At 69.0% G+C, this 55,838-nt stretch carries 64 protein-coding genes, 4 tRNA genes and 1 pseudogene (1 of these 69 cut by a window edge); 2 read left to right on the top strand and 67 right to left on the bottom strand.

The genetic code is table 11. The features are described from left to right. Positions 1-218: 218 nt before the first annotated feature. The 7 genes from O7610_RS18000 to O7610_RS18025 form a co-directional block, all read right to left on the bottom strand. Complete coding sequence (locus tag O7610_RS18000; protein WP_289211387.1) at positions 219-419, bottom strand: DUF397 domain-containing protein; 201 nt, start codon at positions 417-419, stop codon at positions 219-221. Positions 420-503: 84 nt separating this feature from the next. Further along, the gene (locus O7610_RS18005; RefSeq protein WP_281551876.1) at positions 504-704 is read right to left on the bottom strand and encodes a DUF397 domain-containing protein; all 201 of its coding nucleotides are present in this window, start codon (positions 702-704) and stop codon (positions 504-506) included. Continuing rightward, the gene (locus tag O7610_RS30705; protein WP_353850269.1) at positions 701-850 is read right to left on the bottom strand and encodes a hypothetical protein; all 150 of its coding nucleotides are present in this window, start codon (positions 848-850) and stop codon (positions 701-703) included. The genes O7610_RS18005 and O7610_RS30705 overlap by 4 nt, the downstream gene beginning before the upstream one ends. After that, a complete protein-coding gene (locus tag O7610_RS18010) occupies positions 838-1,581 on the bottom strand; it encodes a helix-turn-helix domain-containing protein (protein ID WP_289211388.1) in 744 nt (247 codons plus the stop codon). The genes O7610_RS30705 and O7610_RS18010 overlap by 13 nt, the downstream gene beginning before the upstream one ends. A gap of 311 nt (positions 1,582-1,892) precedes the next feature. Beyond that, complete coding sequence (locus O7610_RS18015) at positions 1,893-2,882, bottom strand: aldo/keto reductase (RefSeq protein ID WP_281551878.1); 990 nt, start codon at positions 2,880-2,882, stop codon at positions 1,893-1,895. A 5-nt stretch (positions 2,883-2,887) separates the two neighbouring features. Next, a complete protein-coding gene (locus O7610_RS18020; RefSeq protein WP_289211389.1) occupies positions 2,888-4,564 on the bottom strand; it encodes an ABC-F family ATP-binding cassette domain-containing protein in 1,677 nt (558 codons plus the stop codon). A 95-nt stretch (positions 4,565-4,659) separates the two neighbouring features. Beyond that, complete coding sequence (locus O7610_RS18025) at positions 4,660-5,274, bottom strand: class I SAM-dependent methyltransferase (protein WP_281551880.1); 615 nt, start codon at positions 5,272-5,274, stop codon at positions 4,660-4,662. Positions 5,275-6,156: 882 nt separating this feature from the next. Between O7610_RS18025 and O7610_RS18030 the strand changes: the two genes are divergently transcribed. Then, positions 6,157-6,870, top strand: a complete 714-nt coding sequence (locus O7610_RS18030; RefSeq protein WP_289211390.1) for a hypothetical protein — start codon at positions 6,157-6,159, stop codon at positions 6,868-6,870. Between the two features lie 7 nt (positions 6,871-6,877). On the opposite strand, the gene truA is transcribed toward O7610_RS18030, so the two are convergent. From truA to O7610_RS18310, 56 genes and pseudogenes are all read right to left on the bottom strand, one after another. Continuing rightward, positions 6,878-7,711 (bottom strand): tRNA pseudouridine(38-40) synthase TruA, encoded by an 834-nt coding sequence (gene truA, locus O7610_RS18035; protein WP_289211391.1) that lies wholly within the window; start codon positions 7,709-7,711, stop codon positions 6,878-6,880. Between the two features lie 114 nt (positions 7,712-7,825). Then, entirely contained in the window at positions 7,826-8,401 is a 576-nt protein-coding gene (gene rplQ / locus O7610_RS18040) for a 50S ribosomal protein L17 (protein ID WP_281551883.1), read from the bottom strand. A gap of 34 nt (positions 8,402-8,435) precedes the next feature. Then, positions 8,436-9,458, bottom strand: a complete 1,023-nt coding sequence (locus O7610_RS18045) for a DNA-directed RNA polymerase subunit alpha (protein ID WP_278173705.1) — start codon at positions 9,456-9,458, stop codon at positions 8,436-8,438. A gap of 127 nt (positions 9,459-9,585) precedes the next feature. Continuing rightward, complete coding sequence (rpsD, locus tag O7610_RS18050) at positions 9,586-10,212, bottom strand: 30S ribosomal protein S4 (RefSeq protein WP_123606126.1); 627 nt, start codon at positions 10,210-10,212, stop codon at positions 9,586-9,588. 14 nt (positions 10,213-10,226) lie between these two features. Continuing rightward, positions 10,227-10,634: a 30S ribosomal protein S11 gene (rpsK, locus tag O7610_RS18055; protein WP_007073011.1), complete on the bottom strand. Its 408-nt coding sequence runs from the start codon at positions 10,632-10,634 to the stop codon at positions 10,227-10,229. 61 nt (positions 10,635-10,695) lie between these two features. After that, positions 10,696-11,076 (bottom strand): 30S ribosomal protein S13, encoded by a 381-nt coding sequence (gene rpsM / locus O7610_RS18060; protein ID WP_123606127.1) that lies wholly within the window; start codon positions 11,074-11,076, stop codon positions 10,696-10,698. Between the two features lie 242 nt (positions 11,077-11,318). After that, on the bottom strand, positions 11,319-11,432 hold the full coding sequence (gene rpmJ, locus O7610_RS18065; protein WP_012184307.1) for a 50S ribosomal protein L36: 114 nt from the start codon (positions 11,430-11,432) through the stop codon (positions 11,319-11,321). A gap of 87 nt (positions 11,433-11,519) precedes the next feature. After that, on the bottom strand, positions 11,520-11,741 hold the full coding sequence (gene infA / locus O7610_RS18070) for a translation initiation factor IF-1 (protein WP_007073013.1): 222 nt from the start codon (positions 11,739-11,741) through the stop codon (positions 11,520-11,522). A 422-nt stretch (positions 11,742-12,163) separates the two neighbouring features. After that, a complete protein-coding gene (locus tag O7610_RS18075; RefSeq protein ID WP_289211392.1) occupies positions 12,164-12,742 on the bottom strand; it encodes a DUF1707 SHOCT-like domain-containing protein in 579 nt (192 codons plus the stop codon). An 83-nt stretch (positions 12,743-12,825) separates the two neighbouring features. Beyond that, positions 12,826-13,674 (bottom strand): type I methionyl aminopeptidase, encoded by an 849-nt coding sequence (map, locus tag O7610_RS18080; RefSeq protein WP_123606128.1) that lies wholly within the window; start codon positions 13,672-13,674, stop codon positions 12,826-12,828. Between the two features lie 6 nt (positions 13,675-13,680). Beyond that, the gene (locus tag O7610_RS18085) at positions 13,681-14,334 is read right to left on the bottom strand and encodes an adenylate kinase (RefSeq protein WP_281551886.1); all 654 of its coding nucleotides are present in this window, start codon (positions 14,332-14,334) and stop codon (positions 13,681-13,683) included. Then, positions 14,335-15,666 carry a preprotein translocase subunit SecY gene (secY, locus tag O7610_RS18090; protein WP_281551887.1) on the bottom strand — a complete coding sequence of 444 codons (1,332 nt, stop codon included), beginning with the start codon at positions 15,664-15,666 and terminating at the stop codon, positions 14,335-14,337. 230 nt (positions 15,667-15,896) lie between these two features. Further along, positions 15,897-16,340 carry a 50S ribosomal protein L15 gene (gene rplO, locus O7610_RS18095; protein ID WP_278173697.1) on the bottom strand — a complete coding sequence of 148 codons (444 nt, stop codon included), beginning with the start codon at positions 16,338-16,340 and terminating at the stop codon, positions 15,897-15,899. Continuing rightward, positions 16,340-16,522, bottom strand: a complete 183-nt coding sequence (gene rpmD, locus O7610_RS18100; RefSeq protein WP_199757998.1) for a 50S ribosomal protein L30 — start codon at positions 16,520-16,522, stop codon at positions 16,340-16,342. The genes rplO and rpmD overlap by 1 nt, the downstream gene beginning before the upstream one ends. A 28-nt stretch (positions 16,523-16,550) precedes the next feature. Continuing rightward, complete coding sequence (gene rpsE, locus O7610_RS18105; protein ID WP_123606133.1) at positions 16,551-17,165, bottom strand: 30S ribosomal protein S5; 615 nt, start codon at positions 17,163-17,165, stop codon at positions 16,551-16,553. 69 nt (positions 17,166-17,234) lie between these two features. After that, on the bottom strand, positions 17,235-17,630 hold the full coding sequence (rplR, locus tag O7610_RS18110) for a 50S ribosomal protein L18 (RefSeq protein ID WP_281551888.1): 396 nt from the start codon (positions 17,628-17,630) through the stop codon (positions 17,235-17,237). A gap of 52 nt (positions 17,631-17,682) precedes the next feature. Further along, entirely contained in the window at positions 17,683-18,225 is a 543-nt protein-coding gene (gene rplF / locus O7610_RS18115) for a 50S ribosomal protein L6 (protein WP_123606135.1), read from the bottom strand. A 17-nt stretch (positions 18,226-18,242) separates the two neighbouring features. Next, positions 18,243-18,650, bottom strand: a complete 408-nt coding sequence (rpsH, locus tag O7610_RS18120) for a 30S ribosomal protein S8 (RefSeq protein WP_123606136.1) — start codon at positions 18,648-18,650, stop codon at positions 18,243-18,245. 78 nt (positions 18,651-18,728) lie between these two features. After that, positions 18,729-18,914, bottom strand: a complete 186-nt coding sequence (locus O7610_RS18125; protein ID WP_007465272.1) for a type Z 30S ribosomal protein S14 — start codon at positions 18,912-18,914, stop codon at positions 18,729-18,731. Positions 18,915-18,917: 3 nt separating this feature from the next. Then, positions 18,918-19,487, bottom strand: a complete 570-nt coding sequence (gene rplE, locus O7610_RS18130) for a 50S ribosomal protein L5 (RefSeq protein ID WP_278173693.1) — start codon at positions 19,485-19,487, stop codon at positions 18,918-18,920. After that, positions 19,487-19,807, bottom strand: coding sequence for a 50S ribosomal protein L24 (gene rplX, locus O7610_RS18135; RefSeq protein ID WP_123606138.1), 321 nt, complete (start codon positions 19,805-19,807; stop codon positions 19,487-19,489). Before rplX ends, rplE begins: the two co-directional genes overlap by 1 nt. Continuing rightward, a complete protein-coding gene (gene rplN, locus O7610_RS18140) occupies positions 19,804-20,172 on the bottom strand; it encodes a 50S ribosomal protein L14 (protein WP_123606139.1) in 369 nt (122 codons plus the stop codon). The genes rplX and rplN overlap by 4 nt, the downstream gene beginning before the upstream one ends. A gap of 131 nt (positions 20,173-20,303) precedes the next feature. After that, complete coding sequence (gene rpsQ / locus O7610_RS18145; protein ID WP_123606140.1) at positions 20,304-20,594, bottom strand: 30S ribosomal protein S17; 291 nt, start codon at positions 20,592-20,594, stop codon at positions 20,304-20,306. Then, on the bottom strand, positions 20,591-20,827 hold the full coding sequence (rpmC, locus tag O7610_RS18150; protein WP_281551889.1) for a 50S ribosomal protein L29: 237 nt from the start codon (positions 20,825-20,827) through the stop codon (positions 20,591-20,593). The genes rpsQ and rpmC overlap by 4 nt, the downstream gene beginning before the upstream one ends. Continuing rightward, the gene (gene rplP, locus O7610_RS18155) at positions 20,827-21,252 is read right to left on the bottom strand and encodes a 50S ribosomal protein L16 (RefSeq protein WP_123606142.1); all 426 of its coding nucleotides are present in this window, start codon (positions 21,250-21,252) and stop codon (positions 20,827-20,829) included. Before rplP ends, rpmC begins: the two co-directional genes overlap by 1 nt. A gap of 3 nt (positions 21,253-21,255) precedes the next feature. Continuing rightward, a complete protein-coding gene (rpsC, locus tag O7610_RS18160) occupies positions 21,256-22,122 on the bottom strand; it encodes a 30S ribosomal protein S3 (protein WP_123606143.1) in 867 nt (288 codons plus the stop codon). A gap of 83 nt (positions 22,123-22,205) precedes the next feature. After that, a pseudogene (gene rplV / locus O7610_RS18165) lies at positions 22,206-22,676 on the bottom strand (50S ribosomal protein L22); the annotation flags it as partial. A 37-nt stretch (positions 22,677-22,713) separates the two neighbouring features. Further along, the gene (gene rpsS, locus O7610_RS18170; RefSeq protein WP_123606145.1) at positions 22,714-22,995 is read right to left on the bottom strand and encodes a 30S ribosomal protein S19; all 282 of its coding nucleotides are present in this window, start codon (positions 22,993-22,995) and stop codon (positions 22,714-22,716) included. Between the two features lie 17 nt (positions 22,996-23,012). Further along, positions 23,013-23,852, bottom strand: coding sequence for a 50S ribosomal protein L2 (gene rplB / locus O7610_RS18175; protein WP_281551891.1), 840 nt, complete (start codon positions 23,850-23,852; stop codon positions 23,013-23,015). Between the two features lie 12 nt (positions 23,853-23,864). Beyond that, complete coding sequence (rplW, locus tag O7610_RS18180; protein ID WP_278173680.1) at positions 23,865-24,167, bottom strand: 50S ribosomal protein L23; 303 nt, start codon at positions 24,165-24,167, stop codon at positions 23,865-23,867. After that, complete coding sequence (gene rplD, locus O7610_RS18185; RefSeq protein ID WP_281551892.1) at positions 24,164-24,823, bottom strand: 50S ribosomal protein L4; 660 nt, start codon at positions 24,821-24,823, stop codon at positions 24,164-24,166. The genes rplW and rplD overlap by 4 nt, the downstream gene beginning before the upstream one ends. Continuing rightward, positions 24,820-25,485 carry a 50S ribosomal protein L3 gene (rplC, locus tag O7610_RS18190; protein ID WP_281551893.1) on the bottom strand — a complete coding sequence of 222 codons (666 nt, stop codon included), beginning with the start codon at positions 25,483-25,485 and terminating at the stop codon, positions 24,820-24,822. Before rplC ends, rplD begins: the two co-directional genes overlap by 4 nt. A 10-nt stretch (positions 25,486-25,495) precedes the next feature. Next, on the bottom strand, positions 25,496-25,804 hold the full coding sequence (rpsJ, locus tag O7610_RS18195) for a 30S ribosomal protein S10 (protein WP_007073037.1): 309 nt from the start codon (positions 25,802-25,804) through the stop codon (positions 25,496-25,498). Between the two features lie 402 nt (positions 25,805-26,206). After that, positions 26,207-27,400: an elongation factor Tu gene (tuf, locus tag O7610_RS18200; RefSeq protein ID WP_281551894.1), complete on the bottom strand. Its 1,194-nt coding sequence runs from the start codon at positions 27,398-27,400 to the stop codon at positions 26,207-26,209. Between the two features lie 187 nt (positions 27,401-27,587). Next, positions 27,588-29,684, bottom strand: coding sequence for an elongation factor G (fusA, locus tag O7610_RS18205; RefSeq protein WP_281551895.1), 2,097 nt, complete (start codon positions 29,682-29,684; stop codon positions 27,588-27,590). A gap of 67 nt (positions 29,685-29,751) precedes the next feature. Beyond that, positions 29,752-30,222 carry a 30S ribosomal protein S7 gene (rpsG, locus tag O7610_RS18210; protein WP_278112081.1) on the bottom strand — a complete coding sequence of 157 codons (471 nt, stop codon included), beginning with the start codon at positions 30,220-30,222 and terminating at the stop codon, positions 29,752-29,754. 1 nt (position 30,223) lies between these two features. After that, the gene (gene rpsL / locus O7610_RS18215) at positions 30,224-30,598 is read right to left on the bottom strand and encodes a 30S ribosomal protein S12 (protein ID WP_123606153.1); all 375 of its coding nucleotides are present in this window, start codon (positions 30,596-30,598) and stop codon (positions 30,224-30,226) included. Positions 30,599-31,081: 483 nt separating this feature from the next. Next, positions 31,082-31,456: a hypothetical protein gene (locus O7610_RS18220; RefSeq protein ID WP_281555729.1), complete on the bottom strand. Its 375-nt coding sequence runs from the start codon at positions 31,454-31,456 to the stop codon at positions 31,082-31,084. Positions 31,457-31,669: 213 nt separating this feature from the next. Next, positions 31,670-32,035 (bottom strand): hypothetical protein, encoded by a 366-nt coding sequence (locus tag O7610_RS18225; protein ID WP_281551896.1) that lies wholly within the window; start codon positions 32,033-32,035, stop codon positions 31,670-31,672. 82 nt (positions 32,036-32,117) lie between these two features. Then, a complete protein-coding gene (locus tag O7610_RS18230) occupies positions 32,118-36,005 on the bottom strand; it encodes a DNA-directed RNA polymerase subunit beta' (RefSeq protein WP_281551897.1) in 3,888 nt (1,295 codons plus the stop codon). An 86-nt stretch (positions 36,006-36,091) separates the two neighbouring features. After that, complete coding sequence (rpoB, locus tag O7610_RS18235; RefSeq protein ID WP_278173667.1) at positions 36,092-39,523, bottom strand: DNA-directed RNA polymerase subunit beta; 3,432 nt, start codon at positions 39,521-39,523, stop codon at positions 36,092-36,094. 571 nt (positions 39,524-40,094) lie between these two features. Further along, positions 40,095-40,481, bottom strand: coding sequence for a 50S ribosomal protein L7/L12 (rplL, locus tag O7610_RS18240; protein WP_123606157.1), 387 nt, complete (start codon positions 40,479-40,481; stop codon positions 40,095-40,097). 46 nt (positions 40,482-40,527) lie between these two features. Next, positions 40,528-41,070 (bottom strand): 50S ribosomal protein L10, encoded by a 543-nt coding sequence (gene rplJ, locus O7610_RS18245; RefSeq protein WP_281551898.1) that lies wholly within the window; start codon positions 41,068-41,070, stop codon positions 40,528-40,530. A gap of 334 nt (positions 41,071-41,404) precedes the next feature. Then, positions 41,405-42,121 carry a 50S ribosomal protein L1 gene (gene rplA, locus O7610_RS18250; protein ID WP_281551899.1) on the bottom strand — a complete coding sequence of 239 codons (717 nt, stop codon included), beginning with the start codon at positions 42,119-42,121 and terminating at the stop codon, positions 41,405-41,407. A 92-nt stretch (positions 42,122-42,213) separates the two neighbouring features. Continuing rightward, the gene (rplK, locus tag O7610_RS18255) at positions 42,214-42,645 is read right to left on the bottom strand and encodes a 50S ribosomal protein L11 (protein WP_281551900.1); all 432 of its coding nucleotides are present in this window, start codon (positions 42,643-42,645) and stop codon (positions 42,214-42,216) included. A gap of 238 nt (positions 42,646-42,883) precedes the next feature. Then, positions 42,884-43,705: a transcription termination/antitermination protein NusG gene (gene nusG / locus O7610_RS18260; protein ID WP_281551901.1), complete on the bottom strand. Its 822-nt coding sequence runs from the start codon at positions 43,703-43,705 to the stop codon at positions 42,884-42,886. Between the two features lie 23 nt (positions 43,706-43,728). Further along, a complete protein-coding gene (gene secE, locus O7610_RS18265; RefSeq protein ID WP_289211393.1) occupies positions 43,729-44,118 on the bottom strand; it encodes a preprotein translocase subunit SecE in 390 nt (129 codons plus the stop codon). Between the two features lie 134 nt (positions 44,119-44,252). Further along, positions 44,253-44,325 (bottom strand) — tRNA-Trp (locus O7610_RS18270). Between the two features lie 156 nt (positions 44,326-44,481). Further along, positions 44,482-44,874 carry a MaoC/PaaZ C-terminal domain-containing protein gene (locus tag O7610_RS18275; RefSeq protein WP_281551903.1) on the bottom strand — a complete coding sequence of 131 codons (393 nt, stop codon included), beginning with the start codon at positions 44,872-44,874 and terminating at the stop codon, positions 44,482-44,484. Between the two features lies 1 nt (position 44,875). Then, positions 44,876-45,325 (bottom strand): MaoC family dehydratase N-terminal domain-containing protein, encoded by a 450-nt coding sequence (locus O7610_RS18280; protein WP_289211394.1) that lies wholly within the window; start codon positions 45,323-45,325, stop codon positions 44,876-44,878. Between the two features lie 63 nt (positions 45,326-45,388). Then, positions 45,389-45,556, bottom strand: a complete 168-nt coding sequence (gene rpmG / locus O7610_RS18285) for a 50S ribosomal protein L33 (protein WP_046567246.1) — start codon at positions 45,554-45,556, stop codon at positions 45,389-45,391. A gap of 134 nt (positions 45,557-45,690) precedes the next feature. Then, positions 45,691-45,763 (bottom strand) — tRNA-Met (locus tag O7610_RS18290). Between the two features lie 25 nt (positions 45,764-45,788). Continuing rightward, positions 45,789-45,861: transfer RNA gene (locus O7610_RS18295), tRNA-Thr, on the bottom strand. 117 nt (positions 45,862-45,978) lie between these two features. Beyond that, the gene (locus tag O7610_RS18300) at positions 45,979-48,504 is read right to left on the bottom strand and encodes a putative bifunctional diguanylate cyclase/phosphodiesterase (protein WP_281551905.1); all 2,526 of its coding nucleotides are present in this window, start codon (positions 48,502-48,504) and stop codon (positions 45,979-45,981) included. A 28-nt stretch (positions 48,505-48,532) separates the two neighbouring features. Next, entirely contained in the window at positions 48,533-48,748 is a 216-nt protein-coding gene (locus O7610_RS18305; protein WP_281551906.1) for a hypothetical protein, read from the bottom strand. Between the two features lie 917 nt (positions 48,749-49,665). Continuing rightward, a tRNA-Tyr gene (locus O7610_RS18310) sits at positions 49,666-49,749 on the bottom strand. Between the two features lie 165 nt (positions 49,750-49,914). Between O7610_RS18310 and O7610_RS18315 the strand changes: the two genes are divergently transcribed. Beyond that, positions 49,915-50,409 (top strand): YajQ family cyclic di-GMP-binding protein, encoded by a 495-nt coding sequence (locus O7610_RS18315; RefSeq protein ID WP_281551907.1) that lies wholly within the window; start codon positions 49,915-49,917, stop codon positions 50,407-50,409. 6 nt (positions 50,410-50,415) lie between these two features. On the opposite strand, the gene O7610_RS18320 is transcribed toward O7610_RS18315, so the two are convergent. The 4 genes from O7610_RS18320 to O7610_RS18335 all read right to left on the bottom strand — a co-directional run. Continuing rightward, the gene (locus O7610_RS18320; protein ID WP_281551908.1) at positions 50,416-51,690 is read right to left on the bottom strand and encodes an MFS transporter; all 1,275 of its coding nucleotides are present in this window, start codon (positions 51,688-51,690) and stop codon (positions 50,416-50,418) included. Between the two features lie 171 nt (positions 51,691-51,861). Then, positions 51,862-52,749, bottom strand: a complete 888-nt coding sequence (htpX, locus tag O7610_RS18325; protein ID WP_281555730.1) for a zinc metalloprotease HtpX — start codon at positions 52,747-52,749, stop codon at positions 51,862-51,864. 143 nt (positions 52,750-52,892) lie between these two features. Continuing rightward, a complete protein-coding gene (locus O7610_RS18330) occupies positions 52,893-54,503 on the bottom strand; it encodes an NADH-quinone oxidoreductase subunit N (RefSeq protein ID WP_281567244.1) in 1,611 nt (536 codons plus the stop codon). Then, positions 54,500-55,838, bottom strand: partial view of a complex I subunit 4 family protein gene (locus tag O7610_RS18335; protein WP_289213639.1) — the 3' portion only. 245 nt of this gene lie beyond the right edge of the window; 1,339 of the gene's 1,584 nt are visible here — the last part of the coding sequence; the start codon falls outside the window, past its right edge; its stop codon occupies positions 54,500-54,502. The genes O7610_RS18330 and O7610_RS18335 overlap by 4 nt, the downstream gene beginning before the upstream one ends.

A 55,838-nucleotide genomic window follows, 5' to 3' on the forward strand; every position in this document is an offset into this window, starting at 1 on the left:
GGGCCGATCCGAGGCAACCTTCGGTCGCTGCCCACCCCGCCGCTGTCGGCCGTGACCAGGCTCACCATCAGCTGGGCGAACAAAGATCACGCGCAGACCGGATGCGACATTGGCGCAGGTGACTGCCGGTAGTCATGCTGTCCGCGGTAGCGCAGGTGGCCCTTCGGGGTTCCCGCAGCCGCCCTACGCGACCCTCTGGTCGGCCGGACCCAGAAGCGTCAGCTGGTGAAGGTGCCAGCCCTCGCGGCGGCGACGAAACTCGACCAGCTCGCTGGGGCGACTACCAGCACCGGACCAGCCGGATCCTTCGAGTCCCGCACCCCGACAACGCCACCCGGCCCGTCCGCCATCTCGACACACTCGCCCTGGTTGTTCGACCGGCTGCTCTTCCGCCAGTTGGTGGAACCAAAGTCGATCATCGCCGTACTCCCTTACGGATCGGATCACGCCTCGGCGGTCGAAGTCACGAGGCGGCGTCGCGGCGGAACTCCACCGACCGCCAATCAACTCGTGAGGGTGCTGTTCTTCGTAGCGGCGACGAAGCGTGACCAGCTTGCCGGGGCGACCACCAGCACCGGACCAGCCGGATCCTTCGAGTCCCGCACCCCGACGACCCCACCCAGTCCGTCCGCCACCTCGACGCACTGACCCTGGTTGTTTGATCGGCTGCTCTTGCGCCAGCTAGCTCCGGAAAGATCGATCATGACTCGCACTCCTTCGCGGTCCGCCAGAAGAGGTCACGACTGGCCTGCTCGCTCAGCGCCCGGCCAGCGATGTCGGTGAAGGTCCAAGCGTACCGCTCAGCCTCATCCGGCCGATCGAGGAACAGAGCTCCTGTCAGCTCCTCCACGTAGAATAGACAGTCGTCGGCTCGTTCCCTTCTGGAAAATCAAGAAGAGTGAACGAACCGTGCGCCATCAGGCCGGCGTGCAGCCCGGCGCTGAAGGGCAGCACCCGGATCGAGACATTCGGCTGCTCCCCGGCCTGAGCCAGCCGACGCAACTGTCCGGCCATGGTCTGACCGCTGCCGATCGGTCGACGCAGGATCGCTTCGTCGAGCACGATGTCGAACCTGGGCAGGTAGGGCTCCATTCGGGTCAGCAACCGCGCGCGACGCATCCGCATCTCGACCCTGCGCTCGATCTCCTCCGCCGGCACTTCGTACTGGTTCACGCTGAACACGGCAGTTGCGTACGGGCGGGTCTGCAGCACGCCGGAGACGAGCTCCGTATGGAATTCGCGGAGGTGGGCGGCGGCCTCCTCCAGACCGATGAACAGCTCGAACCAGGACGGGATGCTGGCGTAGTCGTGCCACCAGCCCTTCTCCTTGGTCTTCGGAGCCAGCGCGGCCAGCGCCTCGATGGTCTTCAGGTCAGCGCCGTACAGCTCGCAGAGCAGCACCACGTCCTCGGTGCGGATCGGCACCTCACCCCGCTCCATCCGCAGCAGCTTGGTCGCCGGCCACTCCAACTCCCGGGCCGCCGTGGTCTGCGGCACCCCGGCCAACCGCTCACGCAGCCGACGCAGCTCCCGACCGAGCTGCCGCCGGGGCACCGACGAGTTCAACAATGCTGCGGGCACGTTGCCACCTCCAGATATGCCACTCAACGACGACATGAAGATCGACAGGCGACAGTCACTCGACAGTTGACATATCTCTACCACGAGACCACGACAGCGTTGTCGACCGCCAATTGATCATCGACTGACGGCTGGCCTGCGAATCGGCATGAAGCACCACGATCCGCAGCCGGTCTCCACTCCACGCAATGCAGTTACCTGATCATCGGCGGAAGTCCAGCCGAGTAGACAAGATCATGTGAGGCTCAGATACCTTACGGGCGCGACGTAGGGTATCTGAGCCTCACATGATCTTGTAAATGCAGTTCCGGTCAGCTCAGCGAGCCGCCGGGGCCGGCGGGCTCCGGCAGGATCGACCGCAGTTCGGCGAGGTCGGCGGCGTCCGGCTGCCACGACCCGGCGGCGGCGTTCGCCCGTACCTGCTCGGGGGTGGTCGCCCCGGCGATCACCGACGCCACGGCCGGCTGCGCGGCCAGGCCGCCGATCGCGACCGCGAGCAGCGGCAGGTCCCGCTTCGCGGCGTACGCGTCGAGGGCCTCGATGACGTCCCACGGCGCTCCGGCGAGCCGGGCGGCGTACCGGCTGCTCTCGCCGGCCAGCCGGCTACCCGGCGGCGGCGCCTCGCTCCGGCGGTACTTGCCGGTCAGCAGCCCGTCGGCGAGCGGGAAGTACGGCAGCAGCCCCAGGCCGAAGCGCTGGCAGGCCGGCACCACTTCCCGCTCCACCCGCCGGTCCAGCAGGTTGTACTCGTTCTGGGCGCTGACGAACGGCGACAACCCGGCGGTACGCGCGGTCCACGCGGCGTCCGCGATCTGCCAGCCGGCGAAGTTCGAGCAACCCACATAGCGGACCTTGCCGGCGCGTACCAGGTCGTCCAGGGCCCGCAGGGTCTCCTCAACCGGGGTGACCGGGTCCGGCTCGTGGAACTGATACAGGTCGATGTGATCGGTGCCGAGTCGGCGCAGCGACGCCTCGACGGCCCGCACGATGTACCGCCGGGAGCCGCGTACCCCGTGGTCGACGCCGTTCATGCCGGACATGTCCATGCCGAACTTGGTGGCCAGCACCACGTCGTCGCGGCGGCCGCGCAGCGCCGCCCCGAGCTGTTCCTCGGAACCACCCGAAGGCGTGCCGTAGATGTCGGCGGTGTCGAACAGGGTGATCCCGGCGTCGAGTGCGGCGTCGACCACCGCCCGGGTGCCGGCCGCGTCCAGCTTGCGGCCGAAGTTGTTGCAGCCGACCCCGACCGCCGACACCATCAACCCGGAGTTGCCCAACCGGCGGTAGATCATCTCAGCCATGTCGGTCAGCGTACGTCCCAGACCGGCTCGGGGACCTCGACCACCTCGCCGTCGCCCTGGAACAGCACGAACCGGTCGAATGACCGGCTGAACCAACGGTCGTGGGTGACCGCGATCACCGTACCCTCGAAGGCCTTCAGCCCTTCCTCCAGCGCCTCGGCCGAGGCCAGGTCCAGGTTGTCGGTCGGCTCGTCGAGCAGCAGCAGGGTGGCACCGGACAGCTCCAGCAGCAGCACCAGGAACCGGGCCTGCTGGCCGCCGGAGAGGGTGCCGAACCGCTGGTCGCCCTGGCCGGCCAGGTCGTAACGGGACAGTACGGCCATCGCCGCGTGCCGGTCCATCCCGTCACGGTGGTCGTCGCCGCGCCACAGCACGTCGGCGAGGGTCTGGTCGAGCAGCTCCGGCCGGTCGTGGGTCTGCGAGAAGTGGCCGGGACGCACCCGGGCACCGAGCCGGACCATCCCGTCGTGGGCCACCGGGGTGAGCGCCGCGCCGGCGACCGGGCCGGCCGCCGGGTCCGGGTCGGTTCCGCCCCGGGCCAGCAGCCGCAGGAAGTGCGACTTGCCGGTGCCGTTGGCCCCGAGCACCGCGACCCGGTCGCCGTACCAGATCTCCAGGTCGAACGGGTAGGTCAGCCCATCCAGCTCCAGTTGCTCACAGATCACCGCCCGCTTGCCGGTGCGGCCGCCGGACAGCCGCATCCGCAGCGACTGGTCCTTCGGTGGCAGCGGCGGCGGGCCGGCCTCCTCGAACTTGCGCAGCCGGGTCTGCGCGGCCTGGTACCGCGAGGCCAACCCGTCGTTGTACGCCGCCTTCTGCTTGTACATCAGCATCAGTTCGCGCAGTTTCTCGTGCTCCTCGTCCCAACGGCGGCGCTGCTCCTCCAGCCGGGCGTGCCGGGCGACCCGCGCGGAGTGCCAGCTGGCGAAGCCGCCCGGATGGGTCCAGGCGGAGCCGCCTTCGACGGCGACCACCCGGTCGGCGGTCTGGGCCAGCAACTCCCGGTCGTGCGAGACGTAGAGCACCGACTTGGTCGACTCGCGCAGCCGCTGCTCCAGCCACCGTTTCCCGGGTACGTCGAGGAAGTTGTCCGGCTCGTCGAGCAGCAGCACCTCGTCGGTGCCGCGCAGCAGCAGCTCCAACGCGAACCGTTTCTGTTGTCCACCCGAGAGGGTCCGGACCGGACGGTCCCGGACCCGGTCCCACGGCAGGTCCAGCACTGCGGTGGCCACCGTGTCGAAGACGACCTCGGCCTCGTAGCCGCCGGCTTCGCCCCAGGCGGCGAGGGCGTTGGCGTACCCGATCTGGGTTTTTTCGGCGGCGGCCGGGGTGGTGCCGGCGGCCTCAGCGGCGTGCACGGCCCGTTCGGCGGCGGCGAGCCGTTCTCCTGCGGCCCGCAGCGGCGGCGGGGCGAGCGACAGTGCCAGGTCGGCGAGTGTACGGTCGTCGCCGATCATGCCGATGAACTGCCGCATCACGCCGAGCCCGCCGGCGCGGGCGACTGCTCCGGTGGCCACCGGCAGGTCACCGGCGACCATCCGCAGCAGCGTCGTCTTGCCGGCGCCGTTCGGGCCGACCAGCGCCACTTTGGCGCCCTCGCCGACCCGGAACGACACGTCGGCAAAGAGCTCCCGACCATCCGGCAGGGTGTGCCCTACCGCGGCCACGTCCACGTATCCCACCCCGGCATGGTGCCTGATCACCCTGGCTGTCGGCAGCTGAGATTCGCGCCACCGGGTGAGCGACTGGCACTGGCACTGGCGAACCGGGGTGGCGGTCAGTCGGCGTGGTGAGTGACCCGCAGCACCCGGTAGCCCTTCTGGCTGGCGTGCCGGTCCACCTGCCAGCCCTGGTCGCGCAGCCACTGCTGCACCGAATCGCCGCCCAGGTAGCGGGCGATGACCAGCCAGCCGACGCCGCCCGGGGCGAGGCGGGGCAGCCAGCGGGTGAGCAGGGCGTGCAGTTCCGCCTTGCCGACCCGGATCGGCGGGTTGGACCACAGCTGGGTGAAGGTGAGCTCCGGCGGCACGCGGTCCGGATCGGCAACCCGGACCCGGTCGGCGACGCCGAGCCGGTCGGCGTTGAGCAGGGTGAGCTCGCGGGCGCGGGCGTTCACGTCCACCGCGTGGACCGTTGCGGCTGGCGCCTGGTCGGCCAGCACACAGGTGATCGGGCCGTACCCGCAGCCGAGGTCGAGGAAGGGGCCGGGGTCGGTCGGTGCGGGCAGGTCGGCCTTGCGCAGCAGTACGGCGGTGCCCGGGTCGAGCCGGCCGGCGGAGAACACTCCGGCGGCGACGGTCAGGGTGTAGTCGCGGCCGGCGACCGCGAAGTCGATCTCCGACCGTACGTCCGCGGTGCCGGGCTGCGGGCTGAAGTAGTGGTCGCCGGTCACCGGGGCATTGTCGCCCAACCCGGGGTACGGCGTTGACGGCGGTCACCACGATCGATAGGGCTTATGCCCGATCTTCAATTGATGCAAGTCTTGACCGGCAGCTCTCCCCCCAATCCGTCCGTTACTCTGTGCGATATGACGTACGGGTACGAATCCGGCGCGGACCGCCGGCAGATTCGACCCGATCAATCGGCTCGGCCTCCGAGGTCCGCCGGTGTACCGCCGACGCCACCGCGCCCCCGGCCCCAGCCGACACCCCGAGCACACCCGGGTGGACAGCCGTCACCGCGACCGCGTCTCGGGGCCCAGCCGCCGCCGGGAGCACATCCCCGCGCTCAGCCCCAACCGCGTCCCCGCGCTCAGCCCCAACCGCATCCTGGGTTGGCGAGTCGACCGCCGCCTGCCGCACCGCCGCTGAGCGCCGGGCCCGCGCACCACGCCATGCCGCCTGGCACCGGGCCGGCGCACTACGCCGTACCGCCGCCAGGCGTCGCGCCGCCGCAGCGTGGTGCCGGCCCGGCACACTACGCTGTGCCACCGCCGCAGGCGTTCCGGCCGCCGCCCCAGGCGTTCCGGCCGCCGGCCCAGGCATACCGGCCGCCGCCCCAGGCGTTCCGGCCGCCGGCCCAGGCATACCGGCCGCCGCCCCCACCGGGACCGGCGGGCGGCGCGCCGCCGGGCAGCGGACCTGCTGCGGTCGGATCGTCCCGGAGCCCCGGGGCACGTCGTCAGACCGGACGCCGGCGACCGGGCACCGCCCCGCCGCCGGGCAGGACCCCCCGACCGAGTCGACACCCGACCGACCGTCCCACTGACCCTCAGGGCCGGCGACCGGCCGGGCCGGCCACGGCAGTGTGGTCGTCGACGAAGCTGTGGCAGGTCGTGATCAGCGGTGTCGCCGTCCTGCTGATGCTCGGCGTCTGCGGGCTGAGCTCGTACTTCATCGTCGTCGACGAACGTAACGGACGTGCGGCGGCGGGTGCCCCGGTGGCGGCACCGACGGTGGTCCCCCGGGACGTCAGCTCCCGGGAGGCCGATCCGCAGCCGCTCACCGTCGAGGAGGTCTTCCCGACCGGTGACATCGTGATCGACCCGGCCGAGCCGCCCTACCGGCTGCTGAAAACCCAGATCGAGGAGCGCTGCCGGGCGGCGGTCGCCGGCGATATCGGCACCCTGCTCGACGAACTCGGCTGCAACCAGGTGGTCCGCGGCACGCTACGGTCACCGACCGGCGAGTACCTGATCACCACCGGGGTGTTCAACCTGGCCGACGCCTCCGCCGCGGAATGGGCACACACCCGGATCAAGCCGATGGTCGATGAGGAGAAGGGCCGCTTTCAGGGCATGATCGCCGACGAGGGGACCGAGGCGATCGCGCTCTCCTCCGCCCAGGTCGGCTGGCACTCGCTCGGCCACTTCCTGATGTACTGCGTGATCGCCCGCGCCGACAGCGAACCGGTGCCCGCCGACGACCCGTATGCCCGGCAGATCCTCTTCGACATGCTGCAACTACACCTGCAGGCGAACGTGCTGGAGAAGCGGGCAGTGCAACCGGCGTCGACCGAGGCGGCGCCGGCCGAGGCGGCTGCGCCGTGACCGACGGTCAGCCGACGACCGGTAGCCGCAGCCGGCGGGTGACGCTGGCGCGGGCCGCGTAACCTGCCGGGTCGGTGGGGTAGCCGACCTCGACCAGGGTAAGTCCGTGTGGCGGGGCGACGGTGACCTCACTGGACCGTTCCCGCCGGGTCAGCAGGCTGCCCGGCCAGTCGACCGGCCGGCGGCCGTCACCGACGAACAGCATCGCCCCGACCAGGCTACGCACCATCGCCTGGCAGAACGCGTCCGCCTGTACGGTGCCGATGAGTGTCCCGTCCGCGTCCCGGTGCCAGTCCAGCCGGGTGATCTGCCGGATCGTGGTGGCGTGCTCCTTGCGCCGGCAGTACGCGGCGAAGTCGTGCTCGCCGACCAGCTCGGCGGCGGCGGCGTTCAGCGCGGCCAGGTCGAGCGGACGCGGCCAGGCGAGCGTGTCGTGCCGGCGCAGCGGCTCCGCACCGTACGGGGCGTCGGTGACCCGGTACGCGTACCGCCGGTAGGTGGCCGCGAACCGGGCATCGAAGTCGACCGGCACCTCGGTGACCGCCCGCACCCGGACGTCGCGGGGCAGCGTACCGGCGAACCGGCGCAGTAGCGTCGCGGCCCGTTCGCTCCACACCTCGGCCGGCACGTCGAGGTGGCACACCTGGCCGGTGGCGTGCACCCCCGCGTCGGTACGCCCGGCCACGGTCAGCCCGAGCGCGACGCCCGGCCCGAACGCCCGGTCCAGGGCCTCGATCAGCACCCCGGCGACGGTCCGCCGCTGCGGTTGCACCGCCCAGCCGGAAAAGTCGGTGCCGTCGTACGCGACATCGAGCCGCAGCCGGACGTCCCCCTGCCGCACCTGATCCTCCTGCGTCGCGTGGTTGCCGGAAAGGTCGCGTGGTTGCCGGAAAGACGGTGGGACCCGGCGCTGCTGTCGCAGCGCCGGGTCCCACCGGTTGTGGTCGTCGCCGACTCAGGCCTTGTTCTCGCCGTCGCCGGCCGGGGCGGCCTGGGTGGCAGCGGTGTCGGTGTCACCGGAGGCCGACACCGGCGGCTCGGCGTCCTGGTCGGCCGCGGCGTCCGCGTCGGTACGCGCGGCCGGCGCCTCGTCGGCACCGGCGAGCGCCTCAACCTTGTCCTGCTGGGCGGCTGCCCGACGGTCGGCCTTGGCCGGCGCCGGGGTGGTCATCACCAGCTCCTCGACCAGTTCGATGATCGCCATGGGGGCGTTGTCCCCCTTGCGCGGGCCGGTCTTCACGATCCGGGTGTAGCCACCCGGACGGTTGGCGAACCGGGGCGCGATCTGGTCGAACAGCTCGAAGACCACGTCCTTGTCCCGCACGACGGTCAGCACCCGACGGCGCGAGTGCAGGTCGCCCCGCTTGGCCTTGGTGATCAGCTGCTCCGCGAGGGGACGCAGCCGCTTCGCCTTGGTCTCGGTGGTCTTGATCTTGCCGTACCGGAACAGCGAGGTGGCCAGGTTGGCCAGCATCATCCGCTCGTGCGCGGGGCTGCCGCCGAGGCGGGGGCCCTTGGTGGGCGTGGGCATGGTTGGTGCTCCTCAGTGGTGGCGGCAGCCGGCGTTACAGCTGCTCGGTCTCGCGGTAGTCGTCGGTGTCGTAGTCGGCTTCGCTGAAGGAGTCCACGACGTGTGCCGGGTCGAAGTTGGGCGCCGAATCCTTCAGGCCCAGCCCCATCCCGGCGAGCTTCATCTTGACCTCGTCGATCGACTTCTGACCGAAATTCCTTATATCGAGGAGGTCCGCCTCGGTCCGCCCGATCAGCTCGCCGACGCTGTTGATGCCCTCGCGCTTGAGGCAGTTGTACGACCGTACGGTCAGGTCCAGCTCCTCGATCGGCAGCGCCAGGTCGGCGGCCAGCTGGGCGTCCTGCGGCGACGGCCCGATGTCGATGCCCTCAGCGGTCTCGTCCAGCTCGCGGGCCAGGCCGAACAGCTCGACCAGGGTGGAGCCGGCCGAGGCCAGCGCGGTACGCGGCCCGATCGACGCCTTGGTCTCGACGTCGATGATCAGCCGGTCGAAGTCGGTCCGCTGCTCGACCCGGGTCGCCTCCACCCGGTAGGTGACCTTGAGCACCGGCGAGTAGATCGAGTCGACCGGGATCCGGCCGATCTCGGCGCCCGCCTGCTTGTTCTGCGCGGCGGTGACGTACCCGCGGCCCCGCTCGACGGTGAGCTCCATGTCGAGGCGGCCCTTGCCGTTGAGGGTGGCCAGTTTGAGGTCCGGGTTGTGTACCGAGACCCCGGCCGGCGGCTGGATGTCACCGGCGGTCACGTCACCGGGGCCCTGCTTGCGCAGGTACATGCTGACCGGCTCGTCGTGCTCGGAGCTGACGCACAGCTCCTTGACGTTCATGACCAGCTCGACCACGTCCTCTTTGACGCCGGGGATCGTGGTGAACTCGTGCAGCACGCCGTCGATCTTGATGCTGGTGACCGCCGCGCCCGGAATGGAGCTGAGCAGCGTACGCCGCAGCGAGTTGCCGAGCGTGTAGCCGAAACCCGGCTCCAACGGCTCGATGGTGAACAGGGACCTCGTGTCGCTGATCGACTCCTCGGACAGAGTCGGCCGCTGGCTGATGAGCACGTACTTCTCCTTGGGTCGGGGCGACCGCTATATGACGCCCGTCGGTCGTGCGCCCGTCGACGGGGGCCGGGCCGGTGCCGTACGTCGGTGACGCCGGTCGACCGCGACCCCCGTCGACGGGGGTGGCTCACTTCGAGTAGAGCTCGACGATCAGCTGCTCCTGAACCTGCGTGTCGATCGTCTGACGCGCCGGCATGGAGTGCACGAGGATCTTCATCTGGCTGGGGATCGCCTCCAGCCAGGCCGGGACGGTCTTGGAACCGGCCTCGCCCTGGGCGACCAGGAACGGGGTCAGCTCCTTCGACTTCGTCCGCACCTCGACGATGTCGTGCTCCTTGACGCGGAACGAGGGGATGTCGACCTTCTTGCCGTTGACCATGAAGTGCCCGTGCTTGACCAGCTGGCGCGCCATGTCCCGGGACTTGGCGTAGCCAGCCCGGTACACGACGTTGTCCAGCCGGGACTCCAGGATCTGCAGCAGCACCTCACCGGTCTTCGCCTGCTTGGCCACTGCTTCCTCGTAGTAGCCGCGGAACTGCTTCTCCAGCACGCCGTACACCCGGCGGGCCTTCTGCTTCTCCCGCAGCTGGAGGAGGTACTCGGTCTCCTTGGTCCGGCCGCGGCCGTGCTGGCCGGGTGGGAAGGGCCGGGATTCGAACGGGCACTTCGGCCCATCGCACTTGCTGCCCTTGAGGAACAGCTTCATCTTCTCCCGCCGGCAACGGCGGCAGTCAGCACCCGTGTAACGAGCCATCTCTTCCTAACCTCTCAGACCCGGCGACGCTTCGGCGGACGGCACCCGTTGTGCGGCTGCGGCGTGACATCGGAGATCTGCCCGACCTCCAGGCCGACGGCCTGCAACGAACGGATGGCGGTCTCCCGGCCGGAGCCGGGGCCCTTGACGAAGACGTCGACCTTGCGCATGCCGTGCTCCATCGCCCGCCGGGCGGCGGCCTCGGCGGCCAACTGCGCGGCGAACGGCGTCGACTTGCGGGAGCCCTTGAAACCGACCTGGCCGGCGGAGGCCCAGGAGATCACCGCACCGGTCGGGTCGGTGATCGAGACGATGGTGTTGTTGAAGGTGCTCTTGATGTGCGCCTGCCCGTGGGCGACGTTCTTGCGTTCCTTGCGCCGGACCTTCTTGACAGCGGCTCCAGCGCGAGCCTTCGGTGGCATAAGTTTTCTGCGCTCCTATTGAACGATCGAGGTATCCGGGCGAGCCCGGCGGCGGCCAGGACTACTTCTTGCCCGGCTTCTTCTTGCCGGCGACGGTCCGCTTCGGGCCCTTGCGGGTCCGGGCGTTGGTCCGGGTGCGCTGGCCGTGCACGGGCAACCCGCGGCGGTGCCGGATGCCCTCGTAGCAGCCGATCTCCACCTTGCGGCGGATGTCTGCGGCAACCTCCCGACGCAGATCACCCTCGACCTTGAAGCTGGCCTCGATGTGATCCCGGAGCTGGACCAGCTCCTCGTCGGTGAGGTCCCGGACCCGCTTGTTCGGGTCGATGCCAGTCGCGGCAAGCGTGGCGATCGAACGGGTCCGGCCGATCCCGAAGATGTAGGTGAGCGCGATCTCCATCCGCTTCTCGCGGGGCAGATCCACGCCGACTAGACGTGCCATGTGCGGGCGTACTCCTCAAGTGGTGTGCACGGAGGTCTGAGCCCGCCCCACCCCGGCTGCCCTCGCCGACCACCCAGCTGGGTGGGCCGGCATGCCGGGCCCCGGCCTCCGACCGGGGGTTGCGCCACGGACACGGCGACATGGTCACCGGGTGCTCGCGGCTGGGACGAGCATGTGCTGTTGTGCGATCGGCCGCCTGAACCGCCCCGTCGCCGGCCCGGCTCCTGCCGGTCGGCTCGGGGTCAGCCCTGGCGCTGCTTGTGCCGCGGGTCGGTGCAGATCACCATCACCCGGCCGTGCCGGCGGATCACCCGGCACTTGTTGCAGATCCTCTTGACGCTCGGCTTGACCTTCACGGTTTGCCTTACTTCCGTTGACGCCCGGCCGCGTACACGGTGCGGGCTTGAGGACGGACACGGGACGCCCCGGCCGCCGTCAGGCGGTTACTTGTAGCGATAGACGATGCGCCCGCGGGTCAGGTCGTACGGCGAAAGCTCGACGACGACCCGGTCCTCGGGCAGGATGCGGATGTAGTGCTGCCGCATCTTGCCGCTGATGTGAGCCAGCACCTTGTGGCCGTTGGCGAGCTCCACCCGGAACATTGCGTTCGGTAGTGGCTCGATCACTCGACCTTCGATCTCGATGGCCCCGTCTTTTTTCGGCATGTCCTCCGCTGTCCTGACGTCGGTTGCTCGGGATCGGCTCACAACACCATTCGCGGACGGACCCGTCCGGCCTGCCGACCGTACCGATTCGACCGCGCCAGCCGCGGCTCCAGACGTCTGACGACGGGCTCGGCCCGGGTTACCGAAACCCAGGCGACACCCGATCAGACACGGCCTGCCGAAGCGCAGAGCAGGCACGCTGGAGTGGACGCTGTGCGCCGACCTATCAGTGTACGCGGGTTGTCACGCGGACAGCAAACCACGCGCTGCTGCGGGTCAGCATACCCGACAAAGCAGCAGGATCAGGGAGTTTACCGGCGACCCGCCGGGCGTCGGTCAGGCCTTCAGCCGCCGGGCGCCGGGCGCCGGTCAGGCCTTCGGTCGCCGGCCGACCGCTTGGCCTCCGGTGTGCGGCCGGGTGGCTACCCCTGGCCCGGGGCCGGACCGTCGGCCCCGCCGGACTCCTGCTCAAGCCGCTTGCGTTCCGCCTTCTCCTGCTTGGCCAGGTGCCGCCGGGCCTGCTTGACCGCACACTGTTGCGGCTCGCCCTTGATCAGACCCAGCACGGTGGTCACCAGCAGCACCGCGCCCCACGGGCCGGCCACCCAGCCCGGCCAGAAGTACCGCAGGTCCTGACTCATGACGCAGGTCACCGCCCAGATCGCGATGGTGATCCCGACCGCCGTCCCGTACCCGTCCCACTCGTTGACCAGCCACCGGCGGGTCGCACCGGGGTAGCGGCCGTCCGGGCCGGGAGTCAACTCGGCCGGCAACCCGTCGGCGACGACCGGCACCAACTGGGAGCGTCCGGCGGCGGTCACCGGTGGCAGATCGTCGAGCAGTCCGTCCAGATCACCGTACGTCTTCGCCGCGTAGGCCAGCTGCAACCGCTCGTCGAACTCGGCAAGATCCAGTCGACCCTCGCTCAGCGCGTTGCGCAACCGTTCGGCCACTGCCTCCCGGTCGGCGTCGGCCGCCCGCATCCCGTCCCGCCGATCCATGGCTACCAGCTTGACACCCCGGTGCCAGCCCGACCAGACCGGCACCTGACCAGGGGGCGGCCGGAGCCGGGGCAGGCCCCGGGTCAGCGTCGGGAATCGGCCGGCTGACGGGCGGTCACCAGATCGCCGAGCCGGGAACGCCCGCCGTCCGGCTCGGTCAACACCCAGACGCCGTCCGGCAGCAGCGCCATCGAATGCTCGACGTGCACCGCCATCGACCCGTCCCGGGTCACCACCGTCCAGCCGTCGGCCAGCTCGTCGGTGCGGGCCGACCCCTCGGTGATCATCGGCTCGATGGCCAGCGCCATCCCCGGGACCAGGCGCGGGCCCTTACCCGGCCGGCCGTAGTTGAGCACGTGCGGGTCCTGGTGCATCTCGGTGCCGATCCCGTGGCCGCCGTAGCCCTCGACGATGCCGTACCGGCCGCCCGCCCGGATCGCCCGCTCCACCGCGTACGAGATGTCGGTGAGCCGGCCACGGCCGCTGACCGCACCGCGCGCCGCAGCGGCGATTCCGGCCCACAGCGCGTCCTCGGCGACCGTGATCATCCGCAGCAGTTCCGGACGCACCTCCCCGACCGGCGCGGTGAAGGCCGCGTCGCCGTGCCAGCCATCCAGCACCGCACCGCAGTCGACCGAGATGACGTCGCCGTCGCGCAGCACCTGCCCGGCGGCCGGGATCGCGTGCACCACCTGCTCGTTGACCGAGGAGCAGATGGTCGCCGGGTAGCCGTGGTAGCCCTTGAACGACGGAACCGCACCGGCGTCGCGGATCGTCGCAGCGGCGATGGCGTCCAGATCGGCGGTGGAGACGCCGGGGGCGATCGCCGCCCGCATCCGGGCCAGTGCGTCAGCGACCACCAGACCGGCGGCCCGCATCCGGTCGATCTGCTCCGGAGTCTTCAGCTGGATGTCCAGCTGCTGGCGGCGCATCGGGCGCTACCCGCCGTACGAACGCAGGGCGTCGATCGCGCGTACGGTGACGTCCTCGACCGGCCCGGTGGCGTCGATCCCGACCAGCTTGCCCTGGGCCCCGTAGAAGTCGACCAGCGGCGCGGTCTTGTCGGCGTACTCCACCAGGCGCTGGGCAATGGTCTCCGGCTTGTCGTCGTCGCGCTGGAACAGCTCGGCACCGCACCGGTCACAGCGGCCCTCGGTCGCCGGCGCGTCGAACTCGACGTGCCAGATCTTGCCACAGCCCCGACAGGTACGCCGGCCGGACAGCCGCCGGATCACCTCGTCGTCGTCGACGACCAGCTCCAGCACCAGATCAAGCGCGGTGCCGAGGTCGGCCAGCAGCTTGTCCAGCGCGGCTGCCTGCGGAGTGGTTCGCGGGAAGCCGTCGAGCAGGAAGCCTTCGGCGGCGTCCGGCTCGGCCAGCCGGTCCCGGACCATGTTGATGGTCACCTCGTCCGGAACCAGCTTGCCGGCGTCCATGTATCGCCTGGCCTCGACACCCAGTGGCGTGCCCTGGGAGACGTTGGCCCGGAAGATGTCCCCGGTCGAGATTTTGGGCACGACCAGGTGAGCGGCGATGAACTCGGCCTGGGTCCCCTTCCCCGCCCCGGGGGGACCGACCAGTACCAGCCTCATCTACCGGAGGAACCCTTCGTAGTTGCGCTGCATGAGTTGGCTCTCGATCTGCTTCACGGTTTCCAGACCGACACCGACCATGATGAGCACGGCGGTGCCACCGAACGGGAAGTTCACGTACTGGTCGCTGTCCAGCCAGATGAAGAAGAAGTTCGGCAGGACGGAGATGAGGCCGAGGTAGAGCGCACCGGGGAGGGTGATCCGGCTGAGGATGAAGTCGAGGTACTCGGCCGTGGGCCGGCCCGGCCGGATGCCGGGCACGAAGCCACCGTACTTCTTCATGTTCTCCGCGACCTCGGTCGGGTTGAACGTGATCGACACGTAGAAGTACGTGAAGAAGATGATCATAAAGAAGTACGTGACGATGTAGATCGGGCTGGTCGGGTTCGCCAGGTTGTTCTGGATCCACGCCTGGACCTGACCAGGGTCGTTCGGATCGAAGAACTGCAGCCCGAGCTGCGGCAGGTAGAGCACCGACGAGGCGAAGATCACCGGGATGACACCGGCCTGGTTGACCTTCAACGGGATGTAGGTCGAGGTGCCGCCGTACATCCGCCGGCCGATCATCCGCTTGGCGTACTGCACCGGGATCCGGCGCTGCGCCTGCTCGATGAAGACCACCGCGGTGATGACCACCAGGACCAGCACGATCACCAGGCCGAACATGCCCCAGCCGTGGGTGTTCTTGATCGCCCACCCCTCGCTGGGCAGTCGCGCCGCGATCGAGGTGAAGATCAGCACCGACATGCCGTTGCCGACGCCCCGGTCGGTGATCAGCTCGCCGAGCCACATCACCATGCCGGTGCCGGCGGTCATCGTGATGACCAGCACGCTGAGCGTCAGCCAGGTCGGTAGGCCGGTCCCGTCGGGGATGATCGGCCACTGGTCGCACATGTTGTTGAACAGCTGCCCGGATCGGGCCAGCGCAACGAACGCCGAGGCCTGCAGGATGCCCAGGCCCAGGGTCAGGTAACGGGTGTACTGGGTGATCTTGGCCTGGCCGGACTGCCCCTCCTTGCGGAGCTGCTCCAACCGTGGAATCACCACGGTGAGCAGCTGCAGGATGATCGACGCGGTGATGTAGGGCATGATGCCCAGCGCGAAGACGGACAGGGACAGCAACGCACCGCCGGAGAAGAGGTTCAGCAGGGTGAAGACCCCGCTGGAGTCCCCGGACTCCATGGCGGTGATGCACTGCTGCACGTTGCCGTACGACACGCCTGGGCTCGGCAGCGTGGCGCCGAGCCGGTAGATCGCGACGATGAAGACCGTGAACAGCAGCTTCTTGCGCAGGTCAGGCGTGCGGAACGCACTGAGAAAGGCGGAGAGCAACTTCTTCCTCCTGCGCGAGGCGGCCGCCGGATGTTCTGGCGGGTCGGGTGGGTGCGGAGCGCCCGATATCCATGGCTGGCATCGGACTCTAACAGTCCGGCGTCGGTCTGGGCAGGCGTGCCCTAGAACATACACCGGTCCCGATATTAACGGGACGGAGGCTTCACCAGTAGGCCGTGGCGCCCGTCAGTCGCGGACAACTGAGCGAGCGCCACGTCCAAGCTGGGTGTTCAGAGCTCGGTGACCGAGCCGCCAGCTGCGGTGATCTTCTCCTTGGCCGACCCGCTGAACGCGTGCGCCGACACCTGGAGAGACACACCACCGAGGTCGCCGCTGCCCAGCACCTTGACCGGCTGGCCCTTACGGACCGCGCCGGACTCGGCCAACTGCTGCGGACCGACCTCACCACCGTTCGGGAAGAGCTCCGCCAACCGGTCCAGGTTGACCACCTGGTAGACGACCTTGAACCGGTTCTTGAAGCCCTTCAGCTTCGGCAGACGCATGTGGATGGGCATCTGCCCACCCTCGAACGCCGCCGGGATGTTCTTGCGGGCCTTGGAGCCCTTGGTGCCCCGACCGGCGGTCTTGCCCTTGGAGCCCTCACCGCGGCCCACCCGGGTCTTCGCGGTCTTGGCCCCCGGCGCCGGCCGGAGGTGGTGGACCTTGATCGCCATTACTCGACCTCCTCGACCTTCACGAGGTGGTTCACGGTGAAGATCATGCCCCGAATCTCGGGCCGGTCCTCCTTGACCACCACGTCGTTGATCCGCTTGAGACCGAGCGACCGCAGCGACTCCCGCTGGTTGCGCTTGGTCCCGATCCCGGACCGGACCTGGGTCACCTTCAGACGTGCCATCACAGCCGCCCTCCGTTCATCTTCGCTGTCACGCCCCTGCGCCCGCGCGGGACGCGAGCATCGCGGCTGGGGCCACGTCCTCGACCGGCAGGCCACGCCGGGTGGCGACCGCCTCCGGCGACTCCAGGCTCTTCAGCGCGGCGACCGTGGCGTGCACGATGTTGATCGGGTTCGACGAGCCGAGGCTCTTGGAGAGCACGTCGTGGATGCCCGCGCACTCCAGCACCGCACGCACCGGGCCACCGGCGATCACACCCGTACCGGCACTCGCCGGCTTCAACAGGACCACGCCGGCGGCGTCCTCGCCCTGCACCGGGTGCGGGATCGACGCGGCGATCCGGGGCACCTTGAAGAAGTGCTTCTTGGCCTCCTCGACGCCCTTGGCGATCGCCGCCGGCACCTCCTTGGCCTTGCCGTAACCCACGCCGACCGTGCCGTCGCCGTCGCCCACGATCACCAGGGCGGTGAAGCTGAAACGCCGACCGCCCTTCACGACCTTGGCGACCCGGTTGATCGCGACGACGCGCTCCAGGTGTGGGGTCTTCTCGACGGGCGCGTTGCCGCGACCGCCCTCACGGCGGTTGTCGCGGCGACCACCTTCGTTGCCACCGGACCCGCCGCCACGACGCTGTTGACCTGGCATCAGCAGCCTTCCTTCCTACTCGTGACGGGGTTTGCTTCGATTTGCGTCTGGACAGGCATCAGACGGCCGCTAGAACTCGAGTCCGGCTTCGCGGGCAGCGTCGGCCAGCGCGGCGATCCGCCCCGCGTACCGGTTGCCCCCACGGTCGAACACGACCTTGGAGATACCTGCCGCCTTGGCCCGCTCGGCGAGCAGCTCGCCCACCTTGCCGGCCAGTTCGCTCTTGGCACCCGCGGTACCCCGCAGCGACGCGTCCATGGTCGACGCGGACGCCAGGGTGTGACCCTTGGTGTCGTCGACGATCTGGGCGACCATGTGCTTCAGGGAACGGGTGACCACCAGGCGCGGCCGCTGCGCGGTCCCACTGAGGTTCTTGCGCACCCGGAAGTGCCGGCGCGCCCGCCCGATGGCACGCCGCGCGGAGACGCTGCCGCCCGCCCGACGCTTCAACAGTGTGGCGCTCATCGGAACCCGCCTCCGTTCGCGACTGCGGGGCTCGCAAGCTCGCTCCTCGCGCTCACTTCTTACCTGCCTTTCCGGCCTTGCGGCGGATGACCTCGCCCTGGTATTTCACGCCCTTGCCCTTGTACGGCTCCGGCGGGCGGATCTTCCGGATGTTGGCGGCGACCTCACCGACCTGCCACTTGTTGATCCCGGCCACGTGGAACAGCGTCGGCCGCTCCACGGTGAAGGTGATCCCCTCCGGGGCCGGCACCAGCACCGGGTGCGAGAACCCGAGAGCGAACTCCAGGTCCTTGCCCTTGGCGGTGACCCGGTAACCCGTACCCGCGATCTCCAGGGTCTTGCGGTAACCGTCGGTCACCCCGATGACCATGTTCGACACCAGGGTACGGCTCAGCCCGTGCAGTTCCTTGGCCTGGCGCTCGTCGTTGGCCCGGTTGATCTGGAGCTGACCGTCCTCGGTCCGCTCAACGGTGATCGACTCGGGCAGGACGTGCGACAGCTCGCCCTTGGGGCCCTTGACCGTGACGGTCTGGCCATCGATCTTGACATCGACGCCGGCCGGTACCGGGATCGACTTACGTCCAATACGCGACATTGTTACCAGTCTCCCGATTACCAGACGAAGGCGAGGACTTCCCCGCCCACGCTCCGCTTACGGGCCTGCCGGTCGGTGAGCAGCCCCTGGGACGTCGAAATGATCGCCACGCCCAGGCCGCCGAGCACTCGGGGCAGCTCATCCGACTTGGCGTACACCCGCAGACCCGGCTTGGACACGCGCTTGATCCCGGCGAGGCTGCGCTCCCGGTTCTGGCCGTACTTCAAATCGACCACCAGCCGCCGGCCGACGGCACCCTCCGCAGGGTCCTCGACCTGCCAGGTCGAGATGTATCCCTCGGCCTTGAGGACCTCGGCGATGTTCGCCTTGACCTTCGAGTACGGCATCGTCACCCGGTCGTGGTACGCCTGGTTGGCGTTGCGCAGACGGGTCAGCATGTCTGCGATCGGGTCGGTCATCGTCATGGGTCTCGTCAACCTTTCTCGCCGGGGTTCCCGGTGGCTGTACCACCGGGCCTACGGCGAAGACCTGTCAAGGTGGGGTTACCAGGAAGCCTTCGACACACCGGGCAGCTCACCGCGGTGCGCCATCTCCCGGATGCAGACCCGGCAGAGGCCGAACTTGCGGTAGACCGCCTTGGGCCGCCCGCACCGCTGGCAACGGGTGTACGCGCGCACCGAGAACTTCGGCTTCGCGGCGGCCTTGATGATCAGCGCCTTCTTGGCCATAGCTCAGTTCTCCTTGAACGGGAAGCCCAGGAGCTTGAGCAGCGCCCGGCCCTCGTCGTCGGTCTTGGCGGTGGTGACCACCGTGATGTCCATGCCCCGGGTGCGGTCGATCCGGTCCTGGTCGATCTCGTGGAACACCGACTGCTCGGTAAGCCCGAACGTGTAGTTGCCGTTGCCGTCGAGCTTGCGACCGTCCAGCCCGCGGAAGTCCCGGATTCGGGGCAGCGCGATGGACAGCAGCCGGTCCAGGAACTCCCACATCCGGTCACCGCGCAGGGTGACCTTCGCGCCGATCGGCATCCCCTCACGGAGCTTGAACTGCGCGATCGACTTGGTTGCCCGCCGCACCTGCGGCTTCTGGCCGGTAATGGTGGCCAGGTCACGCATGGCACCGTCGATCAGCTTGGCGTCCCGAGCGGCCTCGCCGACACCCATGTTCACGACGATCTTGACGAGCCCCGGAACCTGCATCGGGTTCGCGTACTGGAACTGCTCACGCAGTTGCGCGATGGTCTCCTCGCGGTACCGCTGCTTGAGGCGCGGCGCCGGCCTGGTCTGGGTAGCGGTGGTCATCACAGGTCCTTACCGTTGCTACGCGCGATCCGCACCTTCTGGCCGCTGTCGTCGAACCGGTAACCGACCCGGGTCGGCTTGCCGTCGGAGTCGAGCACCTGCACGTTCGAGACGTGGATCGGAGCTTCCTGGGTGACGATGCCACCGGTCTGCCCGCCGCGCTGGGTGGTCTGGATGCGGGTGTGCTTCTTGATCCGGTTCACGCCTTCGACGAGGACCTTGTCCTGCCGCGGGTAGGCCGCGATGACCTTGCCCTTGGCACCCTTGTCCTTACCGGCGATGACGACGACCGTGTCGCCCTTCTTCACCTTCACGGTCACAGCACCTCCGGCGCCAAAGAAATGATCTTCATGAACCGCTTGTCCCGCAGCTCACGCCCGACCGGGCCGAAGATGCGGGTACCGCGCGGGTCCCCACCGTCCTTGATGATGACGGCAGCGTTCTCGTCGAAGCGGATGTACGACCCGTCCGGCCGCCGCTTCTCCTTCGCGGTCCGGACCACGACGGCCTTCACCACGTCGCCCTTTTTCACGCCGGCGCCGGGAATCGCGTCCTTGACCGTCCCGACGATCACGTCGCCGATGCCTGCGTAGCGCCGACCGGAGCCACCGAGCACCCGGATGCACAGGATCTCCCGGGCACCCGTGTTGTCGGCGACACGCAGTCGCGACTCCTGCTGGATCACGTCTATCTCCTATGTCTGCCAGTCCTCCGGTCACCCGGAGCTTGGAAGAACCTGGTCCGCGCTACGCGCGGGCTGCCATCCGGACCCGACCGACCCGAACGCCGCGCGACGGCGGCGGACGGGTCGCCCGGCTACTTCGCCTTCTCGAGGATCTCGACGACCCGCCACCGCTTGGTGGCGGACAGCGGCCGGGTCTCCATCAGCAGCACCCGGTCACCGACCCCGCACGCGTTCTGCTCGTCGTGTGCCTTCAGCTTGCTGGTACGGCGCATGACCTTGCCGTACAGCCGGTGCTTGACCCGGTCCTCGACCTCGACGACGACGGTCTTCTCCATCTTGTCGCTGACCACGAGCCCTTCGCGAACCTTGCGGCGGGCCCGGACGACCGTTGCGCCCTGCTCGGGGGCGGTGTTCTCACTCATGATGCAGCCACCTCAGTCGGCGCGGCGGAGAGTCCCAACTCACGCTCACGCATGATCGTGTAGATCCGGGCGATCTCCCGACGGATGACCTGCAGCCGGCGGTTGTTGTCCAGCTGACCGGTCGCGGCCTGCACGCGGAGGTTGAACAGCTCCGCCTTGGCCTCCCGCAGCTTCGTGACCAGCTCCTCTTCGGAGAGGTCACGCAGCTCGGCGGCCGAAACGCCCGCTGCCATCAGCTTTCACCCACTTCGCGCGTCACGATGCGGCACTTCATCGGGAGCTTGTGGATCGCACGACGCATCGCCTCACGCGCGATCTGCTCGTTCGGGAAGGACATCTCGAAGAGCACCCGTCCCGGCTTGATGTTGGCGACCCACCACTCGGGCGAGCCCTTACCGGACCCCATCCGGGTCTCGGCCGGCTTCTTGGTCAACGCCTGGTCGGGGAAGACCGTGATCCAGACCTTGCCACCACGCTTGATGTGGCGGGTCATGGCGATACGGGCCGACTCGATCTGACGGTTGGTCACATACGCCGGCTCGAGCGCCTGGATACCGAACTCGCCGAACACCACCCGGGTGCCGCCCTTGGCGGCGCCAGTACGGCTCGGGTGATGCGGCTTGCGGAAGCCCTTCGGGGGCTTGCGCGGGATCAGCATCTGTCAGCCCTCCTGCGCTGAGCTGTCCGCTCCGGCCGAAGCGGCCGGAGTGGCCGGCGCGGCATCAGCCGGCGCGGCACTGCTGGTCGTGGTCGACGGGCCACCGGAGATCTCCGCGGCGGCCGCCCGGCCAGCCTCGGTACCACCGGCGGTCGTCCCGCTGGAGCCGGAACGCCCGCGACGGGGCCGGTCCGGCCGCTCCCGGCGGGGACGGCTGGGCGCCTCGGCCGGAGCCTCCCGCCCCGGGACCGCGTCGCCCTTGTAGATCCACACCTTGACGCCGATCCGGCCAAAGGTGGTCCGGGCCTCGAAGAAGCCGTACTCGATGTTGGCCCGCAGCGTGTGCAGCGGCACCCGACCCTCGCGGTAGAACTCGGTACGGCTCATCTCCGCACCGCCGAGCCGGCCGGAGACCTGCACCCGGATGCCCTTGACGATCGGGTTCTTCATCGCCGACTGCATGGCCTTACGCATCGCCCGCCGGAAGCTGACCCGGCTGGCCAACTGCTCGGCGACGCCCTGCGCGACCAGCTGTGCGTCCGACTCGGGGCTCTTCACCTCGAGGATGTTGAGCTGCACCTGCTTGCCGGTGAGCTTCTCCAGCTTGCCCCGGATCCGGTCCGCCTCGGCGCCCTTACGGCCGATGACGATGCCCGGGCGGGCGGTGTGGATGTCGACCCGGACCCGGTCGCGGGTCCGCTCGATGTCGACCTTGGAGATACCGGCCCGCTCGAGGCCGCTGGACATCATCCGGCGGATCTTGACGTCCTCGGCGATGTAGTCCTTGTACAGCTTCTCCGCGTACCAGCGCGACTTCCAGTCGGTCGAGATGCCGAGCCGGAACCCGTGCGGGTGAACTTTCTGACCCATTACTCGGCACCCTCCGTGCTGCTCTGCTTGCCGCCGGCCGGCTCGTTCGCGGTCGCGCCGCCCTGCGCCGTGCTCTCGGTCTGCTCCACGGCCGCCGGCTGCGCGTCGGTCGTCGCCGCCTCGGCCGGCTGGGCCTGCTTCGCGGCCTTCGCCGGCTGCGCCTTGGTCGCCCGCCGCGTCGGCTTCGCCGCGGCGACGGCCTCCACCGCGATGGTGATGTGGCAGGTCCGCTTGCGAATCCGGTACGCCCGGCCCTGCGCCCGCGGCCGGAACCGCTTCAGCGTCGGACCCTCGTCCACGAACGCCTCGCTGACCAGCAGCGCGTCGGGGTCCAGCTGCTCGTTGTTCTCGGCGTTGGCGATCGCGCTGGCCAGGACCTTGTACACCTGCTCACTGGCGGCCTGCGGCGCGAACTGCAGGACGGTGAGTGCCTCCTTCGCGGGCAGACCGCGGACGAGGTCGACCACCCGACGCGCCTTCATCGGCGAGATGCGCACGTACCGCGCAACCGCCCGCGCGCCCGGAAGCACCGGAGCGTCGCCCTTCACTGGCATCGCTGTAACCCCTTGATCCTCTATCCGTGCCCGCGACTCAGCGCCGACGGCTCTTGCGGTCGTCCTTCTCGTGACCCTTGAAGGTGCGGGTCAGGGCAAACTCGCCGAGCTTGTGCCCGACCATCGACTCGGTGATGAACACCGGGACGTGCTTGCGCCCGTCGTGCACGGCGATCGTGTGCCCGAGCATCTCCGGGGTGATCGTCGAGCGCCGCGACCAGGTCTTGATGACGTTCTTGGAGCCCTTGTCGTTCTGCGTCTCCACCTTCTTCATCAGGTGGTCGTCGACGAACGGGCCCTTCTTCAGGCTGCGAGGCATGTGCTACCAGACTCCTTCTAGCCGCGCTTGCGGGTGGCGTAGCGGCGGCGGACGATCAGCCGGTCACTCGGCTGGCCCTTACGACGGGTCCGGCCCTCCGGCTTGCCCTTCGGGTTCACCGGGTGGCGACCACCGGAGGTCTTGCCCTCACCACCACCGTGCGGGTGGTCGACCGGGTTCATCGCGACGCCACGGACGGTCGGGCGCTTGCCCTTCCACCGCATGCGGCCCGCCTTGCCCCAGTTGATGTTTGACTGGTCGGCGTTGCCGATCTCACCGATGGTGGCCCGGCAGCGCACGTCGACCCGGCGGATCTCGCCGGAGGGCATCCGCAGCGTCGCGTAGGCACCCTCCCGGCCGAGCAGCTGGATGCCGGTGCCGGCCGAGCGGGCCAGCTTGGCACCGCCACCCGGTCGCAGCTCCACACCATGGATGGTGGAACCGACCGGGATGTTGCGCAGCGGCAGATTGTTGCCGGGCTTGATGTCGGCGCCGGGGCCGGACTCAACGGCGTCGCCCTGCTTCAGGTCCTTCGGCGCGATGATGTAGCGCTTCTCGCCGTCGGCGTAGTGCAGCAGCGCGATCCGGGCGGTCCGGTTCGGGTCGTACTCGATGTGCGCGACCTTGGCCGGTACGCCGTCCTTGTCGACCCGCTTGAAGTCGATCAGCCGGTACTGGCGCTTGTGTCCACCGCCGTGGTGCCGGGCGGTGATCCGGCCGTGCGTGTTCCGACCGCCCTTCTTGGGCAGCGGCACCAGCAACGACTTCTCCGGTGTGGACCGGGTGATCTCGGCGAAGTCGGCGACGGACGAACCACGGCGGCCCGGCGTCGTCGGCTTGTACTTACGGATTGGCATTGTCTACACCCCTCAGCTGACCGGGCCGCCGAAGGCCTCGATACGGTCACCGTCGGCCAGCTTCACCATCGCCCGCTTGGTCGCCTTACGCTGACCGAAGCCGGTCCGGGTGCGCTTGCGCTTGCCCTCGCGGTTGAGCGTGTTCACGGTCAGCACGCGGACGTCGAAGATCTGCTGGATCGCGATCTTGATCTGGGTCTTGTTGGCGTCCGGGTGGACCAGGAACGTGTACCAGTTCCGGTTGAGCTCGGCGTAGCTCTTCTCCGAGACCACCGGCGCCACGATGATGTCGCGCGGGTCGGCAATCGTGCTCACTTGTCGCCCTCCTCGGTCTGCGCCGGAACACCGAGGAACTCGTCGAGAGCTCCCTTGGTGAAGACCACGTCGTCGGCGACCAGCACGTCGTACGTGTTGAGCTGACCCACTTCGATGAGGTGCACCAGCGGCGTGCTGTTGCGCAGGTTGCGCAGCGACAGCCAGTTGAGCTCGTCGGTCGCGCTGAGCACGACCAGCACCCGCTTGGCGGAGCTGACCTTGCGCAGCGTGGCCAGCGCACTCTTGGTCGACGGCTGCTCACCGGTGACGAACGCCTCCACGACGTGCAGCTGCCCGGAGCGCGCCCGGTCGGAGAGGGCACCGCGCAGCGCGGCGGCCTTCATCTTCTTGGGGGTCCGCTGGCTGTAGTCGCGCGGGACCGGGCCGTGCACCACGCCACCGCCGGCGAACTGCGGCGCGCGGATCGAGCCCTGCCGGGCGCGGCCGGTGCCCTTCTGCTTGTACGGCTTCTTGCCGCCGCCGGCGACCTCGCCACGGGTCTTGGTCTTGTGGGTGCCCTGCCGCGCGGCGGCGAGCTGGGCGACCACGACCTGGTGCATCAGGGCGATGTTGGCCTGTACGTCGAAGACCTCGCCCGGCAGGTCGACGGTGCCGCTCTTGGCACCCTCGGGGTTGATGACGTCAACGGTCGTCATTTGGCGGCACCGCCCTTCTTCGCCTGCGCCTTCGCCGCGCTGCGGACCAGGATCAGCGCGCCGGCCGGACCCGGGATGGCGCCCTTGACGAGCAGCAGGTTGCTGTCCGGGTCGACCGCCTGCACGGTGAGGTTCTGCACGGTGTAGCGCACGCTGCCCATGCGGCCGGCCATCTTGACGCCCTTGAAGACGCGTCCCGGGGTCGCGCAGGCGCCGATCGAGCCGGGCGAGCGGTGCTTACGCTCGACACCGTGGCTGGCCCGCAGGCCGTGGAAGCCGTGCCGCTTCATGACACCGGCGAATCCCTTGCCCTTGGTCCGGCCGGTGACGTCGATCCGGGCACCCGGCTCGAAGGCCTCGACGGTGATCTCCTGACCCAGCTCGTACTCGCTGGCGTCCGTGGTGCGCAGCTCGACCAGGTGCCGCCGCGGCGCCACGCCGGACTTGGCGAAGTGACCGGATTCCGGCTTGTTCACCTTGCGCGGGTCGACCGCGCCGAACGCGAGCTGGACCGCGGAGTAACCGTCCTTGTCGGCGGTCCGCACCTGGGTCACCACGCACGGGCCGGCCTGCACCACCGTCACCGGGACGACCCGGTTGTTGTCCCAGACCTGGGTCATGCCGAGCTTGGCGCCCAGGATGCCCTTCACTTGCCTGTCCATTGTCCGGTCCCTACAGCTTGATCTCGATGTCGACGCCAGCCGGCAGGTCGAGGCGCATCAGCGAATCGACCGTCTTCGGAGTCGGGTCGATGATGTCGATCAGACGCTTGTGCGTGCGCATCTCGAAGTGCTCGCGCGAGTCCTTGTACTTGTGCGGCGAACGGATGACGCAGAAACGGTTGATCTCAGTGGGCAGCGGCACCGGGCCTGCGACCTGAGCGCCGGTGCGCGTCACCGTCTCGACGATCTTCCGCGCCGAGGAGTCCACGACCTCGTGGTCATAGGCCTTGAGCCGGATGCGGATCTTTTGTCCCGCCATGGTGGCTTCTGTTCCTTCTCTCTCCGCCCGCAATGGAGCCCGCTCGCCGGAGCGGATGCCGCCGGTCGGACCCCGGCGCTGCCGTTTCATTTCGGTGTCCGACCCCCGCGGTCGGGCGTGTCGCAACCGCTGACCAGGCTCCGCCCCGGGACTCCGGAGCGATCTGGCCCCACGCGGAGACGATCCCCACCGCTGAGGTCTTGGGCACCGGGCCAGGCCGGCGGCACCCCGGTCGACGACACGGCGAAAGCCGTGCGCTGCCGAACAGTGCGGGTGCCGCGGCAGATCTGCCCCGGACGCCGTGCGAGGGTGGCTGACTGCCGGGCAGCCAGCCACCCTACGCGGACGCAACCTGACTAGTATGCCGTACCGAGGTACGGCAAGGCCAATCGGGCTACCAGTTCACTTGATGATCTTGGTGACCCGGCCGGCGCCGACGGTGCGGCCACCCTCCCGAATCGCGAACTTCAGGTTCTCCTCCATGGCGATCGGCTGGATCAGCTTCACGCTCATCGAGGTGTTGTCACCGGGCATGACCATCTCGGTGCCCTCCGGCAGCGTGACCACACCGGTCACGTCGGTGGTCCGGAAGTAGAACTGCGGACGGTAGTTCTGGAAGAACGGGGTGTGCCGGCCACCCTCCTCCTTGGAGAGGATGTAGACCGTCGCCTCGAACTCCGTGTGCGGGGTGGTGGTACCCGGCTTGATGACCACCATGCCGCGCTCGACGTCCTCGCGCTTGATACCACGCAGCAGCAGACCGACGTTCTCACCGGCCCGCGCCTCGTCGAGCAGCTTGCGGAACATCTCGATACCGGTGCAGGTGGTCTTCATCGACTTCTCGCGGATGCCGACGATCTCCACCTCCTCGTTCGGCTTGAGCACGCCACGCTCGGCGCGACCGGTCACCACGGTGCCCCGACCGGTGATCGTGAAGACGTCCTCGATCGGCATCAGGAACGGCTTCTCGGTCTCCCGCTCGGGCTGCGGGATCGCGGTGTCGACCGCGTTCATCAGCTCCATGAGCTTGTCGGACCACTCCTCGTCGCCCTCCAGCGCCTTCAGCGCGGAGACCCGAACCACCGGCAGGTCGTCGCCCGGGTACTCCTGGGCCGACAGCAACTCACGGACCTCGAGCTCGACCAGCTCGAGCAGCTCCTCGTCGTCGACCATGTCGCTCTTGTTGAGCGCCACGACGATGTACGGGACGCCGACCTGACGGGCCAGCAGCACGTGCTCGCGGGTCTGCGGCATCGGGCCGTCGGTCGCCGCGACCACCAGGATCGCGCCGTCCATCTGCGCGGCACCGGTGATCATGTTCTTGATGTAGTCGGCGTGCCCGGGGCAGTCGACGTGCGCGTAGTGCCGCGCCTCGGTCTGGTACTCGACGTGCGCGATCGAGATCGTGATGCCGCGGGCCTTCTCCTCCGGCGCCTTGTCGATCTCGTCGAACGGCGTGTACGGGTTGAGGTCCGGCATCCTGTCGTGCAGGACCTTGGTGATGGCCGCCGTCAGCGTCGTCTTACCGTGGTCGATGTGACCAATGGTGCCGATGTTGACGTGCGGCTTAGTCCGCTCGAACTTCGCCTTCGCCACTGGTGTCCTCCTGTGGACTTCTTGGTTCGTACGCCCGGCGCGCCGTTCGGCGCTTAGGACTCTGTCGACAGCCTTTCCGGTCCGGTGTCGGCGACCGGGAAGTGCTCGGGTCTTGCGGCGGTCACGCCTTCAGGCCCGGTATGCAGCTCGCCCGAGACGGGCCGGGGAGGGTCAGCTCCCCGACCCGTTACTCGCCCGTCGCCTTCGCGATGATCTCCTTCGCCACGCTCTGCGGCACTTCGGCGTAGGAGTCGAACTGCATGCTGTAGCTCGCCCGGCCCTGGGTCTTCGACCGCAGGTCGCCGACGTAGCCGAACATCTCCGACAGTGGCACCAGGGCACGGACGACGCGGGCTCCGCCGCGCTCCTCCATCGCCTGGATGATGCCACGCCGGGAGTTGAGGTCGCCGATGACGTCACCCATGTTCTCCTCGGGAGAGGTGACCTCAACGGCCATCATCGGCTCGAGCAGCGCAGGATCCGCCCGACGGGCGGCCTCCTTGAGCGCCATCGAGCCGGCGATCTTGAACGCCATCTCGGACGAGTCGACCTCGTGGTACTGCCCGTCGACCAGGGTCAGCTTGACCCCGACCAGCGGGAAGCCGGCGAGGATGCCGTACTGCATGGCGTCCTGGGCACCGGCGTCGACCGACGGGATGAACTCCCGCGGCACCCGGCCACCGGTCACCGCGTTGGCGAACTCGTAGGTCGGCGCCTCGTTGTCCAGCGGCAGCGGCTCGAGACTGATGATCACCCGGGCGTACTGGCCGGACCCACCGGTCTGCTTCTTGTGGGTGTACTCGACCTTCTCCACCTTCCGGCGGATGGTCTCCCGGTACGCCACCTGCGGCTTGCCGATGTTGGCCTCGACGTTGAACTCGCGGCGCATCCGGTCGACCAGGATGTCCAGGTGCAGCTCGCCCATGCCGGCGATGACCGTCTGCCCGGTCTCCTCGTCGTTCTTGACGCGGAAGGTCGGGTCCTCCTCGGCCAGCCGCTGGATAGCGGTGGAGAGCTTCTCCTGGTCGGCCTTTGTCTTGGGCTCGATCGCCACCTCGATGACCGGCTCCGGGAACGTCATCGACTCCAGGATGACCGGGTTCGCCGGGTCGGACAGGGTGTCGCCGGTGGTGGTCTGCTTCAGGCCCTGGACGGCGATGATGTCGCCGGCGATCGCGGTCGCCCGCTCCTCACGCTTGTTCGCGTGCATCTGGTAGATCTTGCCGATCCGCTCCTTGCGGTCCTTGGTGGAGTTGATCACCTGGGACCCGGAGTCCAGCGTGCCGGAGTAGACCCGTACGTAGGTCAACTTACCGAGGTGCCGGTCGGTCTGGATCTTGAACGCGAGGCCGGAGAACGGCTCCGTCGTCGACGGCTTCCGCAGCATCGGGGTCTCGCCGTCCGTCGCGGTGCCCTCGATCGCCGGCACGTCCAGCGGCGACGGCAGGTAGTCGACCACCGCGTCCAGCATCGGCTGGACGCCCTTGTTCTTGAACGCCGAACCGCACAGCACCGGGTTGCCCTTGTCGGCGAGGGTGGCCCGGCGGATCGCCGCCTTGATCTCCTCGACCGACAACTCCTCACCCTCGAGGTACTTCTCCATGATGGAGTCGTCCACGTCGGCGAGGGTCTCCAGCAGCTTCTCCCGCCACTCGGCGGCCGAGTCGGTGAGGTCGGCCGGGATCTCCTCGACCGCGTAGTCCTCACCCTTCATCGTCTCGCCACGCCAGGTGAGCGCCCGCATCTCGACCAGGTCGACGACACCGATGTGGCCGCTCTCGAGGCCGATCGGGATCTGCAGCACCAGCGGGGTGGCGTTGAGCCGGTCGACCATCATCTGCACGCAGCGGAAGAAGTCGGCCCCGGTCCGGTCGAGCTTGTTGACGAAGCACATCCGGGGGACCTTGTACTTGTCCGCCTGCCGCCACACGTTCTCGGTCTGCGGCTCCACGCCGGCCACGCCGTCGTAGACTGCGACCGCCCCATCGAGCACCCGCAACGACCGCTCGACCTCTACCGTGAAGTCGACGTGGCCCGGCGTGTCGATGATCTGGATCGTGTGGCCCTTCCACTCACACTTGGTGGCGGCGGAGGTGATGGTGATGCCCCGCTCCTGCTCCTGTTCCATCCAGTCCATGACGGCAGCGCCCTCGTGGACCTCACCGATCTTGTACGTGATACCGGTGTAGAACAGGATCCGCTCAGTGGTCGTGGTCTTACCGGCATCGATGTGCGCCATGATGCCGATGTTGCGTACCTTGGCGAGCGCGTCTACGGCGGCCACTTCAATCCCTACTTCGTCTCGTCGTCGACTGTGTCTGCGCGGCTATGCCGGCGGGCATGACAGCGGCCTACCAGCGGTAGTGAGCGAAGGCCTTGTTGGACTCCGCCATCTTGTGGGTGTCCTCGCGGCGCTTGACCGCCGCGCCGAGACCGTTGCTCGCGTCCAGCAGCTCGTTCATCAGCCGCTCGATCATCGTCTTCTCCCGGCGGGCCTTGGAGTACTGGACCAGCCAGCGCAGCCCGAGGGTGGTCGCCCGGGACGGGCGGACCTCGACCGGCACCTGGTACGTCGCGCCACCGACCCGGCGGCTGCGGACCTCCAGGGTCGGCTTCACGTTGTCCATGGCGCGCTTGAGGGTGACGACCGGGTCGGTGCCGGACTTCTCCCGGCAGCCCTCCAGGGCGCCGTAGACGATCCGCTCGGCGAGCTGACGCTTGCCCCGCAGCAGGATCTTGTTGACCAGCTGGGTCACCAGCGGGGAGTTGTACACCGGGTCCGCGACCAGGGGACGACGCGGAGCAGGGCCCTTACGCGGCATCTCAGCTCTTCTCCTTCTTCGCGCCGTAGCGGCTGCGAGCCTGCTTGCGGTTGCGGACACCCTGGGTGTCCAGCGAACCGCGGACGATCTTGTAGCGGACGCCCGGGAGGTCCTTTACCCGGCCGCCGCGCACCAGCACGATGGAGTGCTCCTGCAGGTTGTGGCCGACGCCGGGGATGTAGGCGGTCACCTCGATCTGGCTGCTCAGCTTCACCCGAGCGACCTTGCGCAGCGCGGAGTTCGGCTTCTTGGGGGTGGTGGTGTACACACGGGTGCACACGCCACGACGCTGCGGGCTGCCCTTGAGCGCCGGCGTCTTGGTCTTGCTCGTCTTGTCCTGGCGGCCCTTGCGGACCAGCTGCTGGATCGTTGGCACCGGGTTCCTTTGCTCCCTCCGGCCGCACGGGCGGCCGCACTTTTCCTCAGCCGCCCCGCAGGCCGACTCTCCTACACTCCGACCGGCCACCCGACAGGGCACCGACACCCGCGGTCGGGCGTGTCGCCCGCACGCGGACCCGGCCGTCAGCTGTCAACCACCGGAATCTGCACTTCGCCGTTGCGCTGCCCGTTGACCATCGACCCAGATCGGGCCGCCGGCCCGGATCGGGCGCACGCACGACTTGCCCGGGCAGGCCGGGCACAAGAGGGTAGAGTACCCACCACGCGCGCGCAGGTCAAAACGGCGGCACCGAACTCCTGACCCCGGCTTCACAATCTCGGAACCCGAACCCCGGACTCGGATCGGCCGTCTGTCTGCTCCGCCCGCAGCGGACCGCTCCGATCACCAAGTGTACCGGTTCGCCCGGGTGCCGGCCCGGCGGGCGGCGTACTGGCCCCAGCCGGATGCTCCTACCGATGGTCAGGCGGCGACCAGCAGGAGCGCGACGGCGAAGCTGAACAGGGTCACCGCCAGCCCCACCCCGCCGCAACTGATCCCGGCGATCGCCAGACCGCGGCCGGTGAACCGCACCGCCGGCGGTGGCGCGGTCTGCCGGACCTGGCGCAGCCCGAGCAGGCCCAGACCGACGGCTGCGGCCCCGAAGGCGACACCGAGCAGGGTGAACGCCCCGGCAGCCCAACCGCCCCAGCCGCCGTCTGCGCCGGCCATGCCCAGGCAGCCGACGGTGAACGACACCAGCACCGAGATGACCCCGGCGATCAACGACGTCACCGCCAGGCCGGACACCACCGGCGGTACCTCCAGGTGCACCAGCCCGAAACTCGTGCCGGGCACCGGCTCCACCCGCCGTGGCGACAGCCGTCCCTCCGGCGGTGGCGGGGCCACCGGTCGGGCACCGGGCGGCGGCCCGGCCGGCGACGTTGCGGTCCCGTACCCCGGGAACTGGGTCACCTGCGCTCCTCCTCGTCCTGCGACCGGCCCAGCCGGTCGTCCGTGACCAGCCGGTGACTCGACCCGGTCGCCCGGGCCGACCGGGTGCCGCAGCGGTCAGTCGATGCCGGGGTCGAAGTCCTGTCCGACCGGACCGGTGGCCCAGTCGAAGATGCCGAGTACCAGCGCCAGGGTCAGCGTCACGACGGCGAGGAGCAGGCCCGTCCAGGCCAGCCGTTCGCCGCGGCGCAGCCAGCCCGTCCCGGTCAGGTAACCCCGCGACGAGTACGCCTCCCGGCGTGCCTGGTTGGCCAGCAGCAGCGCCACCACGGCCGGCACCACGCCGCCGACCAGCAGCCCGGTGAGCGCCGCGACCAACCCGAGCGCGAAGACGGCTCCGGCCTTGGTGGACCGCACCGGGTCGGGGTCCGCCGGATGCCGTGGCGTCGGGTGCGCGGCCTGGGGCACCGGGGTCACCTGCACGGTGCCAGCCTACAAGCTGAAGGCGCCTGTCCCACCGCGGTCGCGGTGGGACAGGCGCCCGGACAGTCGTACCTGCCGCTGATCAGCGGTAGGAACCGAAATCGAAGTCGTCCAGCGGTACGGCCTGCCCGCTGGCCGGCCCGAACCCGTAGTCGGTCTCCGGGTAGCCGGTCATCGAGTAGACCTTCGCCTTCGCTTCCTCGGTTGGCTCGACCCGGATGTTGCGGTACTTGCTGATGCCGGTACCGGCCGGGATGAGCTTACCGATGATCACGTTCTCCTTGAGGCCGATCAGCGAGTCGCTGCGGGCGTTGATCGCCGCGTCGGTCAGCACCCGGGTGGTCTCCTGGAAGGAGGCCGCCGAGAGCCAGGAGTCGGTGGCCAGCGACGCCTTGGTGATACCCATGAGCATCGGCCGACCGGCGGCGGGCTCGCCGCCTTCGGAGACGAGCCGGCGGTTCTCCGACTCGAAGACCGCGCGGTCGACGAGCACACCGGGCAGCAGTTCGGTGCCGCCGGAGTCGATGACCGTCACCCGCTTGAGCATCTGCCGGATGATGATCTCGATGTGCTTGTCGTGGATCAGCACACCCTGCGAGCGGTAGACCTCCTGGACCTCCTGGGTCAGGTGGACCTGGACCGCCCGCGGGCCGAGGATCCGCAGCAGTTCGTGCGGATCGATGGTGCCCTCGGTGAGCTTCTCGCCGACGGTGACGTGGTCACCGTCGTGCACCCGCAGCCGGACCCGCTTGGAGACCTTGTCGTGGACGATCTCGTCGCTGCCGTCGTCCGGGATGACGACGATCTTCCGGGACCGTTCGCCGTCCTCGATCCGCACCCGGCCCGGGGTGTCGGCGATCGGCGCCTTGCCCTTCGGCACCCGGGCTTCAAAGATCTCCTGCACCCGGGGCAGACCCTGGGTGATGTCCTCACCGGCGACACCACCGGTGTGGAAGGTCCGCATCGTCAGCTGGGTGCCCGGCTCACCGATCGACTGGGCGGCGATGATGCCGACCGCCTCGCCGATGTCCACCGTCTTGCCGGTGGGCAGGGAACGCCCGTAGCAGGCACCGCAGACGCCCAGCTTGGACTCGCAGGTGAGCACGCTGCGTACCCGCACGTTCTCCACCCCGGCGGCGACCAGCTTGTCCACCAGGATCGAGTTGAGGTCCGCGCCGCGCTCGACCACGACCTCGCCGTCGGCGCCCTTGATGTCCTCGGCGAGGGTCCGGGCGTGCACGCCGGTCTCGGCGAATTCGTGCACCACCAGCTTGCCGTCGAGCCGCTCACCGACCTGCATGGTGATCGCCCGGTCGGTGCCGCAGTCCTCCTCGCGGATGATGACGTCCTGCGACACGTCGACCAGTCGACGGGTCAGGTAACCGGAGTCGGCGGTCCGCAGGGCGGTGTCGGCGAGACCCTTACGGGCACCGTGGGTGGAGATGAAGTACTCCAGTACCGACAGACCCTCCCGGTAGCTCGACTTGATCGGCCGCGGAATGATCTCGCCCTTCGGGTTGGCCACCAGGCCACGGATCGCCGCGATCTGGCGCAGCTGCAGCAGGTTGCCTCGAGCACCCGAGTGGATCATCTTCCACAGCGGGTTCTCGTGCGGCAGCGAGGTCTCCAGGTCCTTGGCGATCTCGTTGGTCGCCTTGGTCCAGATCTCGATCAGCTCGCCGCGCCGCTCTTCGCCGGTCATCAGACCACGCTGGTACTGCTTGTCGATCCGGGCGGCCTCCGCCTCGTACCGCTCCAGGGTCTCCTGCTTGTGCGGCGGTGCGACGACGTCCTGCATGCCGATGGTCACACCGGACCAGGTGGCCCAGTGGTAGCCGGCCTCCTTGAGCCCGTCCAGGGTCGCGGCGAGGGCCACCTTCGGGAACCGCTCGGCCAGGTCGTTGACGATCGCCGACAGCTGGCTCTTGCGGACCTCGTAGTTGACGAACCGGTAGCCGACCGGCATGACCTCGTTGAACAGCACCCGACCGAGGGTGGTGTCGACGATCAGCGGCGTACCCGGCTGCCACTCCTCGGGTGCTACCCAACGCGACGCGCCGGCGCCGTTGTCGACCTCGACCACGCCGTGCAGCCGGATCCGGACCGGCGACTGCAGGTGCAGTTCGCCGTTGTCGAACGCCATCCGGGCCTCGGCGTCCGAGCTGAACACCCGGCCCTCCCCGATCAGGCCCTCGGTCCGGTGGGTGAGGTGGTACAGCCCGATGATCATGTCCTGGGTCGGCATGGTCACCGGCTTGCCGTCGGACGGCTTGAGAATGTTGTTCGACGACAGCATCAGGATCCGGGCCTCGGCCTGCGCCTCGGCCGACAGCGGTACGTGCACCGCCATCTGGTCACCGTCGAAGTCGGCGTTGAAGGCGGTGCAGACCAACGGGTGGATCTGGATCGCCTTGCCCTCGACCAGCTGCGGCTCGAACGCCTGGATGCCCAGCCGGTGCAGGGTCGGTGCCCGGTTGAGCAGCACCGGGTGCTCGGAGATGACCTCTTCGAGCACGTCCCACACCACCGGCCGCTGCCGCTCGACCATCCGCTTGGCGGACTTGATGTTCTGCGCGTGGTTGAGGTCGACCAGCCGCTTCATGACGAACGGCTTGAACAGCTCGAGCGCCATCTGCTTGGGCAGACCGCACTGGTGCAGCTTCAGCTTGGGACCGACGACGATGACCGACCGGCCGGAGTAGTCGACCCGCTTGCCGAGCAGGTTCTGCCGGAACCGGCCCTGCTTGCCCTTGAGCATGTCGGACAGCGACTTCAGCGGACGGTTACCCGGGCCGGTGACCGGCCGGCCGCGACGACCGTTGTCGAACAACGCGTCGACGGCCTCCTGCAGCATCCGCTTCTCGTTGTTGACGATGATCTCGGGTGCGCCCAGGTCGATCAGCCGCTTGAGCCGGTTGTTCCGGTTGATCACCCGGCGGTACAGGTCGTTGAGGTCGCTGGTGGCGAACCGGCCACCGTCGAGCTGCACCATCGGGCGCAGGTCCGGCGGGATCACCGGTACGCAGTCCAGGACCATGCCCCCGGGCGAGTTCCGGGTGCTGAGGAACGCGGCGACCACCTTGAGCCGCTTCAAGGCCCGGATCTTGCGCTGGCCCTTGCCGCTGCGGATGATCTCCCGCAGGTTGTCCGCCTCGGCGTCCAGGTCCATGTGCTGCAGCAGGGTCTTGATCGCCTCGGCGCCCATCCCGCCGGTGAAGTACTCACCGAACCGGTCGCGCAGCTCCCGGTACAGCAGCTCGTCGGTGACCAGCTGCTTCGGCTCCAGCTTGCGGAAGGTGTCCAGCACCTCGTCGAGCCGGTCGATCTCCCGCTGCGCCCGGTCGCGGATCTGGCGCATCTCCCGCTCGCCGGACTCCTTGACCTTGCGGCGTACGTCGGCCTTGGCGCCCTCGGCCTCCAGCTCGGCCAGGTCGGCCTCCAGCTTGGCGGCCCGCTTCTCGATCTCCGAGTCGCGGCTGTTCTCCGACTGGCGCTTCTCCGCGAAGATCTCGTTCTCGATCGTCGACATGTCGCGGTGGCGCGCCTCGGCGTCGACCCCGGTCACAACGTACGACGCGAAGTAGATGATCTTTTCCAGGTCCTTCGGCGCCAGGTCGAGCAGGTAGCCGAGCCGGCTCGGGACGCCCTTGAAGTACCAGATGTGGGTGACCGGGGCGGCGAGCTCGATGTGCCCCATCCGCTCACGACGGACCTTGGATCGGGTCACCTCGACGCCGCACCGCTCACAGATGATGCCCTTGAAGCGGACGCGCTTGTACTTGCCGCAGTAGCACTCCCAGTCCCGCTGCGGGCCGAAGATCTTCTCGCAGAAGAGCCCGTCCTTCTCCGGCTTGAGGGTGCGGTAGTTGATCGTCTCGGGCTTCTTGACCTCGCCGTGGGACCACTGACGAATGTCGTCGGCGGTGGCGAGACCGATGCGCAACTCGTCGAAGAAGTTGACGTCGAGCACGTTTCGTGTCCCCTATGTCGTCGTCGCTACTGCTGGTTCACGGGGCCCCGGTCGGCGGCCCTGGGGTCAGGGCCGCCGACCGCGCCTCACACTTCCTCGACCGAGCTCGGCTCCCGCCGGGACAGGTCGATACCGAGTTCCTCCGCGGCCCGGAACACCTCGTCGTCGGTCTCGCGCATCTCCAGGGCCACGCCGTCGCTGGACAGCACCTCGACGTTGAGGCACAGCGACTGCAGCTCCTTGAGCAGCACCTTGAACGACTCCGGGATGCCCGGCTCGGGGATGTTCTCGCCCTTGACGATCGCCTCGTAGACCTTGACCCGGCCCAGGACGTCGTCCGACTTGATGGTGAGCAGCTCCTGCAGGGCGTAGGCGGCGCCGTAGGCCTGCATCGCCCAGCACTCCATCTCACCGAAGCGCTGGCCGCCGAACTGCGCCTTACCGCCGAGCGGCTGCTGGGTGATCATGGAGTACGGGCCGGTCGACCGCGCGTGGATCTTGTCGTCCACCAGGTGGTTGAGCTTGAGGATGTAGATGTAGCCGACCGCGATCGCGTCCGGCAACGGCTCACCGGAGCGCCCGTCGAACAGCTGGGCCTTGCCCGAGCTGCCGATCAGCTGCACGCCGTCCCGGTTGGGCAGGGTGCTGCCCAGTAGGCCGGTGATCTCCTCCTCGCGGACACCGTCGAAGACCGGGGTCGCGACGTTGGTGTCCGGCTCGGCGTCGTCCGAGCCGATGGCACGCAGCGCGGCCTTCCACTCGGCGTCGTCGCCCTCGACCTTCCACCCGGTCTTGGCCACCCACCCGAGGTGGGTCTCCAGGATCTGGCCGATGTTCATCCGGCCCGGCACACCGAGCGGGTTGAGCACGATGTCGACCGGGGTGCCGTCGGAGAGGAACGGCATGTCCTCGACCGGCAGGATCTTGGAGATGACGCCCTTGTTGCCGTGCCGGCCGGCGAGCTTGTCACCGTCCTGGATCTTCCGCTTCTGCGCGACGTAGACCCGGACCAGCTCGTTGACGCCGGGCGGCAACTCGTCGCCGTCGTCGCGGGAGAAGGTCCGTACGCCGATCACCGTGCCGGTCTCGCCGTGCGGCACCTTCAGCGAGGTGTCCCGGACCTCCCGGGCCTTCTCGCCGAAGATCGCCCGCAGCAGCCGCTCCTCCGGGGTCAGCTCGGTCTCACCCTTCGGGGTGACCTTACCGACCAGGATGTCACCGGGAACCACCTCGGCGCCGATCCGGATGATGCCGCGCTCGTCGAGGTCGGCGAGCATCTCCTCGCTGACGTTCGGGATGTCGCGGGTGATCTCCTCCGGGCCGAGCTTGGTGTCCCGGGCGTCGACCTCGTGCTCCTCGATGTGGATCGAGGTGAGCACGTCCTGCTGCACCAGCCGCTGGGACAGGATGATGGCGTCCTCGTAGTTGTAACCCTCCCACGGCATGAACGCCACGAGCAGGTTGCGGCCGAGGGCCATCTCGCCGTCGTCGGTGCACGGGCCGTCCGCGATGACCTGGCCGGCCTCGACCCGGTCGCCCTCGAAGACGGTCGGCTTCTGGTTGACGCAGGAGCCGGCGTTGGAGCGACGGAACTTGTGCAGCAGGTACGTCCGACGGTGGCCGTCGTCCTGGTGCACGGTGACGTAGTCGGCGCACAGGTCCTCGACCACGCCGCCGGACTCGGCGATCACCACGTCGCCGGCGTCGACCGCAGCACGGTACTCCATGCCGGTGCCGACCAGCGGGGACTCCGCCTTGACCAGCGGCACCGCCTGGCGCTGCATGTTGGCGCCCATCAGCGCCCGGTTGGCGTCGTCGTGCTCCAGGAACGGAATCATCGCGGTGGCGACGGAGACCATCTGCCGCGGTGAGACGTCCATGTAGTCGACGGCGGCCGGCGGGACGAAGTCGACCTCACCGCCCTTGCGTCGGACCAGGACCCGGTCCTCGGCGAAGGTGCCGTCGGCCATCAGCGGCGCGTTGGCCTGCGCCTTGACGAACCGGTCCTCCTCGTCCGCGGTCAGGTAGTCGATCTGGTCGGTGACCCGGCCGTCGATGACCTTGCGGTACGGGGTCTCGATGAAGCCGAACGGGTTGACCCGCCCGAAGGTGGACAACGCCCCGATCAGACCGATGTTCGGGCCTTCCGGGGTCTCGATCGGGCACATCCGGCCGTAGTGCGACGGGTGCACGTCACGGACCTCGAAGCCGGCCCGCTCCCGGGACAGACCACCCGGGCCGAGCGCGCTGAGCCGCCGGCGGTGGGTCAACCCGGCCAGCGGGTTGGTCTGGTCCATGAACTGGGACAGCTGAGAGGTGCCGAAGAACTCCTTGATCGCCGCCACCACCGGGCGGATGTTGATCAGGGTCTGCGGCGTGATGGCCTCGACATCCTGCGTGGTCATCCGCTCACGGACGACCCGCTCCATCCGGGACAGGCCGACCCGTACCTGGTTCTGGATCAGCTCGCCGACGGTACGCAGCCGCCGGTTGCCGAAGTGGTCGATGTCGTCGGCTTCGTAGCCCTCCTCACCGGCGTGCAGCCGGCAGAGGTACTCGACGGTGGCGACGATGTCGTCCTCGGTGAGCGTCCCGGAGTTGATCGGGACGTCGAGGTTGAGCTTCTTGTTGAACTTGTACCGGCCGACCTTGGCGACGTCGTACCGCTTGGGGTTGAAGAACAGGTTGTCGAGCAGCGTCTGCGCGTTCTCGCGGGTCGGCGGCTCACCGGGACGGAGCTTGCGGTAGATGTCGAGCAGCGCCTCGTCCACCCCGGCGATGTGGTCCTTCTCCAGGGTGGTCATCATCAGCTCGGACCAGCCGAACCGCTCCCGGATTCGGTCGGCGGACCAACCGATGGCCTTGAGCAGGACGGTGACGGCCTGACGCCGCTTACGGTCGATGCGGACACCGACGGTGTCGCGCTTGTCGATGTCGAACTCCAGCCAGGCACCCCGGCTAGGGATCACCTTGACGCTGGACAGGTCGCGGTCGGAGGTCTTGTCCGGCTGCTTGTCGAAGTACACGCCCGGGGACCGGACGAGCTGGCTGACCACCACGCGCTCGGTGCCGTTGATGATGAAGGTGCCCTTGGGCGTCATCATCGGGAAGTCACCCATGAACACCGTCTGGCTCTTGATCTCGCCGGTGGTGTTGTTGGTGAATTCCGCAGTGACGAAGAGCGGCGCGCAGTAGGTCAGGTCCTTCTCCTTGCACTCCTCGATCGAGGCCTTGACCTCGTCGAAGCGCGGGCTGGAGAAGGAGAGCGACATGGTGCCGGAAAAGTCCTCAATGGGACTGATCTCGTCGAGGATCTCCGCGAGGCCGGATCGTGCGTGCGGGTCGTCAGCCGACCGGCCCTGCCAAGCCTCGTTGCCCACCAGCCAGTCGAACGACTCGGTCTGGATGGAGAGAAGGTTGGGGACCTCGAGGTGTTCGGTGATCCGGCCGAATGAGATTCGGCGAGGAGCGAAAGCGCTCGACGTACGACTGGTCTTCGCAGGGCGGGAAGCTGCCAAGATGCGTCCTTCCGAGGACCGGTGCTGCAGACGGCTGTTTCGCGCGCACTCCAAAGAACCTCGGTCAAAATATCCAGGATCGGACATTCCGGGCGCGAGGCAAGTCGGAAGGCAGCGCAAACTAGCAGTGTAGCCGAGCGGCTAACCGCTGTCCAGCCCGACGCCGAAGGACGTCGCGGAGCTGGTCGGGGCGACCGGGACCGGTGCCTCCGTACCGCTCGGAACGCGGCGTTCCCACGGAGCCTGGTGGGGGCTGGCGAACACCGGGACCCTGACCGGTCTCCCGATCCGGCGACCCGCTGCTGGTGCCATTACCCAGCTTTGGCCGTCGCAAGCCCATGAAACAGCTTGCTGTAGTCAGCGTGCCTGCCGGTCCGTGCCGCGTCAAGGCCTGTCGTACGGGGAGATCGCCCACTACGTCAGCCGGTTGCCGGCCGACCGGGCAGCCCGTCGACCCGGCCAAGGGCGAAATGCCCTGATCATCGGGCAGTCGCACCGGGTGTGCGAACGGAAACGGGCGGCAACCCCCGTGGGGGATCGCCGCCCGCAACCAACCTCGGTGTGGGTCAGGTCACTTGAGGGTGACCTTGGCGCCCTCCGCCTCCAGCTTGGCCTTGGCCTTGTCGGCGGTCTCCTTGTTGGCCTTCTCCAGGACCGCCTTCGGCGCGGCCTCGACCAGGTCCTTGGCCTCCTTGAGGCCGAGGCCGGTCAGCTCCCGGACCACCTTGATGACCTGAATCTTCTTGCCACCGTCCGCGTCGAGGATGACGTCGAACTCGTCCTTCTCCGGCTCGGCCTCGGCCGGTGCGGCGGCCGGGCCACCAGCGGCCGCGACGGCCACCGGCGCGGCGGCGGTCACGTCGAAGGTCTCCTCGAACTGCTTCACGAACTCCGAGAGCTCGATCAGCGTCATCTCCTTGAACGCGTCGAGCAGCTCGTCGGTGCTGAGCTTCGCCATGGTCGGCTTCCTTTCGAATTGAGTACGTTGACGGGGCGCTGGCGGGTCAGGCCTGCGTACCCTCGGATTCGCGCTTGTCCTGCAGCGCTGCCGCCAGGCGGGCGGTCTTCGACAGCGGGGCCTGCAGCACGGCCGCGGCCTTGCTCAGGTTCGCCTTCATGCCACCGGCCAGCTTGGCCAGCAGCACCTCGCGGGACTCGAGGTCGGCCAACTTGTTGACCTCGGTCGCGGTGATCGCGCGCCCCTCGAAGACCCCGCCCTTGATGACCAGCATCGGGTTGGCCTTGGCGAAGTCGCGCAGGCCCTTCGCGGCCTCGACCACGTCGCCGGAGACGAAGGTGAGCGCGGTAGGACCGGTGAACAGCGCGTCGAGTCCGTCGATACCCGCGTCCGACGCGGCCCGCTTGGCCAGGGTGTTCTTCGCCACCGAGTAGGTCGCGCTCTGCCCCAGCGAACGGCGCAGCTGGGTCAGCTGGGCGACGGTGAGACCCCGGTACTCGGTGAGCACCGTGGCACCCGATTCACGGAACCGTTCGGTCAGGTCGGCGACCGCAGTCGCCTTGTCGGCACGAACCGGCTTGTCCGCCATGTCCCTCCTCTCTGGTGCTCCAGGCTGGCGGTCGGCCGGCGGATGGCCGGCCGGCCGGGAAGATCCCGCGCCCACGAAAAACGCCCCGGGCGCAGGGCGCACGGGGCGAGACAGCCGTCAGCCGACGGCGATGACTCATCGTCCGTTCCGCCCCTGCGCGGGCCGCCCGTGAAAACGGGACCTTCAACCGTGCCGAGGCACGGTGACCAGCGGTCTTTGGGTGTGGATAGGGCAAGCGTACGGCACCGCAGCGGCAGGCACCAAATTCGCCCGGCACGGCGGTGGGGGCGGGGTCCGCCGGACCCCGCCCCCACCGTCAGTCGATCTGGACCGCTCAGCCTTCGCTGGTCGCCTCGTGCAGGTCCTTGACCACGTTCGGGTCCACCGGTACGCCCGGCCCCATGGTGGTGGTCAGCACGACCTTCCTGAGGTACTTGCCCTTGGCCGCGGACGGCTTGGCCCGCAGCACCTCGTCGAGTACGGCCGCGTAGTTGTCGATCAGCTGGGCCTCGCCGAACGAGGCCTTCCCGATGATCAGGTGCAGGTTGGAGTGCTTGTCCACCCGGAAGGCGATCTTGCCGCCCTTGATGTCCGAGACGGCCTTGGTCACGTCCATGGTGACCGTACCGGTCTTCGGGTTCGGCATCAGGCCGCGCGGGCCCAGGATCCGCGCGATCCGGCCGATCTTCGCCATCTGGTCCGGGGTGGCGATCGCCGCGTCGAAGTCCAGCCAGCCGCCCTGAATCCGGGCAACCAGCTCATCGGTGCCGACCTCGTCCGCGCCGGCGGCGACGGCCTCCTCCGCCTTCGCCCCAGCGGCGAAGACGATCACTCGGGCCGTCTTGCCCGTACCGTGCGGCAGGTTGACCGTGCCGCGGACCATCTGGTCCGCCTTGCGCGGGTCGATGCCGAGGCGCATCGCGACCTCGACCGTGGCGTCGAACTTCGACGAGCTCGTCTCCTTGGCCAACTTCACCGCCTCGGCCGGGGCGTACAGCTTCGTCCGGTCGATCTGCTCGGTGGCCTTGCGGTAGTTCTTGCTGCGCTGCATTGTCTCTGGCTCCTGTGGTCACTGGCGGGCGACGCCGTGCGCGCGCCCTCCCACGTCGGTCGGCTCCGACCCGCAGTCGCGGGTCGGGACGGTCACTCCTTGACGGTGATGCCCATCGACCGGGCGGTCCCGGTGATGATCTTCTCCGCCTGCTCGATGCTGTTCGCGTTGAGGTCGGCCATCTTCTTCTCGGCGATCTCCCGCAGCTGGGCGGTGGTCACCTGGCCGACCTTGGTGGTGTGCGGCACACCCGAGCCCTTCTGGATCCCGGCGGCCTTGAGCAGCAGCCGGGCAGCGGGCGGGGTCTTCAGCACGAAGGTGAAGGACCGGTCCTCGTACACGCTGATCTCAGCGGGCACGATGTCGCCCCGCTGGGATTCGGTCTGCGCGTTGTACGTCTTGCAGAACTCCATGATGTTCACGCCGTGCTGACCCAGCGCCGGACCGACCGGCGGTGCCGGGGTGGCCTGACCCGCCGGCAACTGCAGCGTGAACGTCTTGACGAGCTTCTTCTTCGGAGGCATGTCACTTCCTGGGGCTTGATCTGGTGTTCCGCACCGGATCTGCGGGACGTCACCGGCGACTGGCCGTCGTCCGGCACGGGCTGGCGAGCCCTCGACACGCGCGCACGGTCAGGCGCGGCCCAGGGCCGACGTTCTAGGTTAGCGCAGCTGACGGCGGCAGCCCAGCTGGGGTTGCCGCCGTCGGTGTGCCGCAGGGGTTACGCAGGCGCGGAGAACCGCAGGCCCGGCTGTGCCGGAGTCAGATCTTGGCGACCTGGTTGAAGTTCAGCTCCACCGGGGTCTCCCGGCCGAAGATCGACACCAGCACCTTCAGCTTCTGCTGGTCGGCGTTGATCTCGCTGATCGTGGCCGGCAACGAGGCGAACGCGCCGTCGGTAACGGTGACCGAGTCGCCGACCTCGAAGTCCAGCACCTTGACCTCGGGCTTGGCCTTCTTGGGCTCGGCCGTCACCGCCGGGACGAGCCACTTGAGCACCTCGTTGAGCGACAACGGCGCCGGCCGGTCGGCCCGGTCGGTCGCCCCGACGAAGCCGGTGACGCCCGGGGTGTTACGCACGCAGGAGTACGACTCCGGGGTGAGGTCCATCCGGACCAGGATGTAGCCGGGGAAGACCTTGTTCTGCACCTGGAGCCGCTTGCCGTTCTTGACCTCGACCTCCTCCCGGGTCGGCACCTCGACCTGGAAGATGTACTCCTCCATGTCGAGGCTGGTGATCCGGGTCTCGAGGTTGGTCTTGACCTTGTTCTCGTAGCCGGCGTACGAGTGCACCACGTACCAGTCACCTGGCGCGTAGCGCAGCTTCTGCCGCAGCTCGGCGACCGGGTCGAACTCCTCGTCGTCGGCCACGGCGACGGGTTCGGCGACGTCGGCCGCAGAACTGTCCGGACTGTCCGGACTGTCTGGCCCGACGGCGGAGCCGTTGGCGTCGGCCGGGGGCTCGTCCGCCCCGGCAGCGGGGACCGGTGGTGCGCTGGCGGCCTCAACCGACTCATCAGCCGCCGCCGTGGCCACCGTCGACTGGTCGTCGGTGACGCTGGCGGTCTCGTCGTACTCAGGCACGCTTGCTCACTTCCGTCACAAAATCAGCTGGGGTTGCCGAATACCCACAGCACACCTTTGGCGAACACGAAGTCCAGCCCGGCCACGATGGTCAGCATGACCGCGATGAACACGACCACCACGGCGGTGTAGGTCAGCAACTCCTTACGAGTCGGCCAGATGACCTTACGCAGCTCGGCGACCACTTCGCGGACGAACCGGATGATCCGTCCGAAAAACCCCACCCCGGCCTCGGCCTTCGCCTTAGGTCGTCCCTCGGACGACTCCGCCTTGGCCCTGCTCCGGGTGGCCGTGCCACCCCGTGCCGCCGGCTCCTCGTCGTCGACCTCGTCCTCGACCGACGTCTCGTCGATCGACTCGTCCTCGGGGCGGTCGTCCGCGGCGTCATCGCCACGCCGGTTCCTCTCGGCCATCTCGCCCTCCGTCGCGGTGGTCGGGTCGCGCGCCAGGTCAGACGCGCTGCGTCGTGCACGTCGGCCATTCCCCTTGCGGGACGGCCGCCAACGGGGACGGCAGCCGACCCACCGGGTCGGTCAGGCCTTGGGCGCAGGGGTGACAGGACTTGAACCTGCAGCCTGCGGTTTTGGAGACCGCTGCTCTGCCAATTGAGCTACACCCCTGTGCGGGTCGGCAACCCCACCCAACCCCGCGGGGCGCACGGCCACGCAGGACTGAACAGGGGTCACAGGCCCCACGGCGGACCAGTGTACGGGTAGAGCCACCACTTTCCCAACCGGTACCGGCACCGCGCGTACCCGGGCCGGTACCACCGGCCGTCAGCGCGGGGTACGGACCAGTGCCCGGGCCTGGCTGAGCACCTTTTCGCCGGCGCAGACGGCCGTCACGTCGATGCGGGTCAACCCGTCCTCGGTGGTGCCCTTGACCACGCCGGTCACCTCGACCTCGGTGCCCTCGTCGTCGTCCGGCACCACCACCGGGCGGGTGAACCGGACCGAGTACTCGACCACCGCGTCCGCCGATCCGGCCCACTGCGTCACCGCGCGCCCGGCCAACGCCATGGTGAGCATGCCGTGGGCGATGACACCTGGCAGGCCGACCCCGGTGGCGAACCGGTCGCTCCAGTGGATGGGGTTGAAGTCGCCGGAGGCCCCGGCGTAGCGGACGAGGTCGGACCGGGTGACCCGGAACCGTTGCGGAGTCAGCTCCATCTCAGTCCTCCCCCCGGACGACCAGCTTCATCCAGACGGTGACCACCGGCTCACCGGTGGCCACAGTGGCGATCTCGGTACGGACGGTCAGGAAGTCGTGTCCGCCACGGGACATGATCTCCTCGATGGTGTCGGTGCACACCAGTTCGTCGCCGGCGACCACTGGGCGGACGTACCGGAACCGCTGGTCGCCGTGCACCACCCGGCTGTAGTCGATCGCGAGATCGGGATCGGAGATCACCCGCTCGGACGAGGACATGGTGACCGCTACCGGGAAGGTCGGTGGCGCGACCACGTCCGGATAGCCCGCTTTGCGGGCGACGTCCGGATCGTGGTGAACGGCATCGCTGGCCCCGATGGCGACGGCGAACTCGCGGATCTTCTCCCGCCCCACCAGGTACGTACCGCCGGGCGGGTAACTGCGACCGACTAAGGACGGATCCATGGGCATGCGCAGCAACCTACCCGCTGGCCGGCACCCGGACGACGTGCGGGCCGCCCGGAACGGCGATGGTCAGCGGGTCTCGCGGTGCAGCGTGTGCTTGCCGTCCCGGGGGCAGAACTTCTTCAGCTCGATGCGGTCCGGGTCGTTACGGCGGTTCTTCCGCGTGATGTAGTTGCGCTCCTTGCACTCCACACACGCCAAAGTGATCTTTGGACGGACGTCGGTCGCCTTGGCCACGGCGGGGTGCCTTCCTCGCTATCGGAACAACTACAGCGTGCCAGCGTAGCCTGCGGCAGCGCGGACATGCAAAGCGGGCGCCTGCGGCGCCCACCCGTACTTCGTACCACCGGCCTCACCCGCGAAGCCGACCGTAGCGGTGGCCGGACTTGAACCGGCGACACAACGATTATGAGCCGTTTGCTCTACCACCTGAGCTACACCGCCGTGACGGGTCCAGTGGAACCCACTGAGCCCCCTTACGGAATCGAACCGTAGACCTTCTCCTTACCATGGAGACGCTCTGCCGACTGAGCTAAGGGGGCCGAACACCCACCCGCCTGGGCGGATGCGCACGGGTAAGAGTACACGGCCCCGCCCGCGAGGTGAAATCAGCTTGGCCCGTCTGCGCCGCCGCAGGTCAGGGCCCTTCCGGTCGGGGATCAGGGCACTGCCCGCAGCCGACGAACCTCGCTGGACTGCAGGCTCTCCGGGTCGGTTTGCGCCTCGTACCAGGCGGCCAGCCGCTCGTACGGCAACGGACGGCTGAACAGGAAGCCCTGCCCGACCTGGCAGCCGATGTCCTGCAGCAGTTCCAGGGTCAGTTCGCTCTCCACCCCTTCGGCCACCACGGTCAGGCCGAACTGCTGGGACAGCGTCACGACGGCGTTGACGATCGCCAGGTCCCCCGGATCGGTCGCCATCCCCTGCACGAACGACCGGTCGACCTTCACCTCGTGCACCGGCAGCCGGCGCAGGTGCGCCAGCGAGGTGTAGCCGGTGCCGAAGTCGTCGACGGACAGCCGTACCCCGAGGTCACGCAGCCGCCGTAGGGTCGGCATCGGCCGGTCCGTGCCGTCCAGCACACCGGCCTCGGCGATCTCCAGGGTGAGCAGCTCCGGAGCGACCTGCGCGTCATCCAGCAGGGTCCGGACCAGCTCGGGAAACTCCGGATCGGTCAGGGTACGGGCGGACAGGTTGACGGCCACCGGCAACGGCTGCTGACCGACGCTCCACTCCCGGCTGCGGCGCAGCCCTTCGCGCAGCACGAACTCGGTCAGCCGACCGAGCTGGCCGGTGTGTTCGGCGACCGCGACGAAGTCCTCCGGCGAGACCGAACCGTGCGTCGGATGCTCCCACCGGGTCAGGCACTCGACCCCGACCAGCCGGCGGCCGTGCAGCGTCACCTTCGGCTGGTAGTAGACCTCCAGCTGCATCTCATCGAGCGCGACCCGCAGGTCACCGGCGAGACCGAGCCGGCGTACCGAGCGGGACTCCAACGCCGGATTGAACAGCTGGACGCCGCCGGGCACCGACTTCGCCGCCGTCGCGGCCAGGTCCGCCCGCTGCAGCAGTGTCGCGGCGTCGCTGCCGTGGTCGGGGTGTACCGCGACACCGGCCACGGTGTCGACGTCCAGGGTCAACGCGCCGAAGACCATCTGGTCGCGAATCTGGTCACGGAGCTCGACCGCGAGCTGTACGGCGTACTCCGCAGCCTCCATCCGCAGGGTGACCACGAACTCGTCTCCGCCGCTGCGGCCGACCAGCGCGGCCGACGGGGCGCGGTCCCGCAGCCGCCGGGCGACCTCGGCCAGGACCTTGTCCCCGGCCGCGTGGCCGAGGGACTCGTTGACCTGTCGCAGCCCGGCGACGTCGAAGAGCAGAACCGCGACCACCTCACCCGGGGTCCGGATGGCCACCGACTCGTCGAGCGCTGCGGTCAGCCGGCGGCGGTTGGCCAGCCGGGTCAGGCCGTCGTGGGCCGCGTCGTAGCGCAGCCGGTCGACCAGGCGCGAGTTCTCCACGGCGACCGCGGCGTGCACGGCGATCGCCTCCAGCAGCCGTAGGTCACCCGGCCCGAAGTGGGAGATGTCCCCGAGCCGGCCGGACACCTCCAGGCAGCCGATCACCAGGGAACCGGCTCGTAGCGGCACTACGACGGCGTCCTTGGCACCCCACTTCCGAAGTGCGGTGTCGAACGGGCCGTCGCCGAACTTCGCGCCGACGGCCAGGGAACTTCCGGTCTCGAAGACGTGTTCACGGATCGATTCCGGGGCGCCGACCGTGTCTACCAGCCCCTGCCCGTCGGCGGTCGCGGACAGCAGCACCTCGGGATACCGCCCCTGTTTCGGCAGCCAGAGTGTCGCGTACTCGGACTGCAGCACCTCGCGGACCCGCTTGAGCAGTACGTCGACGATCGTCCCGTCGTGCGGCGTGTCGGCGATCGCCCGGGTCAACGCGTAGATCTCGGAGAGCGTGCGGTTCTGCCGCAGTGATTTCGCGTACGACCGGTAGGCCAGCACGAAGAAGGTGATCAGCGCGACCAACAGGATCAGCGCCCAGTCGCTCTGCGCCAGCAGGATCAGCACCACCAAACCGAAGGTGATGTTGATGGAGGCGACGACCAGGGCAGGGACCGTCGTGGTGGTGAGTTCCTTGGTGGACAACCGGCCCTGGGCAAGGGTGATCACCACGAGCACGGCGACCAGCGTGATGATCTGGCAGGCGATCATCGCCCCGACCAGCGTCAACCAGGTACGCGGCTCGGCGGCGTCGAGCACGTCGGCGTTGACGACGATCGCGGTGGCGATGGACGTGCTGGCGGCCACGTTCGCCACGTTGAACCACAACTTGACGGGCGGCTGCCGCCGGCTCAGATGACCGACCACGGCTGCCAGCACCCGACCGATGATCAGAGTAAGTGGCGGCAGGAAGAACAGACCGAGCAAAAACGGGATCTCGCCGATGTTCAGGGTAAACGACTGCCGGCGCACCTCGAACAGCAAGATTGCCGCGTGCGCGGCGAGGAACAGCCCGAAGAACAGCAGGCCCAGCGGCCAATCTCCGGTCGGATTGGGGTGGCTGATGGCCAAGGCCACAGAGATGAGTACGGCTATCAGAGCGAGTGGCCCGGTTACGAACCAGGCCCGCCTGGAAGAATGCCGTGAGATCGCCTGTGGCCTTGGCACTCGATCCCCTTGGTGTCGGCTGCGGCGATCAGGTCCAGCTGAAGTCGTAGAGCGAGACCTGCGAATCCACCATGGCGTCGAAGCCGTACTTGTCCACCGGGGAAACCACAGGCACCTCGTCACCGACCGTAACCCAGGCTTGGGCAGCCTGGGCGGCGGTCCCAGCGGTGAACGAGACAGCAATCCCGAGTGCGGCGACCGCGACGACCCTGCCGAGCCGGCGGCCCATCGTGTGTCCACGCATGTTACAGACTCCCGTCCAAGGAGGCGAATGAGTTACGCGAATGAGGGGCAGAGTCCTGATGGTGCCACACCGGACCGCACCAACGGTAGGTTGACGCGGCCGGCCTGCACCTTCGGCACCGCCCATCCTAGCCAATCGGACGAGGAGAACCTTAGCGGCGGCTTTGCCCTGCGGCTTTCGTCCCGCTGCTGCTCCGGCTGGTGATCCGGCTCGACGACAGCCGGTGGCGCCGCGAAGAGGATTGGCAGGCACGAACACTAGGCAAACCCCGCACTGAGCGAAGCTACTGGGCTAATATCATGACCGACATGCCGGATTTATTACGAATCAACGAAGGAAGTGATTTGTTGCTCTTTTATGCAACTAAAATTCGGGATAAGGGTCAACTAACCGAGTCATCAGCCGGCGACGGCCGTCGCCGGGTCTCGACGCTAAGCCCTGCCGACCACTCGATGGCACCCTTTTCGGTCACGGCTCGGTGTCGGCGGCTACTCGCCAGTTCGGAAAACGCAGCCCAAACGGTGTACTGCCACCGAGAACGCTACCCGGGGTGCGGGTCGACGACTCGCCGAACGCTCAATGGCCCGTTCACACACCGCGTGCCCACCAGCCGGCGGGCACGCGGGCCTGTCGTGCCCCCAGACCCGCTGGCAACGATGAGCGCCGACTAGTTGACGCAGCGTCACAGTCCCAGGGTCGGCTGCACCAGTCGAGCCTGATGCCACAGGTGCATCAGGATGCACCTGTGGCATCAGGTCCGCAGAAGCACCTTGGGTCCGCAGAGCACCTTGGGTCCGGAGCCTTGGTCCCGGAAACCGGGGACGGCTGGACCTGGCCGGACCGGGCGGGACGGCACGCCGGCCCGTACGACAACAGCCCTTGACCTGTTGGTGCAGGTCAAGGGCTGTTGGTGCGCCTGGTGGCGGGTAGAGGATTCGAACCTCTGTAGCTTTCGCGACGGATTTACAGTCCGCTCCCATTGGCCGCTCGGGCAACCCGCCAGGGCGTGCCACCTCGTCACGCGAGGCGACGCAGGAAAGGATAGCGGCATGACGGGGCTCTCCCGCAACCGGGTACCGTCAGCGGGAGTCAACTGTCCGGCAACGTCCGATACACCGTCCGAGACCCGCGCACCGTCCGAGACCCGCACTGGCAGGGAGCAGACCATGGCAGCCAACCCGTCGTTCGACATCGTGAGCAAGGTCGACCGGCAGGAGATCGACAACGCCCTCCGGCAGACCGAGAAGGAGCTGTCCACCCGCTTCGACTTCCGCGGCACCGGCGCCGAGATCGCCTGGTCCGGCGAGGAGGCCGTGACGTTGCAGGCGGAGACCGAGGAGCGGGTCAAGGCCAGCCTGGACGTGTTCAAGGAGAAGCTGGTCAAGCGGAACATCTCGCTCAAGTCGCTGGACGCCGGTGACCCACGCTCGTCGGGCAAGACCTACAAGATCGACTGCAAGGTCATCCAGGGCATCGAGTCGGACAAGGCGAAGGCGATCAGCAAGAAGATCCGCGACGACGGACCCAAGGGTGTCCAGGCGCAGATCCAGGGCGACCAGCTGCGCGTCACCGCCAAGAAGAAGGACGACCTGCAGGCGGTCATCGCGCTGCTCAAGCAGGAGGACTTCGGCATCGCCCTGCAGTTCACCAACTACCGCTGACTCAGCTCAGGCCGGACCGCCGAGCAGGGCCCGGTCCAGGTCGACCGCCGCGCGGGCTTCGGCGCGGCTGATCGGACCGGCCGGCCAGCCGGCCAGCAGCGCAGCCAGGGCGAGCGCGGCGGCGGCGAACAGGAAGGCCGCCGCCGGGCCACCGGCGCGGTCCACGAGCACGCCGGCGACCGCGCCGCCGGCCGCGCTGGCACCGACCGCCATGGTGGTAACCCAGGTGTACGCCTCGTTCAGCATGCTGACCGGGGCGATCCGGCCGACCATGGTGTTCTCGACGGTCAGCGCCGGGGCGATCACGGCACCGCCGAGCGTCAGTGCCACGCCCAGGGCCAGCGGGTGCGGCATCACCGCGTACACGACGAAGCTGGCGGCGACCCCGGCGAGCAGCCAGGCGAACTGACGGGAGGCGTCCACCGCCGGTCGGCGGATACCGAAGTAGATCCCGCCGGTGGCGCTACCGACGGCCCAGACGGCCAGCAGTACGCCGGCGAGGCTGCCGCCGTCGTCGTTGGTGCCCAGGTAGTTGGAGGCGTACGCGGGCACCGCCACGCCGGCCGTACCGAAGCCGATGCCCAGACCGCCGACACAGGCCAGCAACGCCGGGAAGCCGGGCACCCGCAGCGGGCCGAGGCCCCGGGCGTGGCCTTCCCGTGAGTGGGGTCGCCAGCCACGCATCGCCCGGCCGAGCGCCACCATGGTGGTGCCAGCCAGGGTGAGTACGGCTGCGGCGACCAGTGCGGCTGCGGCGTCGGCGAGCACGATGAGCCCGGCGACGAGCAGCGGGCCGATTACGAACACCACCTCGAAGATGGTGGTCTCGGCGGCGAGCGCGGTGTTGCGCAGCGGGTAGCGGCCACTGGCCGGGCTGGTCAGGTTGTTCCAGGCGCCCCGGATCGCGGCGCTGAGCGGCGGATAGCTGGCACCGGCGAGGCCGGACACCAGGAACACGGCCAGGATCGAGCCGCCGCTGCGGGTCGCGAACAGCAGGGCGATCAGGGCGACCGGGTGGGCGACCCCGGTGACCAGCAGCACCGGGCTCGGGCCGAGCCGGTCGGCGATCCGCCCGGCGACCGGGCTGAGGGCCGCACCGGCGAGGGCGTAGACGCCGCCGGCGATCGCGGCGAGTGAGTACCGGCCGGTGGAGTCGCTGATCACCAGCAGCAGGGCGAGCGGGGTCATGCCGATGCTGAGCCGGCCGATGACGCCCGGGATCAGCAGGGTGGGTCCGCCGGGGATGCGCCAGACGGCGACGTATTTCCGCAATCCGGACACTGTTCCGTTCCCTTCACCGGCTGGTGGCACCGGCGGCCGACGTGCTGCGGACCGGCCGATGGGCCGGCGGCGGTAACGACCACTCGGCCTGCCGACCCTAACCCGCTGACGGCCCCGCACCCCACCGGATTCGGTCCGGTACGGGGTGCGAGGCCGCTCACACAGGCGGATTCACAACCGGCGCTGCACCGGGCCGCCGGCACCGGCGTACGCCAACTGCTCCAGCCGGGCCACCCGCTGCTCCATCGGCGGGTGGGTGGAGAACAGCGCGGCGAACCCGCCCTTGCGCAGCGGGTTGTCGATCATCAGGTGGGCCGAGCTGGCCAGCTGACCCTCGGCCGGCAGCGGCATGCGCTGCGTACCCATGTGGATCTTGCGGAGCGCGCTGGCCAGCGCGAGCGGGTCGCGGGTCAGTGCGGCGCCGGACGCGTCCGCCTGGTACTCGCGGTTACGGCTGATCGCCAGCTGGATGATCGACGCGGCCAGCGGCCCGAGGATCAGCATGGCGAGCAGCGCGGCCGGGTTGGCGCCCTCGTCGTCGTCCCCGCCGCCGAACGGCAGGAACCAGGCGAGGTGGGCCAGCATGGTGACGATGCCGGCGAGCGACGCCGCGACGCTGGAGATCAGGATGTCCCGGTTGTAGACGTGGGACAGTTCGTGCCCGATCACCCCGCGCAGCTCGCGGTAGTCGAGGATCTGCACGATCCCCTGGGTGACGCAGACCGCCGCGTTGGCCGGGTTACGCCCGGTCGCGAACGCGTTGGGCTGCATGGTCGGGCTGACGTAGAGCCGGGGCATCGGCTGCCCGGCCTCGGCGGCCAACTCCCGGACCATCTGATGCAGCGCCGGGAACTGCGCGTCGCTGACCGGCTGGGCCCGCATCGAGCGCAGCGCGATCTTGTCGGACCAGAAGTAGGTGCCGGCGTTCATCGCCAGCGAGACTCCTACGGCGATCATCAAGCCGCCGCTGCCGCCGAACCAGTAGCCAACGCCGAGGATCATGGCGGTGAGCAGGCCGAGCAGGGCTGCCGTCTTGAGACCGTTGTGGTGGCTGTGCACGTTCACTCCCTCTCCACCGGGTCATCTGGAGGACCCCACGGCAGGTGCAACGCCCACGTACCCACTGCGCATCCCGCAATAGCTGAGAGTTGGCTGTCAATCAAGACCTGGCGGGCATGTTTCACTCAGGCAGGAACTCGCACTCAGCCCGCAACGACGTCAAAGACCACCTGTGGTGCAAACCCGAGCAAAACCGCCAGAACGGTCGCGACGGCGAGCGTCGCCACCACTGGCCACGCCACCGCGCCACCAGGTGCCGGCACGCCACGACCCGAGGGCGGCGTCGGCTCCGGCACCCGGGCGTACAGCGTGGCACTGACCCGCAGGTAGTAGACCAGGCCGAGGACCGCGTTGGCCGCAACCACCAACGCCAGCCAGCCGGCCCCGCCGACCAGCAGCGACCGGACCACCGCCACCTTGGCGAACAACCCGGCCAGGCCCGGTGGCAGACCGGCCAGCCCGATCAACGCCAGCGTCAGCGCGGCACCGACCCACGGGCGGCGGCGGGCCGCGCCCGCATACGCGGCGATCCGACCGCCGTCGCCGGCCGCCGGTCGCAACGCCACCACCGCAGCGAAGGCGGCAAGCTCCAACAACACAAAGAAGACGGTGTACGCGAAGACCGCCGCGACGGCCACCGCCTGCTCCTCGGCGCCCCGCCCGGCCACCCCGGCGGCCGCCGCCAGCGGCACCAGGATGTAGCCGGCCTGCGCGATCGACGACCAGGCCAACAGCCGCACCATCCGCCGCTGCCGCAACGCGACCAGGTTGCCGACCGTCATGGTCGCCACCGCCAGCACCGCCAGCACCGGCCCGGACGCGGCCAACTGCGGGGTGAGCCCTTCGGTCACCACCGCGACGATCGCCACCACGCCGCCGAGCTTCGACGCGGTCGACAGGTACGCGGCGACCGGCAGCGGCGCACCGTCGTAGGTCTTCGGCGCCCAGGCGTGCAGCGGCACCGCCGCCACCTTGAACGCCAGGCCGGTCAGCAGCAGCACCACGCCGACCCGGGCCAGCCGGGCCTGCCCGTCGGCCGAGCCGCCGACGACCGTACCGGCCGGCTCGGCCAGGCCGCTGGCTCCGGCGAGCAGGTCGAGGTGCACCGCGCCGTACGCGGCGTACAGCAGCGCCACGCCGAGCAGCGCCACCGCCGTGGACACCACGCTGACCACGAAGAAGCTCACTGCCGACTCGGCCGAGGCGGCCCGCTGCCGGCGCAGCCCGACCAGGATGTACAGCGGCAGGGTGAGCGTCTCCACCGCCACGACCAGGGTGATCAGGTCCCCGGCGGCGCCGAGCACCACCCCGCCGGTCATCGAGCAGGCCAGCAGGAAGCAGTACTCGCCGGCCGGCACCGCACCGGAGTTCAGCAGCGGCGCGGACAGCGCGAGCACGCCGGCGGTGAGCGCCGCGAACAGCAGCGCGACCAGGGCGGCCCGGCTGTCGGCGACGTACGAGCAGGCCAGCCCACCGACGGCCAGTCCGCCGTCGGGCAGTCCGCCGTCGGGCAGCCCGCCCCCGGCGGGTACGCCGGACGGCGTACCGCAGAACGTGGCCCGCGCCGGATGCGCCAGCGCCACCAGCGCGGCGAGGCCGACCCCGGCGGCGCCGGCGACAGCGGCCGCCCCGGTGACCGCCCGCCGGCCGATGAACAGGTCGGCCAGCAGCACCGCGACCGCCGTCGCCGCCGCCAGGTACGCCGGCAGCAGCGCCAGGTGGTCGATCGTCTGTGCGGCGGTCCCGTCGGTCACCGGATCACCTCCAGCAGGATCGTGACCGGCGACTCGGCGACGCCGAGCACCAGCGCCGGCACCAGCCCGATGGCCAACGCCAGCAGCACCAGCGGCGCCCAGGCCAGCGCCTCGGGGCGGCTGATCGCGAAGACGGGTGTGTCCCGGACCGCCGGGCCGGCCGGGCCGTGGGTGACCCGGCGCAGCATCCGCAGCAGGTACGCGGCGGTCAGTGCCGCGCCGACCGCCGCCGCCACGGCCAGCGTCGTCCACAGCGGCCCGCCGCGCTGCCAGGCGGCGACGACGGCGAACGCCTCACCCCAGAAGCCGGCCAGGCCGGGCAGGCCGAGGGAGGCGATCGCCGCGTAGCCGAGCAGCCCGGACAGCGCCGGGGAGCGTTCCCGCAGCCCGCCGAGATCCGCCAGCTCGCCGGTGTGGTAGCGGTCCTTGACCGCGCCGGCGAGGAAGAACAGCAGGCCGGTGATGACGCCGTGGGCGACGTTGCCGATCAGCGCGGCCTGGATGCCGGTGGCGCTCAGCGTGGCGATGCCCAGCAGCACGAACCCCATGTGTCCGACACTGGAGTAGGCGATCAGCCGTTTCAGTTCGGTCTGCGCCAGGCACACCAGGGAGCCGACGATGATCGCGGCGACGGCGAGGGCGCCGAGCACCGGGGCGGCCCAGCGGGCTCCTTCGGGGGCGACGCCGACGGCGACCCGGATCAGCCCGTACGTGCCCATTTTGAGCAGCACCCCGGCGAGGATCACGCTGCCGACGGTGGGTGCCTGGCTGTGCGCGTCGGGCAGCCAGCTGTGCAGCGGCCACAGCGGTGCCTTGACCGCGAAGGCCAGCGCCAGCAGCGTGAACGCGCGTAGCTGGGTGCCCCGGCCGAGTCCGTCGCCGCCGGTGAGCACGGTCAGGTCGGCGGTGCCGGCGGCGGTCGTCACGGTCACCACGCCGACCAGCAGCAGCACCGACCCGGCCAGGGTGTAGACGGCGAACCTGGTCGCCGCCCGCCGGTGCGCGCCATCGGCCCGGTCGCCGCCACCGGCGGTACGGTCGCTGCCGCCCCAGCCGGCGATGATCGCGTACATCGGCAGCAGCACGACCTCGAAGAAGACGAAGAACAGCACCAGGTCGAGAGCGAGGAAGGTGCCGACGATGCCGACCTCGACGACCAGCAGCAACGCGACCAACGCCCGCCCGTTGCGGCCGTGTGGGGCGCGCCAGACGGTGTACGCGCAGCACAGCAGGGTCAGTCCGGTGGTGAGCAGCACCAGCGGGTACGAGATGCCGTCGACACCGAGGTGCAACCGCAGGTCCAGGGCGGGCACCCAGGGCAGGTCGAGCTGATGC

Origin of the sequence: Solwaraspora sp. WMMA2065, from assembly GCF_030345075.1 — a bacterium.
In the GTDB taxonomy this organism is placed as follows: domain Bacteria; phylum Actinomycetota; class Actinomycetes; order Mycobacteriales; family Micromonosporaceae; genus Micromonospora_E.

Bases quoted from the DNA above. Each gene is read 5' to 3' on its own strand.
- O7610_RS18000 (WP_289211387.1), bottom strand. From the start codon at position 419: ATGATCGACTTTGGTTCCACCAACTGGCGGAAGAGCAGCCGGTCGAAC.
- O7610_RS18005 (WP_281551876.1), bottom strand. From the start codon at position 704: ATGATCGATCTTTCCGGAGCTAGCTGGCGCAAGAGCAGCCGATCAAAC.
- O7610_RS18015 (WP_281551878.1), bottom strand. From the start codon at position 2,882: ATGGCTGAGATGATCTACCGCCGGTTGGGCAACTCCGGGTTGATGGTG.
- rplQ (WP_281551883.1), bottom strand. From the start codon at position 8,401: ATGCCCACGCCCACCAAGGGCCCCCGCCTCGGCGGCAGCCCCGCGCAC.
- rpsD (WP_123606126.1), bottom strand. From the start codon at position 10,212: ATGGCTCGTTACACGGGTGCTGACTGCCGCCGTTGCCGGCGGGAGAAG.
- rpsK (WP_007073011.1), bottom strand. From the start codon at position 10,634: ATGCCACCGAAGGCTCGCGCTGGAGCCGCTGTCAAGAAGGTCCGGCGC.
- rpsM (WP_123606127.1), bottom strand. From the start codon at position 11,076: ATGGCACGTCTAGTCGGCGTGGATCTGCCCCGCGAGAAGCGGATGGAG.
- infA (WP_007073013.1), bottom strand. From the start codon at position 11,741: ATGCCGAAAAAAGACGGGGCCATCGAGATCGAAGGTCGAGTGATCGAG.
- O7610_RS18075 (WP_289211392.1), bottom strand. From the start codon at position 12,742: ATGGATCGGCGGGACGGGATGCGGGCGGCCGACGCCGACCGGGAGGCA.
- map (WP_123606128.1), bottom strand. From the start codon at position 13,674: ATGCGCCGCCAGCAGCTGGACATCCAGCTGAAGACTCCGGAGCAGATC.
- O7610_RS18085 (WP_281551886.1), bottom strand. From the start codon at position 14,334: ATGAGGCTGGTACTGGTCGGTCCCCCCGGGGCGGGGAAGGGGACCCAG.
- rplO (WP_278173697.1), bottom strand. From the start codon at position 16,340: ATGGCGATCAAGGTCCACCACCTCCGGCCGGCGCCGGGGGCCAAGACC.
- rpmD (WP_199757998.1), bottom strand. From the start codon at position 16,522: ATGGCACGTCTGAAGGTGACCCAGGTCCGGTCCGGGATCGGGACCAAG.
- rpsE (WP_123606133.1), bottom strand. From the start codon at position 17,165: ATGCCAGGTCAACAGCGTCGTGGCGGCGGGTCCGGTGGCAACGAAGGT.
- rplR (WP_281551888.1), bottom strand. From the start codon at position 17,630: ATGAGCGCCACACTGTTGAAGCGTCGGGCGGGCGGCAGCGTCTCCGCG.
- rplF (WP_123606135.1), bottom strand. From the start codon at position 18,225: ATGTCGCGTATTGGACGTAAGTCGATCCCGGTACCGGCCGGCGTCGAT.
- rpsH (WP_123606136.1), bottom strand. From the start codon at position 18,650: ATGACGATGACCGACCCGATCGCAGACATGCTGACCCGTCTGCGCAAC.
- O7610_RS18125 (WP_007465272.1), bottom strand. From the start codon at position 18,914: ATGGCCAAGAAGGCGCTGATCATCAAGGCCGCCGCGAAGCCGAAGTTC.
- rplE (WP_278173693.1), bottom strand. From the start codon at position 19,487: ATGACCACCGCTACCCAGACCAGGCCGGCGCCGCGCCTCAAGCAGCGG.
- rpsQ (WP_123606140.1), bottom strand. From the start codon at position 20,594: ATGAGTGAGAACACCGCCCCCGAGCAGGGCGCAACGGTCGTCCGGGCC.
- rpmC (WP_281551889.1), bottom strand. From the start codon at position 20,827: ATGGCAGCGGGCGTTTCGGCCGCCGAGCTGCGTGACCTCTCCGAAGAG.
- rplP (WP_123606142.1), bottom strand. From the start codon at position 21,252: ATGCTGATCCCGCGCAAGCCCCCGAAGGGCTTCCGCAAGCCGCATCAC.
- rpsC (WP_123606143.1), bottom strand. From the start codon at position 22,122: ATGGGTCAGAAAGTTCACCCGCACGGGTTCCGGCTCGGCATCTCGACC.
- rpsS (WP_123606145.1), bottom strand. From the start codon at position 22,995: ATGCCTCGCAGCCTGAAGAAGGGCCCGTTCGTCGACGACCACCTGATG.
- rplB (WP_281551891.1), bottom strand. From the start codon at position 23,852: ATGCCAATCCGTAAGTACAAGCCGACGACGCCGGGCCGCCGTGGTTCG.
- rplD (WP_281551892.1), bottom strand. From the start codon at position 24,823: ATGACGACCGTTGACGTCATCAACCCCGAGGGTGCCAAGAGCGGCACC.
- rplC (WP_281551893.1), bottom strand. From the start codon at position 25,485: ATGGACAGGCAAGTGAAGGGCATCCTGGGCGCCAAGCTCGGCATGACC.
- rpsJ (WP_007073037.1), bottom strand. From the start codon at position 25,804: ATGGCGGGACAAAAGATCCGCATCCGGCTCAAGGCCTATGACCACGAG.
- rpsG (WP_278112081.1), bottom strand. From the start codon at position 30,222: ATGCCGCGTAAGGGCCCTGCTCCGCGTCGTCCCCTGGTCGCGGACCCG.
- rplL (WP_123606157.1), bottom strand. From the start codon at position 40,481: ATGGCGAAGCTCAGCACCGACGAGCTGCTCGACGCGTTCAAGGAGATG.
- rplJ (WP_281551898.1), bottom strand. From the start codon at position 41,070: ATGGCGGACAAGCCGGTTCGTGCCGACAAGGCGACTGCGGTCGCCGAC.
- rplA (WP_281551899.1), bottom strand. From the start codon at position 42,121: ATGCAGCGCAGCAAGAACTACCGCAAGGCCACCGAGCAGATCGACCGG.
- rplK (WP_281551900.1), bottom strand. From the start codon at position 42,645: ATGCCTCCGAAGAAGAAGCTCGTCAAGACGTTCACGCTGCAGTTGCCG.
- secE (WP_289211393.1), bottom strand. From the start codon at position 44,118: ATGGCCGAGAGGAACCGGCGTGGCGATGACGCCGCGGACGACCGCCCC.
- O7610_RS18275 (WP_281551903.1), bottom strand. From the start codon at position 44,874: ATGGAGCTGACTCCGCAACGGTTCCGGGTCACCCGGTCCGACCTCGTC.
- O7610_RS18280 (WP_289211394.1), bottom strand. From the start codon at position 45,325: ATGCCCATGGATCCGTCCTTAGTCGGTCGCAGTTACCCGCCCGGCGGT.
- O7610_RS18305 (WP_281551906.1), bottom strand. From the start codon at position 48,748: ATGCGTGGACACACGATGGGCCGCCGGCTCGGCAGGGTCGTCGCGGTC.
- O7610_RS18315 (WP_281551907.1), top strand. From the start codon at position 49,915: ATGGCAGCCAACCCGTCGTTCGACATCGTGAGCAAGGTCGACCGGCAG.